This window comes from Corynebacterium sp. MSK195 (assembly GCF_030228885.1).
In the GTDB taxonomy this organism is placed as follows: domain Bacteria; phylum Actinomycetota; class Actinomycetes; order Mycobacteriales; family Mycobacteriaceae; genus Corynebacterium.
In genome coordinates, this window is the sequence record NZ_JASPGT010000011.1 from 1 (window position 1) to 56696 (window position 56696).

A 56696-nucleotide genomic window follows, 5' to 3' on the forward strand; every position below is an offset into this window, starting at 1 on the left:
CAAACCAATCAACACACAACCATGCACACAAAAAATAAAAAGTACATTGGCACACTATTGAGTTCTCAAACATCATCACCACACAACAACCACATACCTTCGCATGTAGCTCGTTGTGAGCAAAAAATTTATTTCGTCAGGGCCTGTTTTCCTATCGCCGCTTCAGCCAGGAACTTTCTTGTTCCTGTGGGGCGCTGTCGGTCGCGCTGACTCGTATTAAGTTACACAGCCACTCAAACAAACACAAATCCCCAGGCCAATTACTATCTTGAGGGCTTTAAGTTATGCCCAACCAGCCGCTGATTCCGCCACCGTGGACATTTGCTCTGCGAATGTAGCTGGGGAGGGTCAATGCCCATACTGCATAGAAGGCCACCGCCAAGAAGAACTTGGCAATTACGGAGATGGGGGTTTGGGCGTAAATGACGACTATTCCGGCTATGAGGACCGCATACAGGATGAATAGGTGCCAGTTCTTCTTTCCCAGAAATTCCAGAGTGACCAAAACCGGGGCGCAGGTGGCGCTAAGCAATGCGATGGCCGTAACGAGTTCACTGTCATTCGTGAGTGCGGCGCTGATACTGATGGCCGCGAAGACCGGTATCAGCCCGAGCACTGCAGTATGCCGGGCCCAATTTCTACGACTTCCTCCCATAACCGTGTATTCGCGGAGGGATTTTCTTAAGCTGCCTGAAACCGCCGCGAGTAGCAGAAAAGTCAGTACCCAGATGAAGGTGCCGAGGAATTCGAGCACTGAAGCCGCGTCCCTATACTGGTGGAGAACTAAGCCGATCATCTGCGCCAAGCACGCCCCACACCATGCTTTGGCTTGTGGGTGGTATATCGCTTGCCCGGCCAGGGTGCGCGGGAACCAGCCAAATCCGCTTGAGGGTTGGGTGCCGGTGGTGGTGTACCCGGAGCGTTTCGGAGTAGCGCTGCGATACATGACCCATACCGCCGCGACTGCATAGACAGGCAATGCCCACCACAGCTGCACGGTGAGGGCGCCAATAGCTGCCGCTAGTGCGAATAGCGCGACGAGAATGCGACGATGTTCGTTCCAGATTCTCGAACCCAGGCCCACTAGTTGATATTTCTGAAAATCAGGCTTTAGGGAGAGCACGAGCCCCAAGGAAGCGATTACGGGGAGCGCGCTCCACGTTCCCTCTGCCATGACTGGCATGACCAATAATGCGAACAGGAAAAAGGTCCAGAGCCACCAATCTCCTAGGTACCACATTAGTTTCATGACCTCTCCTCCAATGCCAGTACCGCACGCTCCAAAGAGACCTCATTGACACGCAGGCCGTGGGCCTGGGCAATGCGGAAAATGGGATCAGTGGAAGCGGAACGGGCGTCGATAAGCACGCGTTCCCCTAAGGGTGTGGTTTGCCTACTCAGTGCAGGAAGGCCAAGCTCTTCGACCGCTGCGGTGAGGGACTCGGATGGTCCGGTGAGCTCCAGAATTCCCTCGATGAAGTCATCAATGGGGCCTGAAATCGGGCTGTCCCCCATAAGAGCGACGGTGTCGAGAAGACCCGCTACCTCATTGAGGTGATGGGTGGAGATGACGATGGTACGGCCGTGTTCCTCACGAAGGACCTGATAGAAAAGCTCGCGGCGCTGTGTGTCGAGGCCAAGATAGGGCTCATCAAGAAGCATGACTTCACAGCCAGAAGCAACGGCGAAGATGAAGCCCACAGCAGACTTTTGCCCGCGGGAAAGGGCAGAATAGGCCTTGGCCGGCACATCGAAGCGAACCAACAGCTCATTGAAGCGCTCCTCATCCCAGCGCGGCCAACGAGCCTTTCCAATGACGCCCAGCTTTCCGATGCCCCAGGAATCCGGCAGCGGGTTATCAATCCCCATCAAAATGACTCGGTCAAGGACCGATTGCTTGTCAAAGGGCTTGTCCCCGAAGACCGTAATACCGCCAGATTGGATTTGTCCGGCAATCTTGCGCAGGAGCGTGGTTTTGCCAATGCCGTTGGGGCCAACCAAGCCGTGCGTGAGGCCATCAGCAAAAGTGAATTCTCGTGTTTTAATCATGAGTACATTCCTCGGCTTTCTGCAACGCGATCAAATAGGTCGTGGAGTTGGGCGCGGTTATAGCCCAGGCGAACGGCTTCGTCGACAAGCGGTGCCATATATTCCGCCGCGAAATCAGCGCGGCGGCGCTCGCGGATCGTTTTCAGGGCCCCTTCCGCCACAAACATGCCGATGCCGCGGCGCTTATCCAGCACCCCGATATCCACCAGGAGGCTGATGCCCTTGCGGGCAGTGGCCGGGTTGATGTTGTGAAAATCAGCAAGCTCATTAGTAGAAGGGGCCCTGTCCCCTTCGCCCAAGGTGCCATCCACGATGGCGTCCTCCACCAGAGAAGCAATCTGGCGGAAGAGTGGTTGCGTGGAATTGTCCATTGCCCCTCGGTTCGTTGGTTAGTTACTTGTGTAACCAACCATATCGGCAACACCCCACCCCTGCAATACTTCCGAAGAGAAAACTTTTTTGCCGCCACTGCGCTGGGATTTTGCCCAAGGTTATCGACGTTTTGTGACTAATGGGGCACACTGGAAACCACAAAGAATTTTATTTAGAACAATTAGAACGGAACTTAGGAGCCATGCTTGAACGCACACTCGTCTTTGTCGATACCTCTTACTTGCTCGCAAGCTTTTATAACTCGTGGGAAACGGGTGCCCGCGCACAGCTAGAAATCGATCTGCCCGAGGTGGTCAGCACCATGGGCGGGATGATCGAGAACCAACTGGGAACCCCAATCCAGCGCCAATACTGGTATGACGGCATTCCCGATACCGGCCCGCACCGCTACCAGCGCGCCCTGCGCACCTGCGAAGGGGTCCAACTGCGCACCGGTCAGCTCATCGAATGGGGTGAGCGCCGCACCCAAAAGGCCGTTGATACCCGCCTGGTGGCGGACATGGTCATCGCCGCCATGAAGGGACAATTCACCGACTTTGTGCTCGTCAGTGGCGATGCAGACATGATTCCCGGCGCTCAAGCCGCCGTGGATAACGGCATCCGCGTACACCTCTATGGATTCGGCTGGGACTCCATGTCCTCCGCACTGCGCCATGCCTGCGATTCCACCACCATCTTGGACCCTCGCGAGGACTTCGCAGACGCTATGGAATTGCAGGTCCTAGAAGGCCCGCTTCCTCCAGTGGTGCGCGAAAATGCGCATAAAGAGGGCGAGGAAATGCCCGAACCGGATGAATGCGGCGAGCCCTCAGAGGTGGAGGCAGCCTTCGGCGCCACAGAAAAGCCCACCCCGGCCCCAACGCCCAAACCGGCTCCGCCCAAGGCGGATGCGGCAGAGGATTCCCCCGCCGAGGAGGGCTCCCCGGCGGAGAAGCCGGCGCCCAAGCCATCCATGATGGCACCGCGCCGCAAGCTGCGGTCCAAATATGTACCGCTACCGGAAGAAGTATGGAGCTCGGCCGGCTTCCAATCCCCCTTCGATGTGGGTCAGCAATACGCCTCGTGGTGGTTCGATAACGCTGCTAGCACCGAGCAGCGAGATCAGGCACATCTACTTTCAGGCGGCGGGCTTCCCCCGGAGATCGACCGCCCACTGTTGCAGTTTGCCTGCGAGACCCTGCACGAATACACCCTGACCGAAACCCAGCGCGTGAACCTGCGCGATGGATTCCACTCAGGGATTCGTGGGGTTCTGATTAATGTTCGCCGGCAGAATTAATCGCCGGATTCGAGCTCTTTCTTCTTTTTAAGATCCGCCCGGATGGCATCAAGGCGCGCAGTCGCCTTCATGTCATTGCCGGCGGCTTGGATCTCATTAATGCGATCGCCGCCGGTGGCGTGCTGCAATTCTTGCGCGCCAAGGGCATCGGCGTAGCGCTTTTCAATCTTGGCGCGCACAGAATCAAGAGTAGGAACGGAATCGTCCGGGTTGAGCTGATTCATGGAATCAATAGCCTGGGCGTTCTTTTCTTGCATAGCCGCCTGGTCCGCCTGGGCCTCCAGCTGGCTAACTTGCGCTAGTTGTTCCTTCAAGCGCGCCTCAGACTGCTGCTGCTGGCTCTTGGCCTGCGCGGCAGCCTGCTCTGCGGCGGCGTACTGCTGCTTAACGTCTTCCAGCTCCTGCTCCACCGCTACCAGCTGGGAGGCAACCACTTCCGCAGCCTGGTTATACTCGGAGACCTTTTGCGGGTCCTCCGCAGAATCCGCCAGCTCCAATGCACGCTGGGTTTGAGACTGGTAGTCCTGCTGGGACTTCACCAGGCGGTTCATCTGCATCTCCAGCTGGGACTTATGGCCGATGATTTCTGCAGCGTGATCAGAAATCTGCTGGTGCTGCTCCTTGGCGGCCTGGACGGCCTGTTGGATCTGCACCTTCGGATCAGCGTTCTCATCAATCTTCTGATCGAAGGAACTCATCATGTACTTCCAGCCCTTGCTGAAGGGGTTAGCCATTATCTTCTCCTTTGGACATAAAAAGACGCTTTCTAGCGAGTTTAGCGATACTCACCAGAAAGCGCCTAGGAAGCTAGCGGGGATTAACCCTGCGCGTTCTGCTCTTCTACCTGGCGGCGAACCTCCGCCATATCGAGTTCCTTGACCTGCTTTAGCAGGTCTTCCAATGCTGCAGGTGGCAGCGCGCCAGCCTCGCGGAAGACCAAGATGCCATCGCGGAAGATCATCAGCGTAGGAATGGACTGAATCTCCAGCGCAGATGCGAGGCCCTGGTTGGCCTCGGTATCGAGCTTGGCAAAGGTAGCATCCGTGTGCTCTTCGGAGGCCTTTTCAAAAACCGGCGCAAAGCGCTTGCAGGGGCCGCACCAATCGGCCCAGGCGTCTACGAGCGTAATGCCCTCGCCGGTAACGGTTTCTTCAAAGTTTTCTTCGGTGACATCGATAGTAGCCATGGTTGTTCTAACTCCTTTGCGGATTGCTTTATTCCCCAACGTACATGAAATATCCTTGTCATATACCCCTAGGGGGTATAAAATGGTCCCGGAAACCAACCCTAAGAAAGGATCATCATGAGCACCAAGAACTACACCGTAGAGGGCATGACCTGCGGACATTGCGAAATGTCAGTAAAAGAAGAGGTCGGCGAAATTTCTGGCGTTAGCGAGGTCACTGCTGACCACGCCACCGGCGCAGTCACGGTTACTGGCACCGATTTCACCGATGAACAGGTAGCGGCCGCCGTGGCTGAGGCCGGCTACACGCTGAAGTAGGAACCACCATGTCCCACTTGGACCTTGGCGTAACGGGAATGACGTGCACCTCCTGCTCCTCCCGCGTCGAGCGCAAGCTAAACAAGCTCGAGGGAGTAAGCGCCAGCGTTAATTTCGCTACCGAGGCCGCGGCCATCGAGTATGACTCCCAAACGGTAAGCCCACAGGAGCTCATTTCGGTGGTAGAGGGCGCAGGTTACGGCGCCTTCGATATGGCGGGGGCGAAAGCGGAGGAGCCCCAAGCCGAGAAGAGCAGTGACGGGGCGCTGCTGCGCCGCACCATCATCTCTGGTGCCCTATCGCTGCCGCTCATGGTGGTCTCGATGTGGCCGGCACTGCAATTTTCCAATTGGCAGTGGGCCTGCGCCATCATCGCCACCATCGTTTATATCTTTGGTGGCGCGCCTTTCCACACCGCTACGTGGACAAACCTCAAGCACGGTTCTTTCACCATGGACACGCTTATCACCATGGGAACCTCAGCGGCCTACTTTTGGTCGCTGTGGGCTCTGTTTTTCGGCAATGCGGGCGAACCGGGCATGAAGATGCACATGACGTTGGATGCGAACGCGGCGCAGATGGATCACATCTATTTTGAGTCCGTGGGCATGGTCATTACCTTCCTCCTACTCGGCCGGTGGTTCGAGGAACGAGCCAAAGGCCAGTCCTCCGAGGCGCTGCGGGAGCTGCTCTCCCTAGGAGCTAAGGAGGCTTCGGTACTGCGCGAGGGAGGCGAGCAGCGCATTCCCATTGCCCAGTTGCAGGTAGGCGATGTCTTCGTAGTACGCCCGGGCGAAAAGATCGCCACCGATGGCATCGTCGTTGCCGGTAACTCGGCGGTCGACGCCTCTATGATCACCGGCGAGCCCGTGCCCGTCGAGGTCGGCTCCGGCGATACGGTGACCGGCGCAACCATTAATGCCTCCGGCAAACTCGAGGTCCGAGCGACCAAGGTGGGCGAGGATACGGTACTGGCCCAAATGGCCCAGCTGGTCACGGATGCACAAACGTCCAAGGCACCAGTACAGCGCCTCGTGGACCGCATCGCGCAGGTCTTCGTCCCCGCGGTCATTGCCGTGGCAGCGCTGACACTCCTTGCCCATCTCTTCTTCGGCGGGGTGGCCCCGGCCTTTATCGCCGCGGTCTCCGTCCTCATTGTGGCCTGCCCTTGCGCCATGGGCTTGGCGACGCCCACCGCTATCCTCGTCGGCACCGGCCGCGGGGCACAGCTCGGGCTTGTCATTAAGGGCCCGGAAATCCTGGAGTCTACGCGGCAAATCGACACCATTGTGATGGATAAAACCGGCACGGTCACGGCTGGAGAGATGTCCGTTACCGCCGTACACGGCGACGTCCTCGACTTAGCCGCAGCCGTGGAACACAACTCCGAGCATCCCATCGCTCGCGCCATAGCCAAAGAGCGCGACGTTAAGCCGGCTACCGACTTCGCAGTGGTTCCGGGTGGCGTGGAAGGAACTGTGGAGGGGGTCCGGGTGGGCGTCGGCAAGCGCCAAGGCCCGTTGGGCGACCTGGAAGCGCCGTTCCGCGCCGCACAGGACGCTGGTGCCACGCCGGTGGTCGTCACCGTCAACGGACAGCCCGCAGGCGTCATTGAGGTGCGCGATACCATCAAGCCCAGCTCGGCCGCCGCCGTAGCTCAGATGAAAGAGCTGGGGCTTACCCCTTACCTGCTGACCGGTGATAATGCCGGGGCCGCTCAAGCCGTGGCCGCCGAGGTAGGGATCGACCGCATCAGCGCCGAGGTTCTTCCGGAAGACAAGGTAGACCACATCAAGGAGTTGCAGGCCGCGGGGCACACCGTGGCGATGGTGGGCGATGGCATTAACGACGCCGCGGCACTGGCCCAAGCCGACCTTGGCCTCGCCATGGGCGCGGGTACCGACGTCGCAATCGAAGCCTCCGATATCACCCTCATGAATGGCGATCTGCGTTGCGCCGCTGATGCTATTCGGCTCTCGCGCCGCACCCTTGCGATCATTAAGGGCAATCTCTTTTGGGCCTTCGCCTATAACGTCGTACTCATTCCTGTCGCAGCGATTGGCCTGCTTAACCCATTATTTTCCGGCCTCGCGATGGCACTGAGCTCGGTTTTTGTAGTTACCAACTCACTACGACTGAAAGGTTTTTCTGTTCAGCGATAGTATTATCGCATGCTCAGCCGCACCGAACGTCTCGATCGCCTTCCCGTCACCTCTAAGCACAAGCGCCTACTCCTAGGTTCTGGCCTTGGATGGGCGCTTGATGCCATGGATGTCGGGTTAATCTCCTTCATCATGGCCGCCCTTGCCGTTCACTGGGATCTAGGTCCTAGCCAGACCTCCTGGTTGGCCTCGGCAGGATTCCTTGGCATGGCGCTCGGTGCAACCTTTGGCGGATTGCTGGCAGATAAATTTGGCCGCCGCAATGTCTTTTCTCTCACCTTGCTTATCTACGGCTTGGCAACAGGGGCTTCCGCGCTAGCTGGGGGACTTACGGTTCTCATCATCTTCCGATTCATAGTCGGGCTGGGCCTCGGAGCCGAGCTACCAGTTGCCTCCACACTCATATCCGAATTTGCGCCTCGACGGGTCCGCGGAAGGATGGTAGTCATTCTCGAGGCATTCTGGGCATTGGGATGGATCCTTGCGGCCATCATCGGCACTTTCGTAGTGAGCACGGGTGAATCCGGATGGCGCTGGGCCCTGGCCCTTGGCATGCTGCCAGCCGCGTATTCAATCTATGTTCGCCGCGGTCTACCAGAATCTGTGCGCTTTCTTGAATCCAAGGGCCGCCATGATGAGGCCGAAGCTATCGTTGCCAGCTTCGAAGCCGCGGCGGAAGATCGGCCGCTGGACGATGCCCTCCCAGACCCCACGCCTTCCCCCGCAGCATCTATTTGGAGTCAGCAGCTACGAAGGCGGACCGCAGCGTTGTGGACCATTTGGTTCTGTGTAAACCTCTCCTACTATGGTGCCTTCATCTGGATTCCCTCTCTGCTAGTAGCCGACGGTTTCTCCCTAGTGAAGTCCTTTAGTTTTACCCTCATCATCACCCTTGCCCAGCTGCCTGGCTACGCGATGGCAGCTTGGCTTATCGAGCTCTGGGGCAGGCGGGTAACCCTCGCGGTATTCCTGCTTGGCTCGGCAGCAGCGGCCGGCTTATATGGAGCAGCAGCTACGGAAGCGTTGATCATCCTGGCTGGTTGTCTGCTCTCCTTCTTCAACCTCGGCGCTTGGGGAGCCCTCTATGCCATCGGCCCAGAGCTATATCCCACTTCATTGCGAGGACGTGGTACCGGAGCGGCGGCAGGCTTCGGTAGGCTAGCCTCTATTGTGGCGCCACTCATCGTTCCACCACTGCTTGCTGCGGGTGGGACTGCCTGGCTATTCGTCGTATTCGCCTCAGCGTTTGCCATTGCAGCTGCCGCCGCCTTTAGCCTGCCCGAGCAGAAAGGAATAGCGCTTGCTCAATAGGCTCTCCCTCGCCGCGTGGACGGCCGTTATGGTCGCATTGACCACGCTCAAGCCTTTCTACCAGATTGGCTACTTATGGAAACCGGAAAATCAGCGCGCCCGGGATTTGCGCTGGGTTCCTTTCGATGAATTTTCCGGCGGCAGCTGGTTTGGCCCGCTATTTGAGTACGCGGGCAATACCGCATTCTTCATCCCTTTTGGCATGCTGGTATTCGGCCTCTGCCGCTCTGTTAAGAAGACAGTTGCGTGGGGATTTGGCCTCAGCCTCGTACTAGAGGTCTGCCAATATGCTTTCGCCCTGGGGCGCACGGATATCGATGATCTTCTCTTCAATACCCTGGGCGCTCTCGTTGGCGCGGCATTCGCCCGCCTCTGCGGCGAACGCCTTTTCCCCGTATGGCGGTGGCTGGCGCTTGCCGCAGCTGCGGTTTTCTTGGTATTGGTCATCCTTGGCCCACGGTTGGGAGACCCCAACGCGGTGGTAGACCTGTAATTTAGCCGTGCGCCATATTGACGAACTTGGAGTAGTGCAGCTGGTGCGCCACCTGCACGGTATCGATCGGGCCACCACGGTGCTTGGCTAGGATAATATCCGCCTCGCCAGCGCGCTCATTATCGCGGTCCTGGGAGTCGGGGCGGTAGAGCAGCATGACCATATCGGCGTCCTGCTCCAGCGAACCGGACTCACGAAGGTCCGCAAGCTGCGGCTTTTTATCCGTACGCGCCTCGGGTCCACGGTTCAGCTGCGAGATCGCGATAAGAGGAACCTCCAGCTCCTTGGCCAAGAGCTTCAGCTGACGGGAGAACTCGGAGACCTCTTGCTGGCGGGACTCGACCTTTTTACCCGAGGACATCAGCTGCAGATAGTCCAAGACGATGAGATCAAGACCGTGCTGCTGTTTGAGGCGGCGGGCTTTGGACCGAATTTCCATCATCGTGAGGTTCGGTGAGTCATCAATGAAGAGTGGGGCGTCTTGCACTCGGTTGAGGGTCTCATCGATCTTTGCCCAGTCCTCGGTGGAAACTCGGCCACCACGCATATCGGCCAGCTTGACCTCTGACTCCGCCGAAAGCAGGCGCATGACGATTTCAGAAGCTGACATCTCGAGGGAGAAAATCACAGAAGACTTACCGTGCTGCAAAGAGCAGGAACGCATAAAGTCCATGGCTAGCGTCGATTTACCCACACCAGGGCGAGCAGCAACGATGACCATCTGACCCGCGTGAAGGCCATTAGTTAACTTATCGAGGTCGATGAAGCCAGTAGGCACGCCTAGCTCCACGCCGCCGGCTTGCTGCAGGGCAGCGAGCTCATCAATGGTGGGGTCAATAAGGTCCCCCAGGACTCGGTAATCTTCTGCTGTCTTGCGCTGGGCGACGGCGAAAACTTCCTGCTGCGCACGGTCCAGCACGGACTCGATTTCTGCATCTTCGGTGCCGGAAAATCCCAGCTGCACTACGCGCGTGCCGGCATCAACAAGCTTGCGCAACACGGCCTTTTCCGCGACGATTTCGGCGTAGTAGCGAGCGTTTGCAGCCGTGGGCACTGTAGCGAGCAGCGTATGGAGATAGGGGGCGCCGCCAACGCGCTCGAGGTTATTAAAGCGGTCGAGCTGGGAGGCCAAAATGACGGCGTCGACGTCCTTGCCCTCAGAATATAGATCCAGCATGGCGCGGTAAATCAACGTATGCGCCGGATAGTAGAAATCCTCCGGCTCCAGCTCCTCAATGACTTCCATCACCGTATGGGGACTGAGCAACATGGCACCCAGAACACCCTGCTCCGCTTCGCGGTCCGCGGGGGGTTGGCGGAATTCGCCATAGCGCTTTGGCTCTTCCTGCTGATAGCGGCGGCGTGGGGCCGGCTCCTCCTCCGGCGGCGGCTCCGGCGGCAGGTGTTCATCATCAAAGCTGGCGTTGGTCATGACTTCTCCCCCTTGTGGCTATTTGAGCATCCGAGCGTATCGGAATCTCAGTGTAGTCTAGTGCCCGGACACCACCCCCTGGGCATAACTTCCACAGTTATCCACAGGGTGCTGTGAAAATCGCAGGTCGCGAGAGCCTGTGCCCATATTTGCCCTGCATAAGCCTGTGGATAACTCCAAAAGCCCATGACCTGCACAAATCAAACTCCCAGCTCAGAGCATGTTTTTCTCGATGTGAAAATACGCACACCCTTCGTGGATAAGCGGCCTGACCTGCGGGTTAATAAAGAGGCCTCCGCGTAAACATAGAGTTAAATCGCCAAAGTGTTATCCACAGAATTCCACAGTTATCCACAGGCCGGTTAAAACGCGCTAAAGGCCCCAAGTTCCTGCCACCTCACATAGCAGGAACTTGAGGCCTAAAGCGTTGCTGTTGTCTTTGGGTCTTATTTGGACCGTCGTGCGCCTAGTTAGGCAGCAACGACCGAGAAGTTCACCTTGCCGATAACATCAGCGTGCAGCTTCAGCTCGACCTGGTAGTTGCCGGTCTTCTTGACCAGGCCCTTAGGAAGCACAACGATGCGCTTATCCAGCTTAGGGCCACCAGCCTTGGAGACGGCGTTGACAATGTCTTCTGCTTGAACGGAACCGAAGAGCTTACCGGATTCGGAGGTCTTAACCTCTACCTTGACATCCGTCAGCTGCTCGAGCTGGTTGCGGACCTCACGTGCGTGATCCAGGTCGCGAATCTCGCGAGCTTCCTGGGCGCGCTTGATGCCCTCAATCTGCTTCTCTGCGCCGCGGGTAGCCACGATGGCCAGGCCGCGAGGAAGCAGGTAGTTACGTCCGTAGCCGTCCTTAACCTCAACAATTTCGCCAGCGGCGCCGAGGTTCTCAACGGCAGCGGTGAGGATCAGCTTCATGATCCCTGCCTTTCAATTGAGTTAGTTGAATAGTTGCGGGTGACAGACTTAGAACGGAGGTTCAGAATCAGCGCCTCCGAAACCACCTGCAGGTGGTGCGGAGTTCCACGGATCCTCAGAAGGAGCCTGGTTCTGCTGCGGCTGCTGTTGCTGGCCGCCTCCAAAACCGCCCTGATTATTGTTATTCGAGCGCTGCTGGCCGCCGCCAAAGTTATTGCCGCCCTCACGCGGATTGCGGTTTACCTGAGCGGTGGCGTAGCGCAGAGACGGACCGACTTCGTCGACGTCAATCTCGAATACGGTGCGGTTATCGCCCTCACGGGTCTGGAAGGAACGCTGCTTCAAGCGGCCGGTAACGATGACGCGCATGCCCTTGGACATGGTCTCGGCAACGTTTTCCGCTGCCTGACGCCATACGTTGCAGGTCAGGAACATAGCTTCGCCGTCTTCCCACTGGTTCGTCTGCGAGTTATAGCGACGAGGGGTGGAGGCGACGCGGAAGTTAGCTACTGCCGCACCCGCCGGGGTGAAGCGCAGCTCGGGGTCAGCAACGATGTTGCCTACCACCGTGATATTGGTATCTCCCTGTGCCATGTCTTTACTCCTTATCGGTTACGTGGATTGTGCTTGATCCCAGTATCCGTTACTTGCTGTCGGTGCGCAGAACCTTGGTACGCAGGATGGTGTCGTTCAGGTTCAGACGGCGGTCGAGCTCGGCAACCGAAGTGTGCTCGCACTCCAGGTTGACGACGGCATAAATGCCCTCTTCCTTCTTGTTGATGGGGTATGCAAGACGACGCTTGCCCCATACATCAAGGTTCTCAACCTTGCCGCCTTCCTGGCGGACGATTTCGAGGAACTTATCCAGGGACGGGGTTACGGTGCGCTCATCCTGATTAGGATCCAGAATGATCATGACTTCGTAGTGACGCACGGACCTCATCACCTCCTATGGTCTAGTAGTTTTCGGCTGCATCACCTTTGCGGATGCAGCAGGAGGGTACGTTGCGTCAAGCAACCCCACTACAGTACCGCAAATGACCGGCGAAAAGAAATCTAACCAGTGGTCGTTGCGGCGAAAAACACAGCTGCCGTCGCCGGAATGATGGTGAGGAAAAGAATGGCCAAAAGCCCCAGCACGATGGGCCCGCGGCGATCCTCACGATTGTGGAAGAGCCAAAAGGCTCCCATCACGCAGAGGAATCCCAAGAAGATGGATGCCATTCCGATATAGGTAACGATCATGCGAATGCTCCTGCCAAAGGATCGCGGCCGGCGTGCGCATCGCGCACCTTATCCGGGGTCTTTCCGCACATCTGGCGAATAACGAGGACAGCCATGGCGATAATGAGGGCGTCGCGGGAGACAATCGCAACGTCAAGCAGCTCGTGCGGAATGCCCTTATTGTCTGTGCCCAGCATGTGCCACATGAGTAGGGGCCACACGAGGGCGTCGACAAGCGCCCAGCTAAAGACCAAGCGCCAGCGTGGCAGGGCTAGGGCCGCGGGCACTACCAGCCACAGCGAATACTGGGGTGACCATACCTTGTTGAACAGTAAGAAGGCTGCCACGATGAGGTAAACCAGCTCGGCCATGCGCGGCGTCCGCGCGCTGCGCAGGCCCAGCACCGCAATCGCCGCACAGAGAGCCAAAAACGCCACCAGGCTGAAGGTATTGAGGAACTCAGGGCTAAAGCTAATCACAGTATTGCGGCTAAGCACCGAGTAAATGGTGGTCCACTCCGCACCGCGCTCTTGGTTGAGGCGGAAGAATTCGCGCCATGCCTCCGGGTACTTCAGGGCCACCGGAGCGTTGACCACGATCCAGGTCACGGCCGCGGCGAGCAAGGCGTAGAAAAATTGCGGCCAGCGACGATTGCGCACCGCCAAGACCAGGAATGCCCCCAAGAGAAAGAGCGGCCACAGCTTAAATGAGGTGCCAAGGCCGATGAGGACGCCCGCTACGGCAGGGCGCTTGCGCGCTGCGGCCAGGAGCGCACCTACGGCAAAGGCGATGGAGGGAATATCCCAGTTGCTGAAGGCGTGGATGATGACAAGGGGGCTGGCGGCGACGAGGATGGTGTCCCAAGTGCGGTTGCCCACCAGCAGGTAGACCATGTAGAGCACGCCTACCCAGATGCACGCCATGACCAAGGCGGTCAGGCCGAAGTACCATCCGGCCTCCGGGATGCCGGCCCACTCAACCAGAGAGTACGTATTGCGGGCAATCCAGCCCATCAACCCCTGAAAAAGGCCCGCGAGAACTGGGTACTCCATATAGCGGGTCAGGTCACCTTCTTGCCAAGAATAGGCATAGGGGAAGCCGCCTTCATCGAGGCCACGGCCGCCGTAAAGCGGGATGATGTCGTTATAGCAAAAAGAGGTGTACTGGCGGTTGCCCGCCCAATTTAGGTTAATGACCCCGTCATCACCGCGGGTGCCGCCGGCGCAATTAGCCTTCGAGAGGAATCCGCACGCCAGGAAAACCCAGCCGACGGCGATAATGGCGCGCAGTGGGGTCCACCACTGGGTGCGGCGTACACCGGCAAAACGGCCCCTTGGCCCGCCGAGGAATTCAATTACCCCACGGGCCAAGGGTTCTGAGGAGGCGGGAATGCGCTGGTGCGGATTCGCTGTCACTGCCGCCTACCCTAGGAGGTCTGCCAAGTCGCTATCGGGGCCGATGAGGTCATCCAAAGACGGCGCCTCTGGCTGGGCCGGTGCTTGGTTGTTGTTGCCACTATTGCCACCATTGCCGTTATTACCGCGCTGCGGATTCGGGGCCGGCTTCGGGCTCTCCGGCTTCTTCTCCGGCTGAGCCGGCTTGGTCTCTTCTTCAGGAGCCGCTTCCTCGGCCGGAGCCTCGTAGTTCTGCGTATCGCCGGCGCCGCTATCCCAGCTCGGGTCATAAGCTGGGGCGGCCGTTCCGGCGCCCACATTGCCGAATCCTATCGGATAAGCAGCCGGGAAGTTTTGGAACTCGGAGTTAGCCAGGGAGTTATCCAGCACGGCCTTCCAAATCTTGGTCGGCGCACCTGCGCCGTACATGATGCCGCCGTACTGATCAAAGATGGCGGAGGTATTATCCGCGGTACCTACCCAGACGGCAGTAGCCAGCTGCGGGGTGGCACCGACCATCCAGGCATCCTTGTTATTGCCGGTATCGCCCATCTGGGTGGTACCGGTCTTGGCGGCCGAGGTACGGCCTCCAGCAAGTGCGCCGTTGGACCATCCGGCTACCGGTTCCATGGCTTCGATGACGTTATTGGCCACGTTGGACGAAACGCGGCGCTCGCCCTCGTCCTCGGGGTGCTCGTACAGCACTTCGCCGGCAGCGTTTTCTACGCGCTGCACAAAGTGCGGGTTATGCCATACGCCCTGGTTTGCCAGGGTGGACATAGCAGTAGCCATATCGAGTGGGCGGGACTGGTACTGACCTAAGACGATGCCCTCAAACGGTTGCTTGCCCTTTTCCGTTAGCGTCTTATCAATGCCCGGAAGGGACTTAGCCACGCCAAGGGCGTGCGCCATGTCCGCGGTATCCTGCGTGCCGTGCTTGAGATCCGCCTGCAGGCGGAGGAAAGAAGTATTCAGGGACTGCTTGGTAGCCTCGCGCAGGCTGCACACGCCGCAACCGCTGCCTACGTTGTTAACAACGTCGGAGCCCGGCAACTGGTACGGAGCGGAAGAGTAATTGGTATCCAGGCCGATGCCCTGCTGGAGCGCGGCTGCAAGGGCCATGATCTTGAAGGTAGAACCGGTTTGCAGCGGGGAGTTGGCGTAGTCCCAACCATTGGAATCGTGACCGCCAAAGTATCCGCGGACCGCACCGGTCTTCGGGTCGATGGTCACGGACGCCGCACGAGCATCTTCCTGCAGCGGGGCCATCTGATCATCGACTGCCTGGATGGTGTTGTTCTGCACATTCATATCGATGGTGGTGGTGATGCGCAGACCGCCGGTAGACACCTCGTTCTCGGTGATGCCTACCTCTTCCAGTTCGCGGATGACCTGATCCTTGATGTGGCCATTAGCGCCTGGGGCTTCGGTGTAGGCGGAGTACTCAGCTGGGTCGCGGGTCTCTGGGAAGACCATGCCATCGCGCTGTTCCTGGGTAAGGTCACCCATACCCACCAGGCCGTCAAGAACGTAGTTCCAGCGGTCCTCGGAGCCCTCCTGGTTCACGCGCGGGTCAAGGCCGGAAGGGGACTGAATGAGGCCGGCGAGCATGGCGCCTTCCTCCGGAGTGAGGTCCTTGGCGTCCTTATCAAAGTAGGCGTTGGATGCCGCCTGGATGCCGTAGGCATTGCGGCCGAAATACACGGTGTTGAGGTAGGCGTTGAGAATATCCTCCTTATCCCACTCATTGGTCATCTTCACCGAGTAGATGAGCTCGCGAATCTTGCGCACGTAGGAGTATTCGTTGCCCACCAGCGTGTTCTTCACGTACTGCTGGGTAATGGTGGAACCGCCGCCAGCATCTTCGTTGCCGGTTACCTTACCCACCACGGCGCGGCCGAGGCCGGTGAAGGAGAAGCCGGAGTTATCCCAAAAGTCACGGTCCTCCGCGGCCAGCACGGAGTCCTGCACGTATTCCGGGATTTCATCCAGCTTCACGTGGGTGCGGTTGCCTTCCGGCGGCACCAGGCGGGCGAGCTGGGTCTGATTATCACCCGCGTAGATGGTAGAGACCTGGTTATTGGCCAGGTCCTTGGGCTCCGGAACGGAGTATTGCGAGTATGCGTAGGCAAAAAGTCCTGCGGGCAGTGCTACAAAGACCAGTAGGAACGCCAAAACGACCCACGGCCAGATGCGGCGCTTCTTTGTCGCCTGCTTTTTGCTGGGGCGAGCCACCTTAGTGGACTTGCCGGTAGATTCCTTCTCGGTCACTGATTCGTGTCCTCATTCATCCCTGATCACAAACTAAATAATTGCAGCTTACTGCCTAAGGCGGTGCGCTGGAAACTAACACGCGTTAAATGCAGTAGCAGAACGCAACAAGTGGTTCCACCGGCACCGGCGGCATACTTCCACCTCGTGCACCGTAAACTCCAAGCCCTCGGCTACAAACTCCGCTATTTCTTTCTCACTGCGGGCGCTCCCGGCGCGGCGGCCGAGGTTCTCGCCATAGACCCAGCGCGTAAGCCGCAAAGGCTCGCCGCACACGGGGCATTCCTTATCCATGGTGCGCCCGTGGTGCTCAGCTGCGGCGCGCAGCAAAAAATCAGCATCGCACACGTCCTCCCGCCTGAGCTGCCCGGCGCGAAATTCGCGCAGGTGGTGGGCGCGCTCCCATTCATGGGAGAGCACGTGCTTATAGGCAACGGAATTCACCCGGATCATCCTAATTACCTCTTCTTGATCGATCCACATGGTGTTATGCCACCGTAGGGCATAATTTTCGGCTTACTCTTGCGCAGTCACTGACAGCCACAACTCATGGAGTTAAAGGAGTAGACCGTGTCCGAAAAAGTAAAGGTCGCCATCGTGGGCGTCGGCAACTGCGCCACGTCCCTCATTGAAGGCGTGGAGTTTTATCGCAACGCCGCGGCCGATGCAGATATTCCCGGTTTGATGCACGCCCAATTTGGCCCATACCACGTAGGCGATGTGGAATTCGTTGCCGCTTTCGACGTGGATGCGGACAAGGTGGGCAAGGATCTGGCGGAGGCTACGCGCAGCTCCCGCAATTGCACCATTTCCATAACTGACGTCCCTGAGCTTGGCGTTACCGTGCAGCGCGGTCCTACCCTGGACGGCCTCGGCCGGTACTACCAAGAATCCATCGCGGAATCGGAAGCCCCGCTTGCCGACGTCCCCGCCATACTCCGCCAGTCCGGCGCCGACGTCGTAGTCTCCTACCTGCCGGTGGGCTCTGAGGAAGCGGATAAGTTCTACGCCCAGGCGGCGATCGATGCCGGCTGCGCCTTTGTCAATGCCTTGCCGGTCTTTATTGCCTCTGATCCGGAGTGGGCGAAGAAGTTCGAAGACGCCGGGCTGCCCATCGTGGGCGATGATATTAAGTCCCAGGTGGGCGCGACCATTACCCACCGCGTGATGGCGAAGCTCTTTGAAGATCGCGGCGTGCGTTTGGAGCGCACCATGCAGCTCAATGTGGGCGGCAATATGGATTTTAAGAATATGCTCGAGCGCGAGCGCCTCGAATCCAAAAAGATCTCCAAGACGCAGGCCGTAACCTCTAACCTGCACAACTCGCCCATCGCCGGCAAGCGGGAGGACCGCAACGTCCACATCGGGCCTTCCGATTACGTGGAATGGCTCGATGATCGCAAATGGGCCTATGTCCGCTTAGAGGGCTCCGCCTTTGGCGAAGTACCGCTGAACTTGGAGTACAAGCTGGAGGTTTGGGACTCGCCTAACTCCGCCGGCATCATCATCGATGCCGTACGCGCCGCCAAGATTGCCCTCGACCGCGGGGTGGCGGGCCCGGTACTGGCTGCCTCGTCCTACCTGATGAAATCCCCGCCGGTACAAAAGGCCGATGACGTGGCGCGCGCCGAGCTAGAAGACTTTATTGCCGGAAACTAATTTTTTAACTTCCGAACTACCGCGCAGGGAAAACGGGCTATACAATCGTTTTCTATGACGCAGCAACATGAGGAGAAGGGCCCCGCTCAATCCCCGTCTACGTACGAGGATGCCGTCGAGGTCGCGCGTTCCATCCAGCCGTCGCTCAATAAGCTCATTCTTATTTTCCAGCGCACGGCGGAGGGCTCTTCATTGACCACCTCCCAGGTGTCCATCATGAACCAGCTGCGTATGCGCGGACCGTCCCGCGTTTCCACCATCGCGCAGGCAGAACTTATCCGCATGCCCACCGCCTCCAACGCGCTCTATCAGCTAGAGCGCCGCGGCTACGTGGAACGCCACCGCGATGAAGAGGACCGCCGCGGCGTCTTGGTAGCACTGACGCAACTAGGCGAATCCGAACTAGCCATAGTCTCGCAGCAGCGCGCCTCCGCCCTAGCAGAGATCATGCGGTGGCTCGAGCCGAAGGATTTGGAGACCGCCAACGAAGTAGCCACCGTTATCTCCAAGCTGGCTGATGTCTATCGCCCCACAATGAACGGCGAACAGCGCTAGTTTTGCCCGCGGTGATTTCATTTTTCTTGGCCTTAACGTGATAATTGAGGGAAACGAAAACCGTAATCTCTCACTAGTTCACTCCGTATGGCAACTGATTCTTCCGATGGGCATCTGCCGGCCTTGAGCAAGGGCTCGGCCGATAAACCCCTTCGCATTCTTATTTCTTGGAGCCCTTCTTCCTCCGGTACCGAGGCTCTAGATTGTGCCGCGTGGCTCTCCCGCACCGCAGAAATACAAGTACGCGTCATCTCTACCGTGTTCCAGCCGTGGACTACGACTTCCCTCAACAAACTCGGCGGAAAATATAAAAAATGGTTTAAAGCACAAAAGGAGGCCTGCGCGGCCGCTACCCATGCCGCCCTCGATGAAGCCGGCGTGCCGCGTAGCTGCTGGGATGAGAAACCCTCCCTATTGGTCGACGGCCCTTCGCGCCCCCATCTGCTGACGGAAATGGCCAAGAAGTTCGAGGCAGACCTCATCATTTTGGGGCCCAACCAGGCCGCACCGAAGGGCCGTTTCTTTGCTGGTTCTACGGCCGATACCTTGCTGCATTATTCTCCTCAGCCGTTGGGTTTGGTGCCCCGCAAGGTAAAACTGTCCAAGCACGGCGTCACCCGCTTTAACTTTGCCATTACTGAACGCAGCCCGCGCGAAGATCATGAGATGCTCGCCGCAGCGGAGCTCGCGAACCGCTGGAACCTGCCGCTGCGCCTGCTGGCCTTTTCGGCAAAGGGACTGCTCAATACGCCGTCCAAGGATAAGCACGATATGGCGCTCGAGCTGGTGGCGGAGTGGCTCGAGGATTCCCTCGCCATGCTGGACCGCGCCCGCGATTGCATTCAAGAAAAATTCCCCGAGCTGGATGTCACTTCTGAAATTGGTTCCGGCGCGGGCTGGGGCGGCGCGGTGGATTCGCTCAAGTGGAAAAAGGGCGATCTGATGCTCATGGCCTCCACCCCGCAGGGCCCCATCGCCCGCGTGTTCTTGGGATCTACCGCCACGGAGCTGCTGCCGCATATTCGGGTGCCTATCTTGGTCCACCCATCCTGCGGTTAGGATTGGGGCATGAGCCTGCGACCAGAGCATCCCGAAAACGATCTAACTTCCGATGCGGACTATGCCAATCTGCGCCGCCCGGAACCGCGGAGCTTTGATGAGCTGGCCGATGAGCCGGACCCTTTAGAGATTGCCGCTGCTAACCGCCGCTCCACCCGCCAGGCAGTCTGGTACATGATCGGCGTTCTTGTGCTCTCCGCGCTTTATGGTTTCGCAGTCGCGCTCGTCACTCGGCTCTCCGGCGGCCCCTTATGTGAGAATGGCACCGCCACGTGGCTCTGCACTGACGGGCAGCGCACCTTCTTTAGCCTGACCACCCCGATCATTCCCTTCTTCGGCATGATCGGCTGCGCCATCATCATGGTGCGCAAGCTGCACCGCTATCTGCGGTGGCGCAGTTGGATGGCCATTTTCTGGGTGATGGCCTGCAATTTCATGCTGTGGACTATTACCGATATCCAGCTGTTCCTCATGGACTCGGCCGCCGCATAGCAACTTTTCGCCTCCCTATGATCCTCCTGCTTGATAATTACGATTCTTATACCTTCAACCTTGCCCACCTCATCGCGGAGGTAGCAGGACGCGAACCACTCGTCGTCGCCGCCGGTGAAGCGGACGGGCTGGCCGAGCGCGTCCGTGCCGGCGAATTTTCGCACGTGGTGATTTCTCCTGGCCCGGGCACGCCGGAACGCGAGAAGGATTTCGGGGCTGCCCGGGGCATTATCGCCGCCGCAGCCACGGCCGAGATTCCGGTGCTGGGCGTATGCCTTGGCCACCAGGGGCTAGGTCTGCTGGCCGGCGCCCAGGTGTCGCGCGCGCCGCAGCCGCGCCACGGTTTTGTCTCTACCATCAGTCACTCGGGCGAAGGCATCTTTGCCGGAATCCCGCAAGACTTCGAGGTGGTGCGCTACCACTCCCTGCATATAGAGGAGGCCCCCGGCATTACCGTGCATGCCCGCAGCGAGGATGGCGTCATCCAAGCGCTGAAGGTCGATGGCTTGCCGCACTGGGGCGTGCAATTTCACCCGGAGTCGGTGCTTACCCAGCACGGCTGGGAGATTATGCGCAACTTTCTGGGCGGGTTCCGCTTGCTCCACCGCGAAGTCCCCGGCGCGGTGGATTGCCCACGGGTCTTCTCCGCCCTGCGCGCCGAGGGCAACGATGCCTTCTTCCTCGACTCCGCGGATCCCCGCGGGCGCTATTCCATCCTCGGCGATACCGCCGGCGCACTGAGTCGCTCTTTGCGCTACCGGCTTGGCGACGCCCCCGATATCCTCACCCTCCTCGACCGCGAGCTTGCCACCCGCATCATCGACGCACCGGACCTCCCGTTTACCGGCGGGGTAATCGGGTACCTGGGTTACGAATGCGCCCAGCTCACCCTGCCCATTGAGCTACGCCACCGCTCTCCTTACCCAGATGCCTACTTTGTGCGGCCGCAGTCCTTTATCGTCTACGACCACCACGCAGAAACCGCGCACCTGTGCTGCCTTGCCGGTGACGGCGCCGAGGAACTGCTAAAACGCCTGGAAGCCGCATTGGGTGCGGAGGAACCACGGCCCACGGGGGAGGACGGTGGGGCGTCGCTAAGCGCGGGCTCCTGGCGCAGCCCCGGCTACCTGGAGCGGATTAAACGCGCCCAAGAATTCCTGCACGCCGGCGAGAGTTACGAGGTCTGCCTGACCGATACCTACACGGCCGCGACCGAAGGCGAGCTCTATCCCCAACTGCGCTCGCACAATCCCGCACCCTATGCCGCACACCTCGTCTTCGACGGCGTGGAGGTCTGCAGCGCCTCGCCCGAGCGCTTCCTCACCGTGCGCGGCCGTGAGGTAGAGGCCAAGCCGATTAAGGGCACCATCTCGGCCGACCAGGATCCCGCACTGCTGACCACGGACCCGAAGACACGGGCCGAAAACCTCATGATCGTTGACCTACTGCGCAATGATCTCTCCCGGGTATGCGAGCCCGGTACCGTGCGCGTGCCGAAGTTGATGCAGGTAGAAAGCTATGCCACCGTCCATCAGTTGGTCTCCACCATTACCGGGCAGCTGCGCGCCAGTGCCACCGCAGTCGATGCCCTCCGCTCCACCTTTCCCCCCGGATCGATGACGGGCGCGCCGAAGCTGCGCACCTGCGAAATCATTGACCAACTCGAAACGGGACCGCGCGGCGTGTACTCCGGCGTGGTGGGCTACCTGGGGTTTGACGGTCAATCCGATCTCAGCGTGGTCATCCGCACGGCCGTGCGGGCGGCCGGTGAGGTCACCATCGGCGCCGGCGGGGCCATCGTCCTGGATTCGGATCCGGCCGCCGAGCTGGAGGAGCGCAACCTCAAGGCCCAATCCGTGTTGGGGGCGTGGCAATGAGCACCTACCTCTGGCACCAGGGCAGCTTCATTCCAAGCCAGACCCATCCCGGCCCCTTTGACGTTGCGGATTCTTGGCGGACGCTTGCCGACGCCCACTCCAACGCCCTCCCCCTGCACCTCCAGCGCTTCGAGTCGGTGGCCGGCCCACTGCCCGCTGGCTTCGTCCCCGCGATGCTGCAGCTTGTGGGCCCCGGCGATCTCTTCCCTCGCATCTCCCTAGCCGGCGGGCACCTGCGCCTCGATGTTCGCCCCGCACCCCCTGCGCGCCGAACCACCCGGCTGACCTATGTGCAAGCCCCCGACCCGCGCATGCAGCCTTTAGTCAAGGGCCCCGATTTCCCAGCGCTGGCACGCTACCGTACCGAGTATCAGGAAGACGGCACCGATGACACCGCCATCGTGGATTCCTCCGGTGCCATGGTGGAGACCACCACCGGCGCGCTCGTCGCCTGGGATGGGGAGACGCTTATCCTCCCCACCGGTCAGTCGCTGCCCAGCATTACGCTGCGCCAAGTTGCCCGGCGCGCTGCGGATCTAGGCATGCGAACCGAAACGCGCCCCATCACCCCCGAGCTCGCCGCCGAGTGCCCCCTGTGGTTCCTCAACTCGCTCCACGGTATTAGCCCGGTCAGTAAGCTACACGCCCCCACCGGCGTCATCCATCCGCCGAGCAGCCCGTATACCGTAGCGTGGCAGCACTGGTGGTGGGACTGCTTCCGCAAGGAAACGGCGCGCGACTAGCTCTCCTGCTTGGCTAGCTGCGCTGCTACTTCGGCGCAATCCGGCCGGCCGCAGTGCTGGGTTTCTACGTGCTGGATGCAGTCATCACAGATGAGTACCTGCTGGCGGCAGGTGTCTTCGTTGATGCAATTGTGGAAGGTATTCGTGCCCTTACCGCAGTGCACGCAGTGACCCAGTTGGATGAAGCCGGGGTCTTGGAGTCCTTGCCCAAACTCGTGGTGCATGCGCTTGTCAAAGACATACATGGAGCCTTCCCACAGGCCATCATTGCCGTACTTTTCGCCGTAGCGCACGATGCCACCATCGATCTGATAAACCTCTTTGAAGCCACGGTTCTTCATCAACGAGGACAGGATCTCACAGCGAATGCCACCGGTGCAGTAAGACACCACCGGCTTATCCTTCATCCAGTCATACTTGCCGGATTCGATTTCCTCGATGAAGTCATGCGTGGTTTTCACATCGGGCACAACGGCATTTTTAAACTTGCCAATCTCTGCCTCCATGGCGTTGCGGCCGTCAAAGAAAACGACCTCCTCGCCACGTTCTTCTACCAGCTTATTTACCTCTTCTGGCTTGAGGTGCACGCCGCCGCCAACGACGCCGTTTTCATCCACCTTCAGCTCGCCCGGCGCGCCAAAGGCCACGATTTCATCGCGCACCTTGACCGAAAGCCGCGGGAAGTCATCCGCGCCGCCTTCGGACCACTTGAACTGCATGCGCTTAAAGCCAGGGTATTCCTTGGTCTGGCGGACGTAGCGCTTGCAGGCTTCCATATCGCCGCCAACGGTGCCGTTGATGCCGTGCTCAGAAATGAGGATGCGCCCCTTGAGGCCCAGGGACTCGCACAGGGTGCGCTGCCACAGCATGATAGCGGTGGGATCTTCGATGGGGGTAAAGCAGTAATACAGGAGAACTTTGCCAATAGTCACGCCCCAATCTTAGGCCTGCAGCTGCGCAGATCCCCAATCTTGTAGCTCTCCCTTATAAGACTGCGGCCCCTCCAGCACAAGCTGAAAGGGCCGAATCTTGAGCATGCGGAAGTTAGCGCTTTTGGTACAGCGCCTTCTTGCGGGCGAAGACGGGATCAGAGGTCACGAGCACGCCCAGGTTGCGGAAGATTCCCTCATCCACAGAACCCAGGATGGTGGTGGTGTGGACGTCGCAACCAGCAAGTTCCTTGATCTGCTCCAGCGCCTTGCGAGCATTGTCATCCTTCGCCGCAGACACGGACAAAGCGATCAACACCTCGTCGGTATGCAGGCGTGGATTCTTGGAACCCAGGTGCTTGGTCTTGAGCGTTTGAATCGGCTCGATGGACTCGGGCGACAGCAGGTGGATATCGTCATCGATGCCCGCCAGGTGCTTCAGCGCATTGAGCAGCATCGCCGCCGAGCATCCCAACAGGGGCGAGGTGCGGCCGGTGATCATGGTGCCGTCGTGCAGCTGCATAGCAGAGGCAGGCTCGCCGGTTTCTTCCGCGCGCTGGCGCGCAGGTGCTACCACGGGCCGATCTTCTACCTTGATGCCGGCCTTAGCCATGATGACGGCGGCGCGCTCGGATTGCTCGGTGCCCAAGCCCGCACGCGCCTCTTCCACCTGCGCCTTGAAGTAACGGCGGATGATTTCTTGTTGGGCGGCGGCGCGGCACACGGCGTCATCAGTAATGCAGAAGCCGGCCATGTTCACGCCCATGTCCGTCGGGGACTGGTATGGAGTGGTGCCGGTGAGCTTTTCCAAAAGCGTGCGCAGCAGCGGGAATGCTTCCACATCGCGGTTGTAGTTCACGGTGGATTCGCCGTGGGCGGACAGGTGGAAGTGGTCAATAATATTGGAATCATTAAGGTCCACCGTGGCCGCCTCATAGGCCAAGTTCACGGGGTGTTCCAGGGGGAGATTCCAGATAGGGAAGGTTTCAAACTTGGCGTAGCCGGCATTATTGCCGCGCTGGTGTTCGTGGTAGACCTGCGAGAGCGCGGTGGCCAGCTTGCCGGAGCCGGGGCCCGGCGCGGTAACCACGACGAGGTCGCGGGAGGTTTCCGCAAACTCATTGCGGCCAAAACCCTCTTCGGACACGATGAGGTCCGTATTGGTGGGGTAACCAGGGATAACGCGGTGGCGCGCCACCTTGAGACCGAGGCGCTCGACCTTGTCGATGAAGGCCTCCGCCTGGGAGTTGCCTTCCTCCAGCTGGGTCATGACGATGTTTTCTACCAAGAATCCGCGGCTGCGGAATACGTCCACCAGGCGCAGCAGGTCATCTTCATAAAGGATGCCCAGGTCCGCGCGCACCTTCTGACGGGAGATATCCTTCGCGTTGATGCAGATGAGGATCTCAACGTCCTCTTTGATGCGCTCCAGCATCGCGATTTTATTGTCCGGGGTGAAGCCGGGCAATACGCGGGAGGCGTGCATATCGTCAAAAAGCTTGCCACCCATCTCTAGGTAGAGTTTGCCGCCGATTTCCTCGCGGCGGGCGTGGATGTGCTTCGACTGCAGCTCAATGTATTTCTCGCGGTCAAAGCCGATTTTTTGCGTCATGATTTGAAAGCCTTCCCCTGAGTTAAATCATTCCGCATTTCGAGTTTACGCTATTGTCACCCCGCAAATAAGTGAGCTGGTTAGCGCCCGGTTTGGCCGAAAATTCTTCCCGATTAGACTGGATTCCATGCCTGAAGGTCACGTCATCCACCGCCTAGCTAATAAATTCAACGCCGATTTTCGCGGCATGCCGCTGCGCGTGACCAGTCCGCAGGGCCGCTTCGCGGCGGAGGCGGAGCTTCTCGATGGCGAGCGCATCGAGCTGGCAGAGACCTACGGCAAGCACCTTTTCGTGCACTTTAGCGCCCAGGATCCGCGCCATATCCTCTATATTCACTTAGGCCTGATTGGCAAGCTGCGCTTCGAGCCCCGCGAGGAAGCCGGCGGACAGATCCGGGTGCGCATTGATAATGGCGCCGAGGCCGCTAACCTGCGCGGGCCGCAGTTTTGCCGCCTGCTCACTGAAGAGGAGTACCGCGCACAGCTAGCCAAGGTAGGCCAAGACCCGCTGCGCGCGGATGCCGACGTGGAGGCGCTCTGGGCCAAAGTGCATAAATCGCGCCGCAGCATCGGCTCCCTCATGATGGATCAGCACCTTTATGCCGGCGTGGGCAATATCTACCGGGCGGAGACCCTCTTTCGCCACGGCCTCTCCCCTTTCCTGCCGGGCCGGGACGTTTCCCGTGAAACCTTTGACGCCACGTGGGCGGACTTGGTGGTTCTCATGGAATACGGGGTGGAACACGGCCGCATCGATACCGTGCGGCCCGAGCACTCCCCCGAGGCCATGGGCCGCGAACCGCGCAAAGATGACCACGGTGGCGAGGTCTACGTCTACCGCCGCGCCGGCCTTCCTTGCTATATCTGCGGCACCCCGGTGGCAGAAAAGATCATGGAAGGGCGCAACCTATTTTGGTGCCCGACCTGCCAACCGGCACCTTAAAGGCCTATCCTGGCGGGCATGCGACATGCCTATAGCGTTGCCGCCGTCCGCGCGGCAGAGCGTTCCCTTCTAGCCCAGCAGAACTTTGACGATGAGCTCATGCGCTTAGCCGCACGAGGCGTGGCGGCCACTGCCGCGAGCATGCTCGGCTCTTTTCGGCGCGTAACTATCCTTGCCGGGCCAGGCGGCAACGGCGGCGATGGCCTCTATGCTGGTGCTTTCCTGACAGAAGAGGGCTACTCAGTGGAGGCCATTCTCGCAGCGGATAGCGCCCACGAACCCGCGCTAGAGGCATTTGCCGCGGCCGGCGGAACCATTGCGCACGGTCTAGGAAACGCCGATCTGCTTATCGACGCCATCGCCGGCCTCGCCTCCACACGCGGCCTTTCCGGTGCCCCACTGAGGGCCTATACCGAGGCCAAGGAGCGTGGGGTGCCGGTATTAGCGGTGGACATTCCTTCGGGCATTAACGCCGATACCGGCATGGCCGCAGCCGATGCCGTAGACGCAGACGTGACTATTAGCTTTGGCTGGGCCCGTGCCGGACATATCTTTGCCCCGGAATGCGGTGCGGTGGTGCTCTGCGATCTGCTCCTGCCCGGCGCCCCTCGCTCCTTTGCAGAAGAGCTTTCCGCTACCGCGGAGCCGGTGGGCTATATCGCCAATGAACCCACTATTCCCCTGCCCTACCAGTGGCCGACTGAGCCAGTGCTTTCGGGAGAACAAGGCCTGGTCACCGCCCCGAAGCCGGTGGGCTGCACGGGACCAATCCTGGATCCGACTCCGGGAGCGAAAAGCACCAAGTACACCGGCGGAGTGACCGCAGTATGTGCTGGCAGCAGTGCTTTTCCCGGCGCGGGCATCCTCGCCGCCACGGGCGCGGTGCGCGCCACGCCGTCCATGGTTCGCGTCGTAGGCAATGACTCCGTGGTCACGAGCCTGCCGGAGGTAGTGCCTCATGCCAGTGCCCAAGAAAAGGTCCACGCCCAAGCCTGGGTCGTAGGTCCAGGGCGCGGCACCGGACCGGAGGCGGCCGCGGAATTGCGCGCCGTGCTAGAACGCGGGCTGCCCACCATTATCGACGCCGATGCGCTGACCGTGCTCTCGACCGACGGCGATCTACGCGAACTCGTGCGCGATCATCCCTGCGCCGTCCTGACCCCGCATGCCGGGGAGTTTGAGCGGCTCTACGCGGCAACTCTCGGCCGCGAACTTGATCTTTCGGAAGGCCTCGGGGTGCGCCTGCGGGAGCTTTCCGATGCACTCGACTGCTTCATCCTGCACAAGGGGCGGATCACCACCGTCACGGCCCCAGGCCAGAAAATTTATGGCATGAACGCTGGGCACTCCTACGCGGCCACCGCCGGTTCTGGTGACGTACTCTCTGGCATCCTCGGAGCCACGCTCGCGCAACTGGATGCCGCCGAGGCGGATTCGGAGGCGATCATTATGGAAATCCTGCACGCCGCGGCCATCCACCAACACGCGGCGGCCATTGCCGCCCACACCCCGGACGGCTTTGGCCTTTGCTCCGCCTCCCAGATTGCCGCGGCCGTGCCGCAGGCAATCGCACGGCTACTCCTCATGCAGCGCTAGCTGAGCGCAGTGACCTTCTCCTGCTCGGAGACATGGCCGTCCTTGACCTCAACCACGCGGTCAGCGAAGTTCAGCAGGGAGCGGTCGTGGGTCACCAGCACGGTGGCGGTGTTCATCTCCTGGGTGACATCGCGCAAGAGGCGGATGATCTCCTGCGAAAGGTGGGAATCAAGCGCAGAGGTAGGCTCATCCGCCAAGAGCAGGTCCGGCTGCTCCATGAGCGCTCGAGCGATATTGACCCGCTGGCGCTGGCCACCGGACAACTGGCCCATGCGGCGATTGCCCATCCCGGCCAGGCCTACAAACTCCAATAACTCATCGGCGCGCTGTGGGCGCAGCTTGCGGCCAGCAATATGGTCCATGATCACCAATTGGTCGCGCACATTGAGCGAGGACAGCAGGTTGGCCTGCTGAAAAATGATGGAGCGGGTACCGTCCACGTGCACGGACCCGGAGTCTGGGGTGATGAGGCCAGCGGCTACGGACAGCAGCGTGGACTTGCCGGACCCTGACTCACCCACGATGGCGGTAAGGGTAGTGGATTCGGCGATGAGGGAGGCGTCGGCAAGCGCGGTGGTCGTGGCCTCACCGTCCTGGTAGGTCACGGTGGCGTTGCGGATATCAAGAATGGTGGACATATTAAGCATTTCCTCCAAGGGCATCGAGTGGGTTGGCTTTAGCTACGCGGCGGGTAGCAATAAGGGCGCCGGCCATGCCGAGGGCCCAGATGCCAACCGCGGGAACGGCGATGGTGCGCAGGGAAACATCGAAGGGCACGGTGCCGGAGGCAAGCGCGCCGAGCACCCAACCAACGACGGCGCCCACAATGGTGCCGGCAGCCAAGATGATGGCGGCCTGTGCCAGGGCATCGCGCAAGAGGTAGCGCACGGTGGCGCCGAGCGCGCGCAGGATGGACAGGTCGCGGGTGCGCTGGATGGTCCACACGGTCAAGAAAGCGACGGTGACCAGTGCGGAGATGCCGTACAAGAAGCCCTGCATGGTAAGCAGCGAGCCGCGCTCAGACTGATAGGCCGCCAAGCCGGAGAAGGACGTGGACACCTTCACGGAGCCTGGAACCTCTTGTTTATATAGCGCTGCCGTACCTATCACGCCCTGTGGAGCGTGGCTGATGCGCTGCCAAGTTTCGGTAGACGCCCATACCACCTCGGAGTGGGAGTACATGGTCTCTGGGACGGTGCCCTCCACCGAAAAGTCGGCGCCGCCTAGGGTGACGGTATCGGCCGCGTCGATGGACTCTGGCAGGAGCACTCCCTGCTCCGGGATGGTCTTATCGCTACCCGGAACCTGAGTGCCGGCCGGCAGGCTGAGGACGGCAACGCCGCCGTGCCCCTCCAGCTTGGTCTGGGCAGCGCCTAGAGGAATGCCATCGCTGGCGATATCGCCAGCGTGCATCTCGGACTCGCTGAAGGAGGGCTCCTCGGTGGAGAAGGAAATATACGGGTACTCCTCTTCCAGGGACTCCAACGCGGAAGTATTCTGCTTGGACAGGCCCTCCGTCAGGCCGGAGAGCATCACGAGCAGAAGGGTAATGAGCGCAACCGTGCCGCCGATGAGCGCGAAGCGGCCGCGCGCTGTGGTGATTTCTCTGATTGCTAGGAACATAGTTCTATATTCGCTTTATGCAGGTCAGAAGTAATCGGCCAGCTCGCTGAACCTCGAGTCAACCAAGTGGTTGATTCACGGTCCACCCGTGCGCGGATATCCTGGGTGGTTGTGTTTAAAGGACAAAAACTATGGGTCTATGGCCTCCACGCCATGTTCGCGTTTCTGCTGGTATTCGGCGTGGCGCGCGCCTATGTGGACGGCCGGCTCGATGCCCGGGTGATCGGCTTAGCCATCGCCCTCGCCGTGGTCTACTCCGCACAACGTTGGCTGCCCACATGGCTATGGCTAGGTGGGCTATGCGTGCTGTGGCTGGGCCTGATGGTCCATGCGCAAGATTTCATGTGGCTGGAATTCCCGCTCATTTTTGTCTTTCTGCGTGCTTTGCCCACCGTGCCTGGGTTGGTTTCCATCGCCGTGCTGTGGGCGGCGGCCGCCTTCATTCCCGCCTGGCTACACCCCGAGGGCTGGTCCATCGCTGCGGCCGTGGGCCCGCTTATCGGCACCGCCTTTGCGGCAACGGTCTTTTTCATCCAGCGACGCCTGCAGGCAGAAGCGGCGCACCACAGGGACATCGCCAAGCAGCTGCGCGAAACCCAAGCCGAGCTGGCCGCCAGCGAGCACCAAGCCGGCCGGCTAGAGGAGCGCGAGCGCCTCTCCCGGGAGATCCATGACACCGTCGCGCAAGGCCTTAGCTCCATCTTGCTGCTCTCCCGCGCGGCCCGTGGCACCGATGATCCCCGCACCAAAGAAGAGCAGCTGGCGGTCATCGAGGATGTCGCGAGCGAGAATCTGGCCGAGGCCCGCCGCTTCGTCCGTGAGCTTGCCGGCCCCGATGAACGGCTGGAAACCCAGCTCACCTCCCTGCTGTCCCAGATGCGCAGCCGTGTGAAAGCCTTGGGGGAAGAGACCACCTTTGAGCTGGTGGTTTCCGGCAGCGGCAAGGTGCCCGAACACATCAAAGAGGTCATCGTGCGCGCAGCCCAAGAGGGCCTGAATAACGTCATCAAACACGCCCACGCCTCGCGCGCGGTGGTTACGCTCGGCCTTTTCGAGGATGCGGTGACCTTGGACGTCGTTGATAATGGACGCGGACTATCCGCCTCCCCTCGCCCCAGTGGCAGGGATCATGGTTTCGGGCTTACCGGCCTCCGCGGCCGCGTGGAAGCTGTGGGCGGCACCATGAACCTGGAATCCGGCGAGGGCACCGCCCTGGCCGTCCGTATCCCGCTGAAGGAGAAAAGCAATGGTTAATGTCATGCTGATTGATGATCACCCAGTGGTCCGCGCCGGCCTGCGTGCCATCCTCAATACCTTCTCCGATGTCGAGGTAGTCATGGAAGGCTCTACCGGCGCGGATGTGGATAAGCTCTTTACTGACAACGCCCCGCAGGTAGATGCCGTGGTCTGCGATATCCAGATGCCCGGCATGGATGGCATCGCGGCCACCAAGCGCGTGGTGGAGGCCGGCGGCCCACCGGTGCTCATCCTGACCACCTATGACACGCAGGCCGATATCCTTGCCGCCGTGGAGGCCGGCGCGATGGGCTATCTACTCAAGGATTCCCCGGAGCAGGCGCTGCACGAGGCCGTGCTCAATACCGCCGCGCACCGCCGCACCTTGGCGCCGGAGGTGGTAGATCTCCTGGCCCAGCGAGTGGGCCGGCCGCAAGAATCGCTCTCCACCCGCGAGCTAGAAATTCTTCGGGCGCTTTCCAGCGGTTCCTCCAATAAGGAGCTGGCCAAGCAGCTCTTCATCTCTGAGGCCACGGTCAAGACCCACCTCATCCATATCTTCCAGAAGTTGGGCGTGGAAACTCGCACCGCCGCGGTGACCGTGGCGCGGGAAAGGAAGCTCATTTAATGCTGGACTGCATAGTCATTGGCGCCGGTCAGGCGGGTCTTGCGGTGGGCTATTACCTGCGTAAGAAGGGGCTGGATTTTGTCATTCTGGACGCTGAACCCGGCCCCGGTGCGGCCTGGCGTCACGCCTGGCCTTCGCTGACGCTCTTTAGCAATTCCGCCTCTTCTAACCTGCCGGGGTGGCCCATGCCCCACCACGAGGGCTTTCCGCCGGCCAGCCACGTTATCGACTATTTTGCGCGCTACGAGCAGCGCTATGAACTGCCCATTCGCCGGCCGGTCAGAGTGGATGAGGTGACCCATGATGGCGCATGCTTCCACGTCTTTGCCGGTACAGAGCATTTGACCGCGCGCACGGTCGTGGCGGCCACGGGCACGTGGTCCGCGCCCTTTATCCCCTACTACCCCGGCGATTTTGGCGGACAGCAATGGCATTCAGCTTTCTACCCAGGCCCAGAGGACTTTGTCGGATCCACCGTCGCGGTCGTGGGTGCGGCCAATTCCGGCGCCCAAATCGCGGCCGAGCTCCTGCTCTCTGGCGTGGAGACCACCTGGTATACCCGCAGCTCCCCGCGGTGGATGCCCGATGATGTTGACGGCCGGGTGCTCTTCCAGCGCAATCGCGCCCGCCTCAACGCCATGCTGCGTGGCGAGCCAGACCCCGGCGCGGATTCCAACCTAGGCGATATTGTGATGGTTCCACCGGTCCTACGCGCGCGGGATTCAGGCCTTTTGCAGGCCACTCCCATGTTTTCTTCGCTTGAAGAAGTCGCCGCAGACCACCTCATATGGTGCACCGGTTTCCGGCCTGCCCTCCGGCCCATCCGCGGGCTCCTTGATGGCACCTCCCCCACCGTCGACGGCCTCTTCCTCGTGGGTTACGGCACATGGACCGGCCCCGGCTCCGCAACCATTACCGGGGTAAGCCCCTTTGCCAGGCAGACCGCGCACGATGTGGCGAATATATGTGACTAAAGCTATAGGTTAGTCCCAGCAGATTCGACTACACTGCCTTCACGCAGAGAGTGCGACACAATGTGGGAAAGCTGGTTTATACATGTCTGCCTGGGATCTCTACGATGACCTCATCGATGCCATTCCCCGTGACATAGTGGTCTCCCGCGCCGCCCAAGGCCCGCGGTGGACCCGGGTATACACCGAGAGTCCTAGCTGCGGCATGGCCATGACCATGTCTGCCACCTCTCGCCCGGCCCAGATGCGCGCCGAGTATTCCGGGGTTCCCCTACGCGCCATCGCACAGCTGGCCAAGAGCTGGAATTTCTCGGAGGCTTCCTTCGGCATGGCCGCGCTAAATTCCTATTACGCCACGCCCTCCGTGGCAGATTCACATGGCTTCACGCTTGCCGACGCCCCCTGGCCCCACATCTTCGATCCCTTCCGCAACGCCGTCGCTGGGAAGAAGGTCGCGGTCATTGGCCACTTCCCTTTTGCGCCCAAGGCACTCAACCAGGCTGCGGATTTTTATATGTTGGAGCGCTCGCTCAATGAGGGCGACTATCCCGATTCCGCCGCCGAATACATCCTGCCCGAGTGCGATTATGTTTTTATTACCGGCTCTGCCTTTGTCAATAAGACTGCTCCCCGCCTGCTCGAGCTCTCCCGCGAGTCCTTCAATGTCGTCCTAGGCCCATCAACTCCCTTAGCCCCGGTACTGCTGGAAGACTACGGCGTATCGCAGGTCAGCGGCATGGTTCCGTCCAATCCCGCAGGGATGTTTGAGGGCCTAGAGAAGGGTGATTCCCTCGATATGTTCAACTTCGGACACCGAGTCACCCTAGGGCGCTAAACAATCACCCCAGCCAAGATTACGGCAGCGAGAGCACCCAGGCCCGCCGCCGCAGTCCAGCCGATAAAGCGCACAGCTCGCAGCTGCGCCTTAAAACTGCTCCGGCTTAGCAGGAACGCACCCAGGGATGCGCCGAGGGTATTGAAGACCAAGTCGTCTACGTCGCTAAATCCCAGCGAGAATACGTATTGGGTAATTTCAATACCTAGGCTGAGCGCCATTGCCAGAAGGATGGTTCCACCGCGGCCAAAGCGGATGCGCCGCGAATTGTGCCCCATTACTACCAAGCACGCACCGAGCGGCATAAACAGCGCGATATTACCAAAGGTATTGGTCCAGGGACCCCACCACGGATGAGGGTTATTAAACCCATTAAACATCTGCAAATCTAGACTGCGGCGTGCGTGCGCAGACGCATCAACCACACCGGGGATATCTATGAAGGGCTTGCCCACCGTAGCTACTGCAATAGCCACCATGACAACCACGCAGGCTACGGCTGCACTGCGCCACAGCGTGCGCTTAGCAGGCATGCCACGCGCACCAATCTGGCGCGAGGCGCGGGCGGGCATCGTGGTCATCGTCATGTTGTTCAAGCTAACAAGCGAGCCTGAAAATTCTCCGTGAGATTCGCTGTTAAATGGCTGCATCACATTTAACGTACGATGGTGAGCATGAGCACTCTACTAGTTACTCGCAACGAAGATAAATCCGTTACGACCTCCTTCGAAGAGGGAGAGTTCCTCGGCGAGGGCGACCTTACGGTTGATGTTTCTTATTCTTCCCTGAACTACAAGGACGCCATGGCCATCGCTGGCGACCGCGGCGTCATGCGCACCAGCCCACTGGTTCCGGGCATCGACGTGGTCGGCACCGTTGCCGAGTCCAACGTGGAACGACTCCCGGTTGGCACCCTGGTAGCGTCCTTCGGTGATGGCCTAGGCGAGTTCCGCCACGGTGGCTACACCCCAAAGCAGCGGGTGAATTCCCAGGCAACCGTTGCGCTGCCAGCAGACTTCACCGCAGAGCAGGCAGCCGCCGTGGGAACCGCTGGCTACACTGCCGCCCTGTGCGTTAATTCGTTGCGCGGGCTTCCCGATGGCCCCGTCCTGGTCACCGGCGCCACCGGTGGCGTGGGCTCCATCGCCGTGAATCTACTGTCCAATGCCGGTTACGAGGTCCACGCCATGACCGGCCGCCCAGATGACTACGCCCAATACCTCCACGAGCTAGGCGCCCACACCATTGTGGACCGCGCCGAGTTCGCCGAGTCCGGAAAGCCCCTGCAGAAGGCAACCTATGCCGGTGCGATTGATACCTCCGGCTCCCACGTCTTGGCTAACGTATTGGCCCGCACTGTATGGGGCGGCACCGTCGCCTCCACCGGTATGGCCGCCGGCCCAGACCTGCCCACCACCGTCTTGCCGTTCATTCTGCGCAACGTGCACCTCGCCGGCGTTAACTCTGTCGACGCCCCGCTGCACTACCGCCAGAACGCATGGCAACTGCTCGCACGCAAGCTGGACCGGTCCATCCTTGAGTCCCTGACCAATACGATTCCGCTGTCGGATGTTGTCGGGGAATCCAAGTCCCTCCTCGAGGGAACCCACCACGGACGCACCGTCCTCAAAATTTCCTAGGCTACTCCTAGACACTCTTTCGCGGCACCCGCCTTCTTGGCGGGTGCTTTTTGTATACCCGTTTGTAGGAACGGTCACCCCGCGACGCGCTAGCTTTCCGACGTCCCCTCTTTAACTACCCCGCGTAGCAACGTGCGGGATATCCTGCCCAAGGTTTGTAGGTCTTCGTCACTAAGGGTGCCCACCACGATCTCTTCGACTGTGGCAGTATGTCGCACGATCGCTGCGCTGAAAGCAGCACTTCCCCTTTCCGTCACAGTGACTTCAACTGCACGGGTTCCTAACTCCGGCGCCTCGCGCCTGGAAACCAATTTTCGGGACTCCATGCGCACTAACTGCCGATGCAACCGCGACTTCTCCCACCGAAGCTCCGCCGCCAATTCATGCGGGCGTGTAGAAATCTGGCGCCGACGATTCAGCACGGCCAACACCGCGTAATCTGCCTCGCTCAATCTAGAGCCACTCTGCAGCTCCCCAGAAAGACGTGCGTGGAGCGCTTCTTGCATGGCAACAAAGTCACCCCACGCCGCACTCTGCTCCACGCGCATCGCATTCCTCCTTTGGTTCTCCTTCTATCAACAGTCTATACTGCATCGTTGATCTAGCAACTCATTGGCTTGTCGAGAGTTGATACACCAACTCCCACTACTGCACAGAGATGTGAGTCTACGAGAGCAACAATTTCACCAACCCATACCTTTGCTACCAAAATCACTTTAATTTTCCTTTTGAATACCTATTCGCTGAAACGCACCATTGTTTGAGAAGATATGTTCTTGCCTTAAAAATTAAATAGTGAAGTAAATACTCGCGGCAAAGATGCGAGTGCGAAAGCAATGACCGCTCCGGCAGAGCAGACCACAGCGTTTAGAATGGCAAGCATGGATAAGCTATTTAGCACGTGCGGTTTCGACTTCGCGGATATGGAAGAACTCATTGCGGAGCTGCCTAACGACCACGACATGTGGGAGGCGCCCGGGTTTGATCGAGTGCTATTCCACGCCGACCCGTCCGACATGGCGGTCACCGCTATGGAGTACGAAGGGGAGTGGGCCGCAGTTCCTTCCTACCGGGGTGGGGAAGAGGCACCGGGCACGATATATCGCGCAACGCCTTATATCGGCATAGTGGAAACGGGGGATTTACAGTTCGCGGCGTTGGCGGATGCGCCCTTCGCCCTGCCGGCAGGCAACCCAGTCGGAGGAGAAAAGCTCCAGGGACAGGTGCGGCCAGCGGTTGTGGCATTGAAGTACGAGGTAGGGGAGCCGGAAGAGTTTTCCTTGACTTCGCCTGCTACCGAGCGCTTCCACCGAAACTTCAAGCCCAGCATGCTCAACCCGCAGGTGGAAGTGGCGGGGACTATCGGGGGCGTCGCCAAGCACAGCAATGAGCTGGGCATGGGGGAGTTTTGGGTATGCGACCTCGACGGCCTCCCGCTCATTGTGAACGAGAAGCTGGAGGTAGGCCAGGGGATCCGGACGCACGGCATTGCGCTGTGCGCCACGGAATTTTGGGACGAGTAACTACTTGACCACGAGGTTGACCATGCGGCCCGGAACGTAGATCTTCTTCACTACGTTCTTTCCGCTGGTCAGATCAGCAATCTTCGCGTCGGCGAGGGCAACGTCAAAGACCGCGTCCTGGTCCGCATCAGCGGCAACGTTGATGCGAGCCTTGACCTTGCCATTGATCTGAACCGGCACCTCGATCTCATCATCGACCAGGTACTTTTCCTCAAAAGTGGGGAAGGGCTGGTAGGTGATGGTCTCGTCATGGCCGAAGCGCTGCCACAATTCCTCCGCAATATGCGGGGCAATGGGGGAGACCAACTGTGCGATCGGCTCCACGGCGGCGCGCGGGGCCTCGGTGCGGTAGGTCTTAGTCAGGTAGTTGACGTACTCGATGAGCTTGGCCACCACGGTATTAAGCCGCAGATTCTCGTAATCATCGCGCACGCCTGCGATGGTGCGGTGGAGCTGCTTGAGGTCATCCTCGCTCAAGGCGGCGTCGGTAGTGGCCAGCTCGCCGGTGTCCTCATTGACGGCTAGGCGCCACAGGCGCTGCAAGAAGCGCTGGGAGCCTACGACGTCCTTGGTAGCCCACGGGCGAGACGTATCCAGCGGACCCATGGACATCTCATAAACGCGCAGGGTATCGGCACCGAAGTCGCGGCAGATATCGTCCGGAGCCACGGCATTCTTGAGGGACTTGCCCATCTTGCCGTACTCCTGATTGACCTCTTCGCCGTTGTAGTAGAACTTGCCGTCCTTTTCCTCTACTTCAGCGGCCGGCACGTACACGCCGCGGGCATCCGTGTAGGCATAGGCCTGGATATAACCCTGGTTGTACAGGCGACGGTAAGGCTCTTGGGAGCTAACAAAGCCCAGGTCAAAGAGCACCTTATGCCAGAAGCGAGAGTAGAGCAGGTGCAGCACGGCGTGCTCTACGCCGCCGACGTAGAGGTCCACGCCGCCCGGGTCCTGCGGGCCATGCTGGTCCGGACGCGGGCCAGTCCAGTAGCGCTCGTTTTCGATATCGCAGAATGCCTCATCATTGCGAGGATCGATATAGCGCAGCTGGTACCAGGAAGAACCAGCCCACTGCGGCATAACGTTGGTATCGCGGAAATAGGTCTGTGGACCGTCGCCCAGGTCCAGCTCTACCTCGACCCAATCGCGCACCTTTGCCAGCGGTGGTTGTGGCTCGGAATCCTTGTCCTCGGGATCAAAGGAAACTGGCTTATAGTCTTCCACCTCTGGTAGCTCTACCGGCAGCATGGATTCCGGCAGGGCGTGGGCAAAGCCGTCCTTGTCGTAGACGATGGGGAAGGGCTCGCCCCAGTAACGCTGGCGGGCGAAGAGCCAATCGCGCAGCTTGTACTGCACCTTTTCGCGGCCAGAGCCGTCCTTTTCCAGCCATTCAATGGCCGCGGCAATGGCCTCGGCCTTATTCAGGCCGTTAAGATCCAGGCCTTTGTCGTTGGAGGAATTAACCAGCGCGCCGTCCTCGGTCCAGGCTTCTTCCTCCACGTTTCCGCCAGAGACAACCTCCGTAATAGGTAGGCCGAAGGCCTGGGCAAACTCGTAGTCACGGGTGTCGTGCGCCGGAACTGCCATGATGGCGCCGGTGCCGTAGCCGGTCAGGACATAGTCCGCGATGAAGATCGGGACCTTCTTGCCAGAAACCGGGTTGGTGGCATAAGTACCCAGGAAGACGCCGGTCTTTTCCTTGTTCTCCTGGCGCTCCAGGTCGGACTTGGCGGCAATATCGGTGCGGTAGGACTCCACGGCCTCCTTCGGATCATCGTGGCCATAGGTCCAACGCTCATCCACGTCATCGTCATAAGGGATGGGGGAGAGGAGGGCGTCGACAAGCTCGTGCTCCGGCGCCAGCACCACGTACTCGGCACCGAAGAGGGTATCCGGGCGGGTGGTAAAGACCTCGATCTCGTAGCCCTCGGCAGGGAAGGAGACCTCTGCGCCGCGGGAACGACCGATCCAATTGCGTTGCATGGACTTGACCTTGTCCGGCCAATCCAATAGCTCCAGATCATCCAGCAAGCGATCGGAGTAGGCGGTAATGCGCATCATCCACTGCGAAAGGTTCTTGCGGAAGACCGGGAAATTGCCGCGCTCGGACTTGCCCTCAGCGGTGACCTCCTCGTTTGCCAGCACGGTACCCAAGCCCGGGCACCAATTCACCGTGGAATTCGACAGGTAGACCAGGCGGAATTCATCGATGGCCGCGGCCTTTTCCTCTTCGGTGAGGTCCTCGTAGTAGCGGCCATCCTTAGTGGTGCGCTTATTGGCCTCCAGCTCCTTGATGAGCTCTGCAATGGGGCGCGCCTTCTGCTGCTCCTCATCGAACCAAGAGTTATAAATCTGCAGGAAGATCCACTGCGTCCACTTGAAGAACTCCGGATCGGTTGATTCCACGGAGCGGCGCGGATCGTGGCCCAGGCCCAACATGCCCAGCTGGCGGCGCATGTTTTCAATATTCGCCTCGGTGGTGGTGCGCGGGTGGGTACCGGTCTGGATGGCGTACTGCTCGGCCGGCAGGCCGAAGGCATCATAGCCCAAGGTGTGCAACACGTTCTTGCCCAGCATGCGGTTATAGCGGGCATAAGTATCGGTGGCGATATATCCCAGTGGGTGTCCCACGTGCAGGCCCGCACCGGAAGGGTAGGGGAACATATCCTGCACATTGAGCTTTTCCTTAGGCAACTCGCCCGCATCGGTGGCGAGCTCGCCTACCGGGTTCGGGGCATTAAAGGTGCCATTGTCTTTCCAGTACTGCTGCCAGGTCTTCTCGATCTGGTTCGCCAGCTCCGGGGTATAGCGGTACGAAGTGGAATCGCTCTGGGTAGTCATAATCACACAGTGTAATAGCCGCATCCCGGCGCGGGGTAGTTCGCTACGCTTTCCGCGTTCCGCATGGCACGCACACCCAAAATCCCCGCCGTAATCGCCCCCGGTTTTCGCATCATTTCCGCCGCTCGCAGCCAAAATGCAGATCTGCATGAAAATGTTCTAGGCTGGGGTAAATGAGCCAGGAGAAGTTTCGCAGCCAGCTATCATCTTTTGCAGACGCAGCGGTATTTCAGGGGATCCCGCACCTGCGCCTCTCCCCAGCTACCGACACATTGGAGCTGTACCTACCGGCCGTAACCGCAGGTTATGAGCCAGAAGATCCCCAGTGGACCGTGACCGCACAGCTGCTCAATGGCAGCGAGGACACCCGCAAGTTCTACTACGTGGAGGGCGAGGAGCCCGGCTTGTGGATCAGCATGCCACGGGCCTTTAGCCACCTCAGCGTCTCCTTTGAGGAGCACACAGTGGAATTCGCCGGCGTGGCCAATGGCGGCCTGTTGTTGGATTCCACCCATCGGCCAGTCGATACCACCACAGCGGTAGCCAAGGGCTCTTATACCTTCATCGCTCCCGCTGGCACGGAGCTCGCCAAGGCCAAGGTCGGCGAGGCCCGTCCCCACGGTGCATGGGAGGGCTGGACTATCGCCCCGGTAGAGGTCAGCCAGTCTTTCACCGTGGAGGTCCCGCGCCAAGAATCCGCAACCATCAAGGTCTCCGGCAGCCCTGATTTTGCTTGGGACATGGCCGTAAAGACGCTACCCAATGCCCATGGCCTAGATGGCGAACTGGTCTATACCCAGTCCCCGCGGATCATCGCCAATACGGATCTCAGCATGGAGCTGACCTATGTCCCCATTGGGGGGGAAGAGGAGGCCGTGCTGGAGGATGAACTACCGGAGGGCATCCACGAGGTGCTCCCCGCAGACGCCTTCGAGGATCCCTGGGTAGGCCGCTACCGCTTCACCCTGTACAAGGACGAGGAACTGGTGGATATCCAGTACCTCAACTTTGCGGAGTCGCTGCACATGCGTGCCAAGAACGAGGGCCCGCGCGGCACCAACTTCCGCTTTATCGACGCCCTGGGCAACCTTTCGCCGTTTAGCTATGCCTTGGCTTCTGCGCCGGGCAAGGCTATCCAGATGGAAAAGGGCCAGCGCGTCTTTGGCGGAGACGAAAGCGTGCGCGAGGAGACCGTCGGCAGTGAAGCCGGCTATGAGCTGACCTTCCAGGCGGAGCCGGCGACGATTCGCACCCGCGTCAAACGTACCGCGGCGGAGCCCGTAGATTACCTGGATAAGCAGGTCATCCTCGCGGACCAGCTCGATGCCGATGCACTTTTTACCATCCACTCACCGGAGCCCCTGCCGCTGGCAAAGTTCGTGGTTATTGATAAAAACCAGAAGATTAGGGACCTTGTCACCGCCAATGGCTCTACGGAGGCCGCCACCAGCCTGTCCGTGCCTAACCGCGCGCTGAAGTCGGCGCTGACGAAGAAGACCTCGCTGGAGCTCTACCTCCTGTGGTCCACGTTGTCCTATGAGGAATACCTCGAAGGACTGCCGGAAAAGGAGCGCGCAGCGCACCAAAAGCGCAGCTTTGAGCGTCGCGTCATGGAATATGAGGCCACCGCGGCCAGCGACCTCATTTATGCCGCCATCGCCACCGTGCGCAAGGCGCCGTTGGTCGCCCGCGCAACCATTGAGGACGGCATCCTCGTCCCCGAGCAGACGCATGAGGAGGAGGTAGAGCTGCTGGCTTGGGCGTGGCCGCTGGGCAATCCTGCGGGCGAGCCGCAACCGCTGGAACCCACGGAGGAAGGCTTCGAGCTGCCCGAGGAGCTGCTGAACGCCGGCCACCTCATCGTGGACTTCCGCGAGGATGAGCCGGCCAGCGACTTAGCCGCGCCACAGTACCCGCCGGCTAGCGCCCTCATCATCTTCCAGGACGGCGAAACCGAAAACACCGAAGGTATGTGGCCTACCTACGCGGCCATGCGCCGCCTCGCGCCCAAGGCCAAGGAAACCTTCGAGGGAATCATCAAGGAGATTGAGGCGGATCCGCGCGCCAGCATGGACGCCCTTATGGCCGCAGACTTTGAGCCAGGGCAGCGCATGCGCGCCTTTGTCCGCACCGGCTTGGTCTCCCGCACCTTCCGCCGCGAGGAGCCGGCCACCGAGCCTTCCTCACTCTTGGCCGCGCTTGCCGACGCCGCCCATGACTACGTCGAAGCCCACGGCTCCGCCTCCCTCGCGCGCGTGCCGTCCACCGGCGTCGACGATGTCACCCGCCCCATGCTGCTGATGAGTGCAACGGGCGAGGCACCTACGCCAGCAATGGACAGCGACCAGCTCTGCGATGATGCCCACCGCATCGCCGCACTGCGCGAGTGCTTTGCCAATGACCTTGCGCTCACCCGCCTGGGCACCATTTCTAACCTGCGTAGCACCGCAATGCAGCTGCGGGTGACGCTGCAACAGCTGGGCGTCGATAAGTCCGTCCTGCATACCCTGCTCGCGCTGGACGCCTTTGGCGATGGCAATTCGGAGCTCGGCGATTCCGCCTGGATGCCGTTTATTTCCTATGTCTTTGCCATCACGGCGCGCGGCGTGGCCAATGGCAAGCTGGCGGACCCTGCTTTCGCCGCCACGCTTGACGACGCCCTCCCACAGCTCGCCGAGGCCGTCTCCCTCGCCCCGCAGCTGTTCTACCGCGATATTCTCACCGCGGAGGCGCTCACGCTCAGCTAGGGTGGCAGGCATGCAGGTCATCTCTACCAATGTCGCCGTCCGCCGGCCGGACCCGAGCGGGCGGCATGAGTTCTCGGGCATCGACAAGCAGCCGCAGGACTTTATCGATCTGGCGGCACCCGGACCCCATTACGGCGATGGATCTGGCGTGCGCGGCGATATAATCGGTGACACCCAACATCACGGCGGCAACGATAAGGCCGTCTACGCTTACTCCCGCGAGGAACTGGATTACTGGCAATCTGAACTTTCCCGCCCGCTGACCTCCGGGAGCTTTGGCGAAAATCTCACCACGCAGGGCATCGATCTGTCTGCTCTGCTCATCAATCAGCGCGTGTGCATCGGTACTGCCGTGCTTGAGGTATCCGTGCCCCGCCAACCGTGTGCCACCTTCGCCGGCTGGCTAGGGGAGCGCGGCTGGCTCAAGCGCTGGACCGCGCGTGGCGACTGCGGCACCTACCTGCGCATCATTTCCCCCGGCCGCATTCGCCCCGGCGATGTCATTGAGCTGGATACCCCGCCCAGCCACGGCATCACCATGCGCATGGCCTTTGCCGCCAAGATGGGCGACCGCGCCCTGGCCCGGCGCGTTATCGATGCTGGCTGCCTGCCCACTCGCCAACAGAACTCGCTTCGCACCTAGTTACACAAGCACTTATAGTCCGCCATCAAGGTGCGCATAAGCTTCGCTGCCCACCGCCCCAACCTCTTAAGCGTTCCCATCAATTTCGGCAGTGCTCGAAAGATATCCGCCCGTCCCGCGTCCTCATATCGGGCTCGTCATTGCCCCGCCCTAGGCCTGCAGGCCAGGCACCCGTGGCTTGTACTCGGCGCTATGGGAAGCCGCAGAGGCCCACAGTAGGGACCGGGACCGTTAGTCGACACATCCCTGCACAGCGAGTCTAGACGCATACTCTACTTCCGGAACCGCAGGCCACGTCACGACGTTTAGCTTGCCAAGAGTCCAGCACAGTCTTCTCGCCCGGAGTGCGCGCATAACAAAAACACGCCAGCACTGAGTGCTGGCGTGCTTTACATGCTAAGTGCGAAGTAGGGGAGTGTAACTGTGCTACTCGCCCTTTTCAAAGCTCAGATGGTGCCCCTTCGCCTTAGGGAAACGGCCGTGCACAAAGAAGTAGTAGATAGCGGCGATGACCACGAGGCCCGCGAGAATGAGATACATCGTGTCGAAGCCCGTTGCCGCAACGATGGGGCCCAGGCCGAATGGAGCCAGGCCAATGCCGAGGTCCATGAGCAGGAACATGGTGGAGATGCCCGCGCCCATTTGCGCGGCAGGCACCGAGCGCACGGAGATGGCTTGGCAGGCGGGGCTGAGGGTGCCGAAGCCCAAACCGGTGCAGGCGCCCGCGACCACCAGCATGACGTCATTGGTGGGGAAGCCCATAAGCAGCAGCGCCACGACAAAGGCGGCCAAGCCGAGGTACATCACGGCATTATCACCCTTATGGTCCTGGATGCGCCCCAAGACGAAGCGCATGATGAGCATCGTGACCGCATAGCCAATGAAGAACAGCCCTGCGCCGGTGGCCAGGTCTTCCTTGCGTGCATAGGCGTTGAGGTAGGTAACCACGCCGGAGTAGGCGATGCCGACTAGGAGCATGAATAGACCGATGGGAACCACGTTGGGGTGTACGGCATTGCGCAGCCTAAAGGCCGGCTTTTCGGAGGAAACCTCGGCCGGATAGCGCAGCACCAAGGCCAGGATCAGGGAAACGATATTTGCGCCAAGGGCGACTGCAAATAGCGTAGTGTAGCCGATGTTATTGGCCAAGAACAGGCCGATAGCTGGACCGAACGCGGTTGCCAGGGTAGTGCCCAAGGCGAAGTATCCGGTGCCTTCCGCACGGCGCTCGTGCGGGATAACGGACTGCGCTACCGCCATGAGTGCGGTAGAGGTCAAGGCATAGCCCGCGCCGTGCACCATTCGCACGATAATCAAGACCGCAACATTATACGCAAAAAAGTACGCCACAGCTACAACTGTGACGAAGACCAGTGAAGTCAAGGCCGCCTTCTTGTGGCCCACGCGGTCCACGATCCAGCCGGAGAACACGCGCATGCACGTCGCGCCCAGAACAAAGGCACTGGAGGCGAAACCACCCACGGTATCCGATGCCCCGAAACTCTCTACCGCGTAGAGGGCCATGGTGGTTACGGACAGGTAGAAGACCAAGAACTGACAAAAATTAGCCACCCACGCGAGGACAAACGTAGGCGTAATCAGCGGCGGCTTAGCCGCTGCAGATTCTGTAGACGTCATATACTCACTCCAAATAACAAAAAGAAAATTCCCTCTCCACGCGCTGGCCATAAGGCCACGCATCGCAGATGAAGGAAATAGAAATTAAATTTTACGGAGAGGAACTATACGCCCCGCAGGCTGCAAAGGTTAATTGAAAAGCTTTCCAGGCCCTTACCGACGCCGCCCGTACACGGGCGGCTACCGACAATCGCTACACTTTGAACTGGAAAATGCTACGCACTGGGTAGGTAGCGTTGACTTATTCGCGCTTAAGAAAAGTTCTTGAATCCTAGGCGCCGGCATAAGGATCACGGATACCCAAGTACTGCACCGAGGTATATTCTTCAATACCTTCGGCGCCGCCTTCGCGCCCTAAACCAGAGTGCTTGACGCCACCGAATGGGGCAGCGGCATTGGAGATGACACCGGCATTGAATCCCATCAGCCCAAACTCGAGGCCGTCGGCAACGCGCCAGAGGCGATCGGAATCCTCCGTATATACATAGGAGGCAAGTCCGTACTCCGTATCGTTCGCAATCTCTAGCGCTTCCGATTCATCCTTGAAGGTTAGGATGGGCGCGACCGGTCCAAAAATTTCTTCCTGAGCCACGCGAGTTTCACGTGAAACATTGCTCAGGATAGTGGGCGCATAGAAGTGGCCCGCGCCCTCGCCGCGGGTGCCACCGGTGACAACGGTCGCACCCTTGTCCACCGCATCCTCAACCAGGGCTGCAACATTGTCGAGCGCCTTAGCCTCAATCAGCGGACCACACGTCACGCCTTCGTCCATGCCATTGCCAACGACGAGTTTCTCAAACTCTGTTGCCAGCTTCTGTGTAAACTGCTCTGCCACGGACTCGTGCACCAAGAAGCGATTGGCCGCGGTGCAGGCCTCGCCGATATTGCGCATCTTCGCGCCCATGGCTCCCGCAACCGCTTGGTCAATATCCGCATCCTCGAAAACAATGAACGGTGCATTACCGCCAAGCTCCATAGAGGTGCGCAAGACATTATCCGCGGCACCCTTAAGGAGGGTTTTGCCCACTGGGGTAGAACCGGTGAAGGAGAGCTTGCGCAAGCGGGCGTCGGCAAGCAAGGGCTCCGAAATGGCCGAAGCGGAGCTGCCGGAGACCACATTGAGCACGCCCTGTGGCAGGCCGGCATCGAGCATGGTTTGTGCGAAGTACTGCGTGGTGAGCGGCGTCAGCTTGGCCGGCTTCAGGACCATGGTGCAGCCCGCTGCAACGGCCGGAGCAACCTTTCGGGTGGCCATGGCGAGGGGGAAGTTCCATGGAGTAATCAATAGGCACGGGCCCACGGGCTTGCGGCGGGTAATCATGCGCAAGGTGCCTTCCGGGACAGGGGAGTAGCGGCCATAATCGCGCGTGGCTTCCTCACTAAACCACCGCAAGTATTCCGCACCATAGGTAACCTCACCTTGCGACTCGGCAAAGGGCTTTCCCATCTCAAGAGTCATCAGGGTGGCGAACTCATCGGCGCGCTCGTGTACCAATTCAAAGGCGCGGCGTAGAATATCAGCGCGCTCGCGCGGGGTGGTGCGCACCCACTCATCTTGGGCCACACAGGCAGCGTCGAGGGCAGCCACCGCATCATCAGAATTCGCCGACGACAGCGTGGCGATGGTCGCGCCCGTCGCCGGATTTTCTACGTCAAAGGTCTCACCGGAAGACGCGTCGCGCCACTGTCCGCCTATCAAAAGCTGAGTGGGGACCTTCGCTAGTAGTTCCTTCTGGTCGATGCTCATATTCATCACCTTTCTCCATTGCGTGAATGCACCCCACAGTACCGCGATTCGTTAGCTGGCTTTATTGGTTCTGCGCCAAGCACAAGCGCTTAGGGGGAGAGGGTGAATATTTTTATCGATTACCTGACAGGCTATAGAAATGTAGGTTAGTGTGACCGTTATGAAGAAGATGACTACTGCTTGGTGGTGGCGCGCGTAACCCGCGGGCCTTATTCCACATCCCATTTTTAGGCTCGCATTCTGCGGGCCTTTTGGCGTTTTAGTGCCTCTGCTCGCGGAAGCTTCCTATCCGTTTCCCCGTTCCCCACACCCATCGAAAGGGCACTGCAATGCCATACACCGCCACTCGCGACATCTCCTACGGCAGTGATGCAGCCGCAATCTTTGACGCCCTCGCACAACCGCACGACTCCCTACTTCTCGAAAGCGCGGACATTGAGACAAAGAAGAATCTCAATTGCCTCGCGGTCCTCAGGGCCGCCCTGAAAGTAACATGCCACGGCCAGAGGGTCGAGGTACGCGCTCTCACGGAGGCAGGGGAGTCGCTTCTTCCTTCCCTGGAGGAGCGGTTCCACCATCGCTTAGTTTCACGTGAAACTACCACCGCGGCTTTCGAGTTCTCGCTGTCCACACACCCCGACGAGCGGGAGCGGCTTCTTGCCGAATCTACCGCCGATATTTTGCGGTTCCTGCAATTAGAAGCCAACTATTCCTCTCCACTATTGCCGTTCCTTGGGGGCGGATTCGCCTATGACTACCTCGCTACTTTCGAGGAACTGCCCGAGGTTAAACCGGGGGCCAACACTTACCCGGACTATGAATTCTTGGTAGCCCAAACGGTCCTCGCAGTGGACCACCTGCAAGGGACTGCACACCTAGAAGGCTGGGATATCGACGACAAGCGCCTGCGGGAAGAGTTGGATTCTCTTGCCTCACTGCCGGCCGCCGCTCGTCCCGCGGCGCCCCAAAAGGAAAAGATCCGGGCGGTGGCGGATGTGGATGATACAGGGTTTCGGGCGGACGTCGACAAGCTTAAAAGCAATATTCACGCCGGCGATATCTACCAAGTAGTGCCCGCGCGCGCCTTCACCGTGGACTGCCCCAACGCCCTGGCTGCTTACCGGGCGCTGCGCGAGACCAACCCCTCGCCCTATATGTTCTACGTCCGCGGTGCCGACTATGAGCTCTTTGGCGCCTCGCCAGAATCGAACCTCAAATTCACGCCGGAAGATAGGCAGGTCCAGCTCTATCCCATCGCCGGAACTCGGCCGCGCGGGCTCAACCCGGATGGCAGCATCAACCATGAACTGGATATCCGCAACGAGCTGGACATGCGTACAGACCAAAAAGAGGTTGCGGAACACACGATGCTGGTCGATCTTGCACGCAATGACCTCGCTCGCGTGGCCGTGCCCCGCAGCCGGCAGGTAGCAGAACTCCTGCACGTTGACCGCTACTCGCGGGTCATGCACTTGGTCTCCCGTGTCACGGCGACGCTCCACCCGGACTTCGATGCGCTCGATGCCTACCGTGCGTGCATGAATATGGGGACGCTTACGGGAGCACCCAAACTTCGCGCCACCGAACTGTTGCGCCGCACGGAGGGGAAGCGCCGCGGATCCTATGGCGGGGCGGTGGGGTACCTGCGCGGCGATGGAGCCATGGATAACTGCATCGTCATCCGCTCGGCCTACGTCCAGGACGGAACCGCAGTGGTGCAAGCCGGCGCCGGAGTGGTCAAGGATTCCGTGCCGCAAGCCGAGGCCGATGAAACGGTGCATAAGGCCTACGCCGTACTCCATGCCATCGCCATTGCACACGGAGCCGAGTTGGAGGTACAGCGATGAGCTCGCCGCATATTGTCCTGCTAGATAACCACGATTCTTTTGTCTACAACCTCGTCGATGCCCTTGCTGGGTTCGATACCACCGTGTTTCGCAATACCGTAGCGGTGCACGACGTGCTGCGCGCACAACCCGACATTATTGTGCTTTCCCCGGGCCCCGGTCATCCACGGGACGCCGGCTGCATGATGAAACTTATCGACGCCACCCTAGGCACCACCCCGATCCTTGGCGTATGCCTCGGCTTCCAAGCACTACTCGAGCACCACGGCGGTTCGGTCGAACCGTGCGGCCCCGTGCACGGGAAGTCCATCCCGATGACCCTGACCGAGGCCGGCGTTATGCACCCCGTCTTTCAGGGCCTTGCCACCGATACTGAGCCGGACCAACCGGGTCACCTTGGTACGCAAGTTCCGGTGGCGCGCTATCACTCGCTTGGATGTACGGACCTCCCTCGGGGGATGCGTTGTCTCGCGCGTACGTCCACGGACATCGGAGAGGTAGCCATGGCGGCCGAAACGGACGACGGTAGGGCCCTCGGCGTGCAGTTCCACCCTGAGTCCATCCTCACTCCCCGCGGACCCCTCATGCTTGATCGTTGCATTAGTCAACTATGTATGCACACCACTATGGATATGGAGCACTAAAAATGAATCACGCACCCCTGCGTACCTTGCAAGCCTTCCTGAATAACTCTCAGCCCACCATGGAAGAAGCCATGGAGGTATTTACCCCCTTGGCTGTGGGCGACTACGACGATATTCATATCGCGGCGCTGCTTACCCATATTCGCACCCGCGGCGAGACCTTCGCAGACATTGCCGGCGCGGCCAAAGCTTTCTTGAAAGTGGGCTATCCATTCCCCATCACTGGAAAAGGACTCATGGATTCGGCCGGCACTGGTGGCGATGGCGCGAATACTATCAATATCACTACGGGCGCCTCCCTCATTGCCGCCGCCGGGGGAGTGAGGATGATCAAGCATGGCAACCGCTCGGTCTCTTCTAAGTCCGGATCGGCCGATGTCCTCGAAGCCCTGAATATCCCACTGGACCTAGACGCTGCCCGAGCAGTGCGCCAATTTAAAGCTTCCAACTTCACGTTCCTATTCGCCCCGGCCTACAACCCAGCGGTCGCCCACGTACAACCGGTGCGCAAGGCGCTAGGTATCCCCACCATCTTCAATACACTAGGTCCCCTCCTGTCCCCAGGACGCCCGTCACTGCAAATCATGGGCATCGCAAACCCAGCCCAAGGCCAACTCATCGCGGAAGTCTTTCGAGAGCTCGGCCGAGAGCGCGCCTTGGTCGTCCATGGTGCTGGAACGGATGAGATCGCTACCCACGGCACGACACAGGTCTGGGAGCTCAAGGACGGCGAGATTGCCTCTTACGAGCTCACTCCGGAAGACCTCGGCATCAAGCGCCGCGAGCTGACGGACCTTGCAGGCGGCGACGGCGCCGCGAATGCCCAAGCCCTCCGTGCGGTTTTTGCCGGCCGTGGCGAGCCCGCCCATTGTGACGCCATTGCCGCCACCGCCGGCGCGATATTTTACCTCAACGGGACCACGGAGACTATCGCAGCGGGAGTCACTCACGCCAAGGAACTGATCGGCAGCGGCACTGTTGAACAGTGGCTCACCCTTCACGAGAGCGCCAACTATGCAATAGGGGAGGAGAGTTAATGTCAGAGAATACTTTACCCACGGTGCTCGAGGAGATCGTCACCCAGCGCCGCACTCACCTGCCTGCACTCCGGGAGCGCCTGTCCCACGTGGACCTGGCTAGCGTGCCACGCTCGGAGCGTTCGCTTGCCGACGCCCTCCGTGGCACCAACCGCTTCATCATGGAGTGCAAGTCTGCCTCGCCGTCCCTTGGCAAAATTCGCGAGGACTATCGCCCGGGCGATATTGCCCGGATCTACTCTCGCTATGCCTCCGCCATCTCGGTGTTGTGCGAGCCCGATCGTTTTGGCGGCGACTACGACCACTTGCAGACCGTCGCGCTATCCACCCATGTGCCGGTGCTGTGCAAGGACTTTATTGTCGATCCCATCCAGGTATATGCCGCGCGCTATTACGGCGCCGATGCCATCTTGCTCATGATGTCTATCGTGGACGATGACACCTACGGTGAGCTCAAAGCACTGGCGGACGAACTCTGCCTAGACGTCTTGACTGAAGCCATCACCGAGGACGAAGTGGATCGCGCAGTGAAATTTGGCGTCGATATCATCGGCATTAACAACCGCAACCTCCACGATCTCAGCATCGACCTGGGCCGCACCGAACGCCTAGCCCGCCATGTTCCAGACGGAAAGGTGATCGTTTCCGAATCTGGAATCCGCGATAATGCCACCGTCCGCCGGTTAGGAGCCCACGCACATGCCTTCCTTGTAGGCTCACAGCTCACCTCCCAGGAGGACATCGATCGAGCGGCGCGTGACCTCGTCTATGGTGCCAATAAAGTATGCGGCCTTACCACCGCCTCCTCCGCACAAGCAGCCCGTGCTGCTGGAGCCCGATACGGGGGACTCATCTTCGCGCCGGATTCGCCCCGCAGTGTTTCACGTGAAACCGCACAAAGCATTATCTACGCGGAACCAGAGTTGGAGTACGTAGCCGTGACGCGCTCTACGGATATGGAGACCCTAGGAAGCCTAGCCAAGATCCCCGGCCTCAAAGTTCTTCAGCTTCACGCCCCATTCCAAGGCAGTAGGGAAGCAGAGCTGGAATTCCTTCACGGTGTTCGCGGCGGCGCTAACGGTCTTCACCTTTGGCGGGCCATCGACATGAATAACCCTGACTTCGCTTCCTTGACGCCGGACCTAGTACCAGAAGTAGAGGCCCTCGTCCTCGACTCCGGCAGTGGCGGGACAGGAACCACTTTTGAATGGCAGACGATTCCCCCTGAAGTGAAGGAAAAATCCCTCCTCGCCGGAGGACTCCGGCTAGACAACCTCGAAGAGGCACTGTCAATCGGCACGATGGGACTCGACCTCAATTCGGGTCTGGAATATACACCTGGAGGCAAGGACTCCTCGTTAATCGCCCAAGCTTTTGACACCATCCAGAACTACACACACCCATAGAAGGAAAAATACGATGACAGTTTCACGTGAAACGCTACTACCGGCATACTTCGGCGAATTCGGCGGACAGTTCGTCCCCGAATCCCTCATCCCAGCACTCGACCAACTTGAGAAGGCTTTTGTCGAAGCACAAAACGACCCGGCCTTTCGCAAAGAGCTAAGCACGCTATTGCGTGACTATCTCGGCCGTCCCACACCAATTACAGAGGCGAGGAACCTCGGGGGCAAGGCGCGCATCTTCCTCAAGCGTGAGGACCTCGTACACGGTGGAGCACACAAGACGAACCAAGTTCTCGGACAGGCACTGCTAGCAAAGCGGATGGGGAAGACACGCATTATCGCGGAGACCGGAGCGGGCCAGCACGGCACCGCTACTGCACTTGCTTGCGCGCTACTGGATCTCGAGTGTGTGGTCTACATGGGCGCGAAAGATGTGGCCCGACAGCAGCCAAATGTATTCCGTATGGAACTGATGGGCGCGAAGGTCGTCGCCGTCGACACCGGATCCGGAACTCTTAAGGACGCGGTGAATGAAGCCCTCCGTGATTGGACCGCCACTTTCCATGAATCCCACTATCTCCTCGGTACCGCGGCCGGACCCCATCCATTCCCAACCATCGTCCGAGAGTTTCACAAGGTCATCTCTGAAGAGGCTAAGGCCCAGATGCTTGAGCGCACCGGTGGGCTACCGGATGTAGTAGTGGCTTGCGTCGGCGGCGGTTCTAATGCAATCGGTATGTTCGCAGATTTTATTGAAGAAGAGGAAGTCGAACTCGTCGGCGCCGAACCTGGCGGCGAAGGCCTACACTCCGGCAAGCACGGTGCCACCATCAACAACGGTACGGTTGGCATCCTCCACGGCGCGCGCAGCTACCTCATGCGCAACGCGGACGGCCAAGTGGAAGAATCCTATTCGATTTCCGCCGGACTCGACTACCCAAGCGTAGGACCACAGCACGCGCACTTACACGCCAGTGGCCGCGCGCACTATGTCGGCATAACTGACGCCGAAGCACTCAAAGCATTCCAGCTTCTTTCCACTAAGGAAGGCATCATTCCGGCCCTCGAATCCTCTCACGCGTTGGCCTACGCCTTGAAGCGTAAGGACGAGGACATCACCATCTTGGTCTCCCTTTCCGGCCGCGGCGATAAGGACATCGACTACGTCCGCCACACCCTTGAGAACCACCCAGAGTTTAAGCTCCAGGAGAAGAACTAATGAGCACCCGATACGAAGACCTATTCCACTCACTACACAACAGGGGAGAGGGCGCTTTCGTCCCATTCCTCATGTTGGGCGATCCCACACCGGAGCACACGCTGGCCATCATGCGAACCGTCGTCGCGGCCGGAGCCGATGCATTGGAGCTAGGAGTTCCATTTTCTGACCCAGTGGCCGACGGCCCCACCATTCAGGCCTCCCACCTTCGCGCGCTCGACGGCGGCGCCACCGTAGATTCCGCCTTAGAACAGGTGCGAACAATCCGCGCGGAGTTTCCCGAGCTTCCCATCGGCATGCTCATCTACGGCAATGTGGCCTTCACTCGGGGTTTCGACCGCTTCTACGCCGAGTTTGCAGAAGCGGGCGCGGACAGCATCTTGCTTCCCGACGTCCCCGTGCGCGAAGGCGCTCCCTTCATCGCCGCAGCAGAAAAAGCCGGTATTGATCCAATATTTATCGCCCCGGCCCGCGCGACTGCGCACACCCTCGAGGGCGTCGCTCAAAGCTCACGCGGCTATATCTACGCAGTATCACGAGATGGAGTCACGGGTGCCGAAAAGGAATCTGAGACTATTGGGCTCGAAGATGTCGTCGCCAACATCAATAGATTCGACGGGCCTCCAGTACTGTTAGGATTCGGCATTTCCGAGCCGCAACACGTGCGCGATGCCGTGACCGCTGGGGCAGCGGGCGCCATTACAGGCTCCGCAATCACCAAGATAATTGATCGCCACGTTTCACGTGAAACAGACGCGAAAGGCAGGCCAGTGGAAGGAACTCCAGGCCGCATCTCCGATGAGAAAGCATTGCATAAAGAACTCGCCGCGTATGTAGCTCGTATGAAGGCAGCGACTCAAAAGTAGTCCTGAAGACGCGAAGGACCCCTTCTCAGCTATCGGCAGCTGAGAAGGGGTCCGAGTTAAGAAAGCCTCTAAGCGGTTGCTTCTGCAGGTTCCTCTTCAGTAGGGCCCTTTTTGTCGCCTGCGAACTTGTCCACGATCATCGCAATGGCGCCGTCGCCAGTAACGTTGGCGGCAGTGCCAACCGAATCGATTGCAATATAGGCCGCGATCATCAGTGCCACCATGCCATCGTCAAAGCCCATCATGTCCGCCAGTAGTCCAGCTGCGACCATGACCGCACCGCCAGGCACACCTGGTGCGGCAATCATCATGATCCCCAACAGGAAGATGAAACCAAGCCCGGTGCTCGTACTAATATCCAGATTCGCCATGTATACAATCGCAAAGGCATAGAGCGTCAGCTTAATCATAGAACCAGAGAGATGAATGGTCGCGCACAGCGGGATAACGAAGCTTGCCACCGGCTTCGAAATGCCATTCTTCAAGGTGGACTCCATAGACACCGGGATGGTGGCGGCAGAAGAGGAGGTTCCCAGTGCGGTGAAATATGCCGGCAACATATTGCGCAGTGCTTTGAAAGGATTCTTGCCGGTAATTGCACCAGCGATAATGTACTGGAGCACCAGGTAAACCAGAGTCATGACAACTGCCAGAACGAGGACCTTGGCGAAGGCCGAGAGCACTGAGCCCAAATTGCCATTCATGCCCAAGCCCAAAAACATGCCGAAGATATAGAAGGGCAGAATTGGCACTACAAAGCCCCAAATGACCTTGACTACTACGCTCTCCAATTCCCTTGTGACCGCATACAAGGTATCGGACTTCACTGTAGTCATCGCTACACCGATGCAGAATGACAACAGCAGGGCCGTCATGACCTCAAAAGGCGGCGCCATTTCCACCTCGAAGTACGGGGTGAGTGCGCCCTCATCGATATCGGAGACATCTGTAATCAGATCCTGACCACTGAGCATGGTGGGGTAGAGCCAGTGCGCAAGTACGTAGGCAAGAAGACCCGCAACAATCGTTGAGCCGTAGGCAATGCCTGCAGTAACACCCAACCATTTTCCGGCTCCCCGCCCCAGAGCAGCAATCGACGGGGCGATAAGCGCGAAGATGAGGACCGGAATAAAGAAATTGAGGAAGTTACTAAAGAGTCCATTGAAGGTGGCGAATACGCGGCCAAACCATTCTGGCGCGAATTGGCTCACCACCACGCCAAGGATGATGGCGACGATGATGCGGAACAATAAAGATTCCGAGAGTTTCTTGAGATTCATGTACTTACAATCAAATCGGGTGTTTCGCCCCTTGGTAAACAATTTCAAGGTGAAACAGCGCGGTACAGAGGCAACGGTCGATTCAATATCTATCGATTGACCTTAAATGCATACTACCCGACCGGAGGCATATTCAGAATACTTACCCCAGCCACGATTTTTATCTTGGCGCTACAAGGTTAAACTAAGTACATGATCGCTGTGGGAATCATCTTTTTAATCCTCGCCGTCTTTCTTATCGTCGTGGGAGCCTTGGCCTCAACCAAGCGCCTACCTGGAAATAGCTATATCGGCTTGCGCCTACAGGAAATTCGCAAGTCTCGTGAAGCATGGGACAATGCCCATCGCGTCGCCGGACCATTCTGGATCCTTAGCGGTGTCTGTCTAGTTTTTGGCGGCATCGTCGCGCTTCGTGCTCAAGGCTGGATGTGGCTCATCCCGATTCTTACTTTTGTGGCCGCTGTTCTAGCCCTCTCCATCGGTTCTAACCTCGGCTCACGTGCCGCGTTCCTCTACGAACAAGCACACGCTGATGAGGAGGGTTGCGGAGAATCCTGTAATTGTGGTTCCGACGGTTGCGGTGGGGAAGAGGCCCCCGCAGCATCCGCCCCCCAGGTTGATGTCGACGCGCTCCGTCACGCCGCTCGCGAATCCGACAGGTAGCCACGCACTGCTGCGCAACCAACCCCTTCTGGAGAAAGATTCATCTTCCGTCCAGAAGGGGAATTTTTGTAGCTATGGTATTCGTGTCGAACTATCTCCGAGCACTTCGTGTTAGTCACAGTGACCTTATTATGAAGGACTGATGCTTATCACTTTTTAGTAACTGTCGATATTTAAATCTAAACTATAATCTGGAATTAACCCATACTTGACTACTTCTATAGTTGATATACCGCATCTTTGCGATTCCTGCGAGAGAGGATAGAGGTTACGTAAAACTGCCATGGAGCCCTGGAAGGCAAGAACGCAACCAGCCTTTTGAAGGGCAGAATATAGTGCATGAAGAAAAGTACCGCCCTGGCGGCCATCGCCGCTTCAACTTTTGCGATCGGCGCTTACACTGAACAAGACCACAAAGTAACGACGCCCGTAGCAGAAGCACACGAACAGCAATCTGCCCACAGCATCGTTGATGATTTAGGAATCGAGTCCGGAACCTATGAACTTATCGCTACCTCCGATGGCTCTCCGGAGACGTGGGAGGGGCTCCTAGCTGACTAAGTGCAGAGTTTCACGTGAAACTATAATTTCAACCGGACAAACGGGAACGGCACAATACGTAAGACCGACAAGCTAGAGTAGAGGCATGATTAAGTGCTCCCGTCGAATGTTCTTGCTTGGAACCGCCACCACATTTGCAGGCGCCTACGCCGCGGCCTGTGGCTCCTCTCCGTCCGCAGAAATTGCCGCGACCGAGATTCCGATTGGCTGCGCTAAGATTGTCGATGGCGTGATCTTCACCCAGCCCAAGGCTGGCGAGTTTAAAGCCTACTCCCAAACCTGCCCCCACCAGCGCAATCCAATCACCGAGATCGATGGCATGACGGCAACCTGCACGGCACACAACACCTCCTACAATCTCAGCGATGGAAGCGTAATCTCCGGCCCGGGGCGCGATCCATTGGAAGAATACGAAGTTAAACAAGACGGCTCTAACGTCACTACAGCCTAAAGTGCATTTCCCGTGTGGTTTCACGTGAAACTACGCGGGTTGTGTATTCTTGGCCCGAGTATCTGCAGCATATGAAGACGAATCGGGTTTAAACTCTTAGCATGCTGCAGCGTTTGAAAAAGCCCGACCCGCTTATCGTCCTCATTATCCTGGCGGTCATCATTGCGATCATTGCACCAGCCCGCGGGAGCTTTGCCGACATATTCGGCCAATTAACAAACGTGGCCATCGCGCTACTCTTCTTCTTGTATGGCGCGAGGCTTTCCACTCAAGAAGCCCTCAACGGACTCAAGCATTGGCGGCTACACCTCACAATTCTCGCTTTCACCTTTGTGGTTTACCCGCTTATAGGCATAGCTCTGCGCCCACTCACCGCTGTCATATCGCACGACATGTACCTGGGCATCTTATTCCTCACGCTGGTTCCATCCACGGTGCAATCTTCGGTTGCCTTCACCTCAATCGCGAAAGGAAACGTGGCGGGCGCAATCGTATCGGCTTCTGCCTCAAACTTGGTGGGAGTAATCATCACTCCATTGCTCGTCATGTTCCTCATGGGAACTGGGGGAGGAGTTCACATCGATACGTCAGTATTCGGCGAAATCGCCCTTCTATTGTTGGCGCCATTTGTTTTAGGTCAGCTTACTCGGCGCTGGGTGGGGAAGGTTGCGCAAAGCAAGGCCACTAAGGTCGTGGACCGCGGCTCAATTGCGATGGTGGTGTATTCCGCTTTTTCCAAGGGCG

The 56696-nt window shown here is 59.4% G+C and carries 54 protein-coding genes (1 of these 54 running past the window's edge); 31 read left to right on the forward strand and 23 right to left on the reverse strand.

Annotated features, from left to right (window positions below):
• Positions 1–277: 277 nt before the first annotated feature.
• Genes QP909_RS09870 through QP909_RS09880 form a run of 3 tightly spaced genes read right to left on the reverse strand, consistent with a single transcriptional unit; the run spans position 278 to position 2420 of the window.
• A complete protein-coding gene (locus QP909_RS09870) occupies positions 278–1249 on the reverse strand; it encodes a beta-carotene 15,15'-monooxygenase (RefSeq protein ID WP_284767110.1) in 972 nt (323 codons plus the stop codon).
• A complete protein-coding gene (locus QP909_RS09875; RefSeq protein WP_284767111.1) occupies positions 1246–2049 on the reverse strand; it encodes an AAA family ATPase in 804 nt (267 codons plus the stop codon). The genes QP909_RS09870 and QP909_RS09875 overlap by 4 nt, the downstream gene beginning before the upstream one ends.
• Entirely contained in the window at positions 2046–2420 is a 375-nt protein-coding gene (locus QP909_RS09880; protein ID WP_005327000.1) for a GntR family transcriptional regulator, read from the reverse strand. The genes QP909_RS09875 and QP909_RS09880 overlap by 4 nt, the downstream gene beginning before the upstream one ends.
• A 203-nt stretch (positions 2421–2623) precedes the next feature.
• Between QP909_RS09880 and QP909_RS09885 the strand changes: the two genes are divergently transcribed.
• Positions 2624–3721, forward strand: a complete 1098-nt coding sequence (locus QP909_RS09885; protein WP_284767112.1) for an NYN domain-containing protein — start codon at positions 2624–2626, stop codon at positions 3719–3721.
• On the opposite strand, the gene QP909_RS09890 is transcribed toward QP909_RS09885, so the two are convergent.
• Both QP909_RS09890 and trxA read right to left on the reverse strand, forming a co-directional pair.
• Positions 3718–4455: a PspA/IM30 family protein gene (locus QP909_RS09890; RefSeq protein WP_284767113.1), complete on the reverse strand. Its 738-nt coding sequence runs from the start codon at positions 4453–4455 to the stop codon at positions 3718–3720. The genes QP909_RS09885 and QP909_RS09890 overlap by 4 nt on opposite strands.
• An 83-nt stretch (positions 4456–4538) precedes the next feature.
• Entirely contained in the window at positions 4539–4907 is a 369-nt protein-coding gene (gene trxA / locus QP909_RS09895; RefSeq protein ID WP_005325956.1) for a thioredoxin, read from the reverse strand.
• A gap of 117 nt (positions 4908–5024) precedes the next feature.
• Here trxA and QP909_RS09900 point away from each other — a divergent pair, with 117 nt between their 5' ends.
• Genes QP909_RS09900 through QP909_RS09915 form a run of 4 tightly spaced genes read left to right on the forward strand, consistent with a single transcriptional unit; the run spans position 5025 to position 9191 of the window.
• Positions 5025–5225 carry a heavy-metal-associated domain-containing protein gene (locus QP909_RS09900; RefSeq protein WP_284767115.1) on the forward strand — a complete coding sequence of 67 codons (201 nt, stop codon included), beginning with the start codon at positions 5025–5027 and terminating at the stop codon, positions 5223–5225.
• Between the two features lie 8 nt (positions 5226–5233).
• The gene (locus QP909_RS09905) at positions 5234–7387 is read left to right on the forward strand and encodes a heavy metal translocating P-type ATPase (RefSeq protein WP_284767116.1); all 2154 of its coding nucleotides are present in this window, start codon (positions 5234–5236) and stop codon (positions 7385–7387) included.
• A gap of 9 nt (positions 7388–7396) precedes the next feature.
• On the forward strand, positions 7397–8698 hold the full coding sequence (locus QP909_RS09910; RefSeq protein WP_284767117.1) for an MFS transporter: 1302 nt from the start codon (positions 7397–7399) through the stop codon (positions 8696–8698).
• Between the two features lie 28 nt (positions 8699–8726).
• Complete coding sequence (locus QP909_RS09915; protein ID WP_225747359.1) at positions 8727–9191, forward strand: VanZ family protein; 465 nt, start codon at positions 8727–8729, stop codon at positions 9189–9191.
• A gap of 1 nt (position 9192) precedes the next feature.
• Here the strand turns inward: QP909_RS09915 and dnaB are convergent, their stop codons facing one another.
• From dnaB to QP909_RS09955, 8 genes are all read right to left on the reverse strand, one after another.
• Complete coding sequence (gene dnaB, locus QP909_RS09920; protein WP_005325950.1) at positions 9193–10623, reverse strand: replicative DNA helicase; 1431 nt, start codon at positions 10621–10623, stop codon at positions 9193–9195.
• A 470-nt stretch (positions 10624–11093) separates the two neighbouring features.
• Entirely contained in the window at positions 11094–11546 is a 453-nt protein-coding gene (rplI, locus tag QP909_RS09925; RefSeq protein WP_005325949.1) for a 50S ribosomal protein L9, read from the reverse strand.
• A 48-nt stretch (positions 11547–11594) separates the two neighbouring features.
• Positions 11595–12140, reverse strand: coding sequence for a single-stranded DNA-binding protein (locus QP909_RS09930; RefSeq protein ID WP_005325943.1), 546 nt, complete (start codon positions 12138–12140; stop codon positions 11595–11597).
• Between the two features lie 49 nt (positions 12141–12189).
• Positions 12190–12480, reverse strand: a complete 291-nt coding sequence (rpsF, locus tag QP909_RS09935; RefSeq protein ID WP_005326996.1) for a 30S ribosomal protein S6 — start codon at positions 12478–12480, stop codon at positions 12190–12192.
• Positions 12481–12602: 122 nt separating this feature from the next.
• Positions 12603–12791, reverse strand: a complete 189-nt coding sequence (locus QP909_RS09940) for a hypothetical protein (RefSeq protein ID WP_005325940.1) — start codon at positions 12789–12791, stop codon at positions 12603–12605.
• Complete coding sequence (locus QP909_RS09945; protein WP_284767118.1) at positions 12788–14185, reverse strand: glycosyltransferase family 87 protein; 1398 nt, start codon at positions 14183–14185, stop codon at positions 12788–12790. The genes QP909_RS09940 and QP909_RS09945 overlap by 4 nt, the downstream gene beginning before the upstream one ends.
• Before the next feature lie 6 nt (positions 14186–14191).
• Positions 14192–16435, reverse strand: a complete 2244-nt coding sequence (locus tag QP909_RS09950) for a transglycosylase domain-containing protein (protein ID WP_284767119.1) — start codon at positions 16433–16435, stop codon at positions 14192–14194.
• Between the two features lie 75 nt (positions 16436–16510).
• Positions 16511–16888, reverse strand: coding sequence for a DUF5318 family protein (locus QP909_RS09955; RefSeq protein ID WP_284767120.1), 378 nt, complete (start codon positions 16886–16888; stop codon positions 16511–16513).
• Positions 16889–17005: 117 nt separating this feature from the next.
• Here QP909_RS09955 and QP909_RS09960 point away from each other — a divergent pair, with 117 nt between their 5' ends.
• The 6 genes from QP909_RS09960 to QP909_RS09985 all read left to right on the forward strand — a co-directional run bounded on the left by QP909_RS09960 (position 17006) and on the right by QP909_RS09985 (position 22820).
• On the forward strand, positions 17006–18094 hold the full coding sequence (locus QP909_RS09960) for an inositol-3-phosphate synthase (RefSeq protein ID WP_284767121.1): 1089 nt from the start codon (positions 17006–17008) through the stop codon (positions 18092–18094).
• 54 nt (positions 18095–18148) lie between these two features.
• Entirely contained in the window at positions 18149–18649 is a 501-nt protein-coding gene (locus QP909_RS09965) for a MarR family winged helix-turn-helix transcriptional regulator (protein ID WP_239279020.1), read from the forward strand.
• 87 nt (positions 18650–18736) lie between these two features.
• Positions 18737–19708 (forward strand): universal stress protein, encoded by a 972-nt coding sequence (locus QP909_RS09970; RefSeq protein ID WP_284767122.1) that lies wholly within the window; start codon positions 18737–18739, stop codon positions 19706–19708.
• Positions 19709–19717: 9 nt separating this feature from the next.
• A complete protein-coding gene (locus QP909_RS09975) occupies positions 19718–20200 on the forward strand; it encodes a hypothetical protein (RefSeq protein WP_284767123.1) in 483 nt (160 codons plus the stop codon).
• A gap of 17 nt (positions 20201–20217) precedes the next feature.
• On the forward strand, positions 20218–22077 hold the full coding sequence (locus tag QP909_RS09980; protein WP_284767124.1) for a chorismate-binding protein: 1860 nt from the start codon (positions 20218–20220) through the stop codon (positions 22075–22077).
• Positions 22074–22820 (forward strand): aminotransferase class IV, encoded by a 747-nt coding sequence (locus tag QP909_RS09985; RefSeq protein ID WP_284767125.1) that lies wholly within the window; start codon positions 22074–22076, stop codon positions 22818–22820. The genes QP909_RS09980 and QP909_RS09985 overlap by 4 nt, the downstream gene beginning before the upstream one ends.
• Here the strand turns inward: QP909_RS09985 and trhO are convergent.
• Together trhO and QP909_RS09995 are read right to left on the reverse strand one after the other, a co-directional pair.
• Complete coding sequence (gene trhO, locus QP909_RS09990) at positions 22817–23752, reverse strand: oxygen-dependent tRNA uridine(34) hydroxylase TrhO (protein WP_005326978.1); 936 nt, start codon at positions 23750–23752, stop codon at positions 22817–22819. The genes QP909_RS09985 and trhO overlap by 4 nt on opposite strands.
• 112 nt (positions 23753–23864) lie before the next feature.
• Positions 23865–25361, reverse strand: a complete 1497-nt coding sequence (locus tag QP909_RS09995; RefSeq protein ID WP_284767127.1) for a DUF1846 domain-containing protein — start codon at positions 25359–25361, stop codon at positions 23865–23867.
• 127 nt (positions 25362–25488) lie between these two features.
• On the opposite strand from QP909_RS09995, the gene QP909_RS10000 reads away from it, so the two are divergent.
• A complete protein-coding gene (locus QP909_RS10000; RefSeq protein ID WP_284767128.1) occupies positions 25489–26304 on the forward strand; it encodes an Fpg/Nei family DNA glycosylase in 816 nt (271 codons plus the stop codon).
• Positions 26305–26322: 18 nt separating this feature from the next.
• Complete coding sequence (locus QP909_RS10005) at positions 26323–27900, forward strand: bifunctional ADP-dependent NAD(P)H-hydrate dehydratase/NAD(P)H-hydrate epimerase (protein ID WP_284767129.1); 1578 nt, start codon at positions 26323–26325, stop codon at positions 27898–27900.
• Here QP909_RS10005 and QP909_RS10010 read toward each other — a convergent pair.
• Together QP909_RS10010 and QP909_RS10015 are read right to left on the reverse strand one after the other, a co-directional pair.
• Positions 27897–28538, reverse strand: coding sequence for an ABC transporter ATP-binding protein (locus tag QP909_RS10010; RefSeq protein ID WP_284767130.1), 642 nt, complete (start codon positions 28536–28538; stop codon positions 27897–27899). The two genes, QP909_RS10005 and QP909_RS10010, sit on opposite strands and share 4 nt — an antisense overlap.
• Position 28539: 1 nt before the next feature.
• Positions 28540–29523 carry an ABC transporter permease gene (locus QP909_RS10015; RefSeq protein WP_239279011.1) on the reverse strand — a complete coding sequence of 328 codons (984 nt, stop codon included), beginning with the start codon at positions 29521–29523 and terminating at the stop codon, positions 28540–28542.
• A gap of 153 nt (positions 29524–29676) precedes the next feature.
• Here QP909_RS10015 and QP909_RS10020 point away from each other — a divergent pair, with 153 nt between their 5' ends.
• The 4 genes from QP909_RS10020 to QP909_RS10035 all read left to right on the forward strand — a co-directional run bounded on the left by QP909_RS10020 (position 29677) and on the right by QP909_RS10035 (position 33193).
• On the forward strand, positions 29677–30777 hold the full coding sequence (locus QP909_RS10020) for a sensor histidine kinase (RefSeq protein ID WP_239279030.1): 1101 nt from the start codon (positions 29677–29679) through the stop codon (positions 30775–30777).
• Positions 30770–31387, forward strand: coding sequence for a response regulator (locus QP909_RS10025; RefSeq protein ID WP_239279010.1), 618 nt, complete (start codon positions 30770–30772; stop codon positions 31385–31387). The genes QP909_RS10020 and QP909_RS10025 overlap by 8 nt, the downstream gene beginning before the upstream one ends.
• Positions 31387–32361, forward strand: coding sequence for an NAD(P)-binding domain-containing protein (locus QP909_RS10030; RefSeq protein ID WP_284767131.1), 975 nt, complete (start codon positions 31387–31389; stop codon positions 32359–32361). Before QP909_RS10025 ends, QP909_RS10030 begins: the two co-directional genes overlap by 1 nt.
• 82 nt (positions 32362–32443) lie before the next feature.
• Entirely contained in the window at positions 32444–33193 is a 750-nt protein-coding gene (locus QP909_RS10035; protein WP_284767132.1) for a Rossmann-like domain-containing protein, read from the forward strand.
• Here the strand turns inward: QP909_RS10035 and QP909_RS10040 are convergent.
• A complete protein-coding gene (locus QP909_RS10040) occupies positions 33190–33780 on the reverse strand; it encodes a VanZ family protein (RefSeq protein ID WP_284767134.1) in 591 nt (196 codons plus the stop codon). The two genes, QP909_RS10035 and QP909_RS10040, sit on opposite strands and share 4 nt — an antisense overlap.
• 78 nt (positions 33781–33858) lie before the next feature.
• On the opposite strand from QP909_RS10040, the gene QP909_RS10045 reads away from it, so the two are divergent.
• The gene (locus QP909_RS10045; RefSeq protein WP_284767135.1) at positions 33859–34833 is read left to right on the forward strand and encodes an MDR family oxidoreductase; all 975 of its coding nucleotides are present in this window, start codon (positions 33859–33861) and stop codon (positions 34831–34833) included.
• Positions 34834–34922: 89 nt separating this feature from the next.
• Here the strand turns inward: QP909_RS10045 and QP909_RS10050 are convergent, their stop codons facing one another.
• Positions 34923–35381, reverse strand: a complete 459-nt coding sequence (locus tag QP909_RS10050; protein WP_284767136.1) for a MarR family winged helix-turn-helix transcriptional regulator — start codon at positions 35379–35381, stop codon at positions 34923–34925.
• A 333-nt stretch (positions 35382–35714) separates the two neighbouring features.
• Here QP909_RS10050 and QP909_RS10055 point away from each other — a divergent pair, with 333 nt between their 5' ends.
• Positions 35715–36356, forward strand: coding sequence for a hypothetical protein (locus tag QP909_RS10055; protein ID WP_284767137.1), 642 nt, complete (start codon positions 35715–35717; stop codon positions 36354–36356).
• Here QP909_RS10055 and leuS read toward each other — a convergent pair whose 3' ends face one another.
• A complete protein-coding gene (leuS, locus tag QP909_RS10060) occupies positions 36357–39203 on the reverse strand; it encodes a leucine--tRNA ligase (RefSeq protein WP_284767138.1) in 2847 nt (948 codons plus the stop codon).
• A 173-nt stretch (positions 39204–39376) separates the two neighbouring features.
• Here leuS and QP909_RS10065 point away from each other — a divergent pair, with 173 nt between their 5' ends.
• On the forward strand, positions 39377–41950 hold the full coding sequence (locus tag QP909_RS10065) for a hypothetical protein (RefSeq protein ID WP_284767139.1): 2574 nt from the start codon (positions 39377–39379) through the stop codon (positions 41948–41950).
• Between the two features lie 10 nt (positions 41951–41960).
• A complete protein-coding gene (locus QP909_RS10070) occupies positions 41961–42593 on the forward strand; it encodes an MOSC domain-containing protein (protein ID WP_284767140.1) in 633 nt (210 codons plus the stop codon).
• Positions 42594–43019: 426 nt separating this feature from the next.
• On the opposite strand, the gene QP909_RS10075 is transcribed toward QP909_RS10070, so the two are convergent.
• Complete coding sequence (locus QP909_RS10075) at positions 43020–44231, reverse strand: MFS transporter (protein ID WP_284767141.1); 1212 nt, start codon at positions 44229–44231, stop codon at positions 43020–43022.
• A 271-nt stretch (positions 44232–44502) separates the two neighbouring features.
• Positions 44503–45984, reverse strand: a complete 1482-nt coding sequence (locus QP909_RS10080; RefSeq protein ID WP_502868656.1) for an NAD-dependent succinate-semialdehyde dehydrogenase — start codon at positions 45982–45984, stop codon at positions 44503–44505.
• A 323-nt stretch (positions 45985–46307) separates the two neighbouring features.
• Here QP909_RS10080 and QP909_RS10085 point away from each other — a divergent pair, with 323 nt between their 5' ends.
• The 6 genes from QP909_RS10085 to trpA are packed head-to-tail and all read left to right on the forward strand — an operon-like array spanning position 46308 to position 52997.
• Positions 46308–47825: an anthranilate synthase component 1 gene (locus QP909_RS10085; RefSeq protein WP_284767143.1), complete on the forward strand. Its 1518-nt coding sequence runs from the start codon at positions 46308–46310 to the stop codon at positions 47823–47825.
• Positions 47822–48469: an anthranilate synthase component II gene (locus QP909_RS10090; RefSeq protein ID WP_284767144.1), complete on the forward strand. Its 648-nt coding sequence runs from the start codon at positions 47822–47824 to the stop codon at positions 48467–48469. Before QP909_RS10085 ends, QP909_RS10090 begins: the two co-directional genes overlap by 4 nt.
• Before the next feature lie 2 nt (positions 48470–48471).
• Entirely contained in the window at positions 48472–49506 is a 1035-nt protein-coding gene (gene trpD / locus QP909_RS10095) for an anthranilate phosphoribosyltransferase (RefSeq protein WP_284767146.1), read from the forward strand.
• Positions 49506–50912, forward strand: coding sequence for a bifunctional indole-3-glycerol-phosphate synthase TrpC/phosphoribosylanthranilate isomerase TrpF (gene trpCF, locus QP909_RS10100; RefSeq protein WP_284767147.1), 1407 nt, complete (start codon positions 49506–49508; stop codon positions 50910–50912). Before trpD ends, trpCF begins: the two co-directional genes overlap by 1 nt.
• Positions 50913–50925: 13 nt before the next feature.
• A complete protein-coding gene (trpB, locus tag QP909_RS10105; RefSeq protein ID WP_284767148.1) occupies positions 50926–52131 on the forward strand; it encodes a tryptophan synthase subunit beta in 1206 nt (401 codons plus the stop codon).
• Positions 52131–52997, forward strand: coding sequence for a tryptophan synthase subunit alpha (trpA, locus tag QP909_RS10110; RefSeq protein ID WP_284767149.1), 867 nt, complete (start codon positions 52131–52133; stop codon positions 52995–52997). Before trpB ends, trpA begins: the two co-directional genes overlap by 1 nt.
• 68 nt (positions 52998–53065) lie before the next feature.
• Here trpA and QP909_RS10115 read toward each other — a convergent pair whose 3' ends face one another.
• Positions 53066–54277 (reverse strand): dicarboxylate/amino acid:cation symporter, encoded by a 1212-nt coding sequence (locus QP909_RS10115; RefSeq protein ID WP_284767151.1) that lies wholly within the window; start codon positions 54275–54277, stop codon positions 53066–53068.
• A 192-nt stretch (positions 54278–54469) separates the two neighbouring features.
• Between QP909_RS10115 and QP909_RS10120 the strand changes: the two genes are divergently transcribed.
• The 4 genes from QP909_RS10120 to QP909_RS10135 all read left to right on the forward strand — a co-directional run.
• The gene (locus tag QP909_RS10120) at positions 54470–54940 is read left to right on the forward strand and encodes an SdpI family protein (RefSeq protein ID WP_049377776.1); all 471 of its coding nucleotides are present in this window, start codon (positions 54470–54472) and stop codon (positions 54938–54940) included.
• A 339-nt stretch (positions 54941–55279) separates the two neighbouring features.
• Positions 55280–55501, forward strand: coding sequence for a hypothetical protein (locus QP909_RS10125; RefSeq protein ID WP_284767152.1), 222 nt, complete (start codon positions 55280–55282; stop codon positions 55499–55501).
• Positions 55502–55586: 85 nt separating this feature from the next.
• Positions 55587–55952, forward strand: coding sequence for a Rieske (2Fe-2S) protein (locus tag QP909_RS10130; RefSeq protein WP_284767153.1), 366 nt, complete (start codon positions 55587–55589; stop codon positions 55950–55952).
• Positions 55953–56053: 101 nt separating this feature from the next.
• On the forward strand, positions 56054–56696 hold the 5' portion of the coding sequence (locus QP909_RS10135; RefSeq protein WP_239278991.1) for a bile acid:sodium symporter family protein. It continues 323 nt past the right edge of the window; 643 of the gene's 966 nt are visible here — the first part of the coding sequence; it begins with the start codon at positions 56054–56056; its stop codon lies beyond the right edge, outside the window.

Coding starts and splice junctions, on each gene's coding strand:
- QP909_RS09985 (WP_284767125.1), top strand. CDS start 22,074: ATGAGCACCTACCTCTGGCACCAGGGCAGCTTCATTCCAAGCCAGACC.
- QP909_RS09905 (WP_284767116.1), top strand. CDS start 5,234: ATGTCCCACTTGGACCTTGGCGTAACGGGAATGACGTGCACCTCCTGC.
- QP909_RS09980 (WP_284767124.1), top strand. CDS start 20,218: ATGATCCTCCTGCTTGATAATTACGATTCTTATACCTTCAACCTTGCC.
- QP909_RS10080 (WP_502868656.1), bottom strand. CDS start 45,984: ATGAATATGAGCATCGACCAGAAGGAACTACTAGCGAAGGTCCCCACT.
- trpCF (WP_284767147.1), top strand. CDS start 49,506: ATGTCAGAGAATACTTTACCCACGGTGCTCGAGGAGATCGTCACCCAG.
- QP909_RS10065 (WP_284767139.1), top strand. CDS start 39,377: ATGAGCCAGGAGAAGTTTCGCAGCCAGCTATCATCTTTTGCAGACGCA.
- QP909_RS10015 (WP_239279011.1), bottom strand. CDS start 29,523: ATGTTCCTAGCAATCAGAGAAATCACCACAGCGCGCGGCCGCTTCGCG.
- trpA (WP_284767149.1), top strand. CDS start 52,131: ATGAGCACCCGATACGAAGACCTATTCCACTCACTACACAACAGGGGA.
- QP909_RS09890 (WP_284767113.1), bottom strand. CDS start 4,455: ATGGCTAACCCCTTCAGCAAGGGCTGGAAGTACATGATGAGTTCCTTC.
- QP909_RS10115 (WP_284767151.1), bottom strand. CDS start 54,277: ATGAATCTCAAGAAACTCTCGGAATCTTTATTGTTCCGCATCATCGTC.
- QP909_RS10075 (WP_284767141.1), bottom strand. CDS start 44,231: ATGACGTCTACAGAATCTGCAGCGGCTAAGCCGCCGCTGATTACGCCT.
- QP909_RS09870 (WP_284767110.1), bottom strand. CDS start 1,249: ATGAAACTAATGTGGTACCTAGGAGATTGGTGGCTCTGGACCTTTTTC.
- QP909_RS10125 (WP_284767152.1), top strand. CDS start 55,280: ATGAAGAAAAGTACCGCCCTGGCGGCCATCGCCGCTTCAACTTTTGCG.
- QP909_RS09930 (WP_005325943.1), bottom strand. CDS start 12,140: ATGGCACAGGGAGATACCAATATCACGGTGGTAGGCAACATCGTTGCT.
- QP909_RS10000 (WP_284767128.1), top strand. CDS start 25,489: ATGCCTGAAGGTCACGTCATCCACCGCCTAGCTAATAAATTCAACGCC.
- QP909_RS09955 (WP_284767120.1), bottom strand. CDS start 16,888: ATGATCCGGGTGAATTCCGTTGCCTATAAGCACGTGCTCTCCCATGAA.
- QP909_RS09975 (WP_284767123.1), top strand. CDS start 19,718: ATGAGCCTGCGACCAGAGCATCCCGAAAACGATCTAACTTCCGATGCG.
- QP909_RS10055 (WP_284767137.1), top strand. CDS start 35,715: ATGGATAAGCTATTTAGCACGTGCGGTTTCGACTTCGCGGATATGGAA.
- QP909_RS10035 (WP_284767132.1), top strand. CDS start 32,444: ATGTCTGCCTGGGATCTCTACGATGACCTCATCGATGCCATTCCCCGT.
- QP909_RS09915 (WP_225747359.1), top strand. CDS start 8,727: ATGGTCGCATTGACCACGCTCAAGCCTTTCTACCAGATTGGCTACTTA.
- QP909_RS09875 (WP_284767111.1), bottom strand. CDS start 2,049: ATGATTAAAACACGAGAATTCACTTTTGCTGATGGCCTCACGCACGGC.
- QP909_RS10020 (WP_239279030.1), top strand. CDS start 29,677: ATGTTCGCGTTTCTGCTGGTATTCGGCGTGGCGCGCGCCTATGTGGAC.
- QP909_RS10090 (WP_284767144.1), top strand. CDS start 47,822: ATGAGCTCGCCGCATATTGTCCTGCTAGATAACCACGATTCTTTTGTC.
- QP909_RS10010 (WP_284767130.1), bottom strand. CDS start 28,538: ATGTCCACCATTCTTGATATCCGCAACGCCACCGTGACCTACCAGGAC.
- QP909_RS10050 (WP_284767136.1), bottom strand. CDS start 35,381: ATGCGCGTGGAGCAGAGTGCGGCGTGGGGTGACTTTGTTGCCATGCAA.
- QP909_RS09970 (WP_284767122.1), top strand. CDS start 18,737: ATGGCAACTGATTCTTCCGATGGGCATCTGCCGGCCTTGAGCAAGGGC.
- QP909_RS10120 (WP_049377776.1), top strand. CDS start 54,470: ATGATCGCTGTGGGAATCATCTTTTTAATCCTCGCCGTCTTTCTTATC.
- trpB (WP_284767148.1), top strand. CDS start 50,926: ATGACAGTTTCACGTGAAACGCTACTACCGGCATACTTCGGCGAATTC.
- QP909_RS09885 (WP_284767112.1), top strand. CDS start 2,624: ATGCTTGAACGCACACTCGTCTTTGTCGATACCTCTTACTTGCTCGCA.
- rplI (WP_005325949.1), bottom strand. CDS start 11,546: ATGAAGCTGATCCTCACCGCTGCCGTTGAGAACCTCGGCGCCGCTGGC.
- QP909_RS10040 (WP_284767134.1), bottom strand. CDS start 33,780: ATGACGATGACCACGATGCCCGCCCGCGCCTCGCGCCAGATTGGTGCG.
- dnaB (WP_005325950.1), bottom strand. CDS start 10,623: ATGACCAACGCCAGCTTTGATGATGAACACCTGCCGCCGGAGCCGCCG.
- trxA (WP_005325956.1), bottom strand. CDS start 4,907: ATGGCTACTATCGATGTCACCGAAGAAAACTTTGAAGAAACCGTTACC.
- QP909_RS09995 (WP_284767127.1), bottom strand. CDS start 25,361: ATGACGCAAAAAATCGGCTTTGACCGCGAGAAATACATTGAGCTGCAG.
- QP909_RS09965 (WP_239279020.1), top strand. CDS start 18,149: ATGACGCAGCAACATGAGGAGAAGGGCCCCGCTCAATCCCCGTCTACG.
- QP909_RS09910 (WP_284767117.1), top strand. CDS start 7,397: ATGCTCAGCCGCACCGAACGTCTCGATCGCCTTCCCGTCACCTCTAAG.
- QP909_RS10005 (WP_284767129.1), top strand. CDS start 26,323: ATGCGACATGCCTATAGCGTTGCCGCCGTCCGCGCGGCAGAGCGTTCC.
- QP909_RS09900 (WP_284767115.1), top strand. CDS start 5,025: ATGAGCACCAAGAACTACACCGTAGAGGGCATGACCTGCGGACATTGC.
- QP909_RS10070 (WP_284767140.1), top strand. CDS start 41,961: ATGCAGGTCATCTCTACCAATGTCGCCGTCCGCCGGCCGGACCCGAGC.
- QP909_RS10045 (WP_284767135.1), top strand. CDS start 33,859: ATGGTGAGCATGAGCACTCTACTAGTTACTCGCAACGAAGATAAATCC.
- QP909_RS09940 (WP_005325940.1), bottom strand. CDS start 12,791: ATGATCGTTACCTATATCGGAATGGCATCCATCTTCTTGGGATTCCTC.
- QP909_RS10030 (WP_284767131.1), top strand. CDS start 31,387: ATGCTGGACTGCATAGTCATTGGCGCCGGTCAGGCGGGTCTTGCGGTG.
- QP909_RS09880 (WP_005327000.1), bottom strand. CDS start 2,420: ATGGACAATTCCACGCAACCACTCTTCCGCCAGATTGCTTCTCTGGTG.
- QP909_RS10085 (WP_284767143.1), top strand. CDS start 46,308: ATGCCATACACCGCCACTCGCGACATCTCCTACGGCAGTGATGCAGCC.
- trpD (WP_284767146.1), top strand. CDS start 48,472: ATGAATCACGCACCCCTGCGTACCTTGCAAGCCTTCCTGAATAACTCT.
- leuS (WP_284767138.1), bottom strand. CDS start 39,203: ATGACTACCCAGAGCGATTCCACTTCGTACCGCTATACCCCGGAGCTG.
- QP909_RS10025 (WP_239279010.1), top strand. CDS start 30,770: ATGGTTAATGTCATGCTGATTGATGATCACCCAGTGGTCCGCGCCGGC.
- QP909_RS10130 (WP_284767153.1), top strand. CDS start 55,587: ATGATTAAGTGCTCCCGTCGAATGTTCTTGCTTGGAACCGCCACCACA.